Origin of the sequence: Gemmobacter lanyuensis (genome assembly GCF_014652355.1) — a bacterium.
Lineage (GTDB): Bacteria > Pseudomonadota > Alphaproteobacteria > Rhodobacterales > Rhodobacteraceae > Gemmobacter > Gemmobacter lanyuensis.
In genome coordinates this window covers 735,266-789,831 of sequence record NZ_BMYQ01000001.1, presented here as the reverse complement: position 1 = coordinate 789,831, position 54,566 = coordinate 735,266, and the positions used below count along the sequence as shown (strand labels likewise).

The window sequence follows — 54,566 nt, the reverse complement described above, 5'->3', positions numbered from 1 at the left end:
CGGCAGTTCCCGGATCGGCGCGATGGCTTTCGGCCAGATCGAGCAGCACGGTCAAGTCCGCAAGGCTCATGTTCAACCCCTGCGCGCCGATGGGCGGCATGACATGGGCGGCCTCGGCCATCAACGCGGTGCGTTCGCCCGACATCTGCGCCGCGATCTGGGCAATGATCGGCCAGGCCGTCAGGCGCGAGATCTGCGTAAGCTCGCCCAAAAGCCCGCAGGACCGGGTCATCATCTCCTCGCGGAAGGCCTCGGGCGGCAGGGCCATGCGGCGGTCGATCTCGGCGGCATGGTCCATCCAGACCACTGCCGAACAGGGCTGACCGTGCTGATCGGGCAGGGGCACAAAGGTGAACGGCCCCCCCGATCTGTGGATCTCGGTCGAGATATTGCCATGTGGGATGGTATGGCGCACCGCAAAGGCCAGCGCCTTCTGCCCATAGCGCAGCGTCCTGACCCCGATCCCCAGCGCCTGCCGCACCGTGCTGCCGCGCCCATCCGCCCCGATCAGCAGCCGCGCCGCAAAGCGCCGCCCGTCGGACAGCGTCACCAGCGCCTCGCTTTCCCGCGTTGTGACGGCGGCGGTTGCCAAGCCCGGCAGGAAGGTCACGGTCTCCAGCTCGGCCATGCGGGCCAGCATTTCCCGGCGCAACAGCCAGTTGGGCAGGTTCCAGCCAAACGGCTTGTCCGACAGATCGGCGGCGTCGAAATCCTTGATGACGCGGGGTTCCGGCACCACGCCCCCCGCATCGACAATCCGCATGACCTGCAGCGCCGCCGCATGGGGGGCAAGCCGCGCCCACAGCCCCGCGCGGTCCAGCACCGGGATCGACGGGTGCAGGAAGGCCGTGGTCCGCAGGTCTGACCCCTCGGCCTCGCCCTTGGTCACGGGCGGGTTCGGCTCGACGCAGATCACCCGAAACCCGGCGGCACCGAAGGCGCAGGCGGCGGCAAGGCCCGCAACCCCGCCGCCGGAAATCAGGATATCGGTTGTCTCGCGCATTGGGCCGCCCTCCGTTTTCCCGTTAGATAGGGCAAAGCGCGACAGGCGTCCACGCGACGGCTTGTCAGATCAGCCCTGCGTGATCGCAATCAGGATGATGAACATCACCGGCACGGCGGTCAGTGCCGTCATCGCCAGCGCGACCACACCCCACTGCATCACCGCGAGCGTGACCAGCGTCACGAAAATGGTGATCAGGTAAAAGATCACATTGATGTCGCGCTCGATGTCGCGGGCGATGAAACCGATCAGGGGCAGGCGGGCAAGGCCGGTCGGGGCGGCGGGGGCAAGGGTGGACATGGGGCTCTCCTGTTTCGCGTGGCCCGGATATGGGGCCCGCGAAAAGGCGAATCCACGATGCATCTTGTCGCAGGTCTCAGCCGCGCAGCCGCGCCAGGAACCCTGTCAGGTCATCAGTGTGGTGATGGATATGATCGCCAGGTTCCGGGGCAGGCGCTACCAGCACGGTTTTCATGCCCAGCTCATGCGGAACGGCCAGATTTCGAGGATCATCCTCGAACATCGCCGCCTGTGCAGGGTCCAGCCGATCCAGCGCGAAGATGTGCTCAAATGCCGCACGTTCCGGCTTGGGGCGGAATTCCGCATGTTCAACGCCATAGATCGCATCGAAACAGCCGCTGAGGCCCCGCGCCTCCAGCACGCGTTCCGCATAGGGTGCGCTGCCGTTGGTATAGACGATCCGCCGCCCCGGCAGATCGCGGATATGTCCCGCCAGCGCGGCGTCGGGTTCCAGTGCGTCAAAGCGGATGTCATGCACGTCGCGCAGGTAATCCATCGGGTCCAGCCGGTGTTCGGCCATCAGCCCCGCCAGTGTGGTGCCATACATCTTCCAGTAATGCTGGCGCAGGCGGTTCGCCTCGGGCCGGTCCACGGCGGCCACGCGCATGACCCAGTCGGTCATGCGGACCTCGATCTGGTCAAAGAGCCGCGCGGCCGGCGGATAAAGCGTGTTGTCGAGGTCAAAGACCCAGTGACGGACATGAGAGAAGGATTGTGACATCATAGGCCGGACCTAGCCCGAAACCCCACCGCCGACAATGGTCGGGGGCAAATGCGTCGGTCCTTGCCGTGAAATGCCGTCCCGCGCCCTTGAAAGGCGCGCCACCCAGCCATTACTGTCGCCCAAGACAGGACAAAGGGACATCCCGTGCAGAAAGACGCCTATACGCTCATCCTCGAGGCCATCGAAGCCGGCGTCTACAAGCCCGGCGACCGGCTGGTGGAATCGGAACTGGCGGAACGGCTGGGCGTGTCCCGCACCCCGGTGCGCGAGGCGCTGCAACGGCTGGAAACCCAGTCCATGCTGACCCGCGATGGCCGCAGCCTGATCGTGGCCAGCCTTGATCACAACCAGCTGGCCGAGCTTTACGCCGTCCGGACCGAGCTTGAGGGGCTGGCCGCCCGTCTTGCCGCGCGCCACGCGACCGAAGAGGAAATCCGCGTCCTGAAAACCATGGCCGAGGAAGACCGCGCCCTCCTTGGTGGTGATCCCCGCGCGCTCAGCCGTGCGAACAAGCGGTTCCACAAGCAGATCCATCTGGCCAGCCACAACCGCTTTCTGGTGCAGCAGCTTGATCTGGTGCATCGGTCCATGGCGCTGATGGCCAATACCTCCTTCGCGGCCGAGGGGCGCGACGAGGTGGCCCTTTCGGAACATGAGGCGATCGTGGCCGCCATTGCCGCCCGCGACGGGGATGCCGCCTATACCGCGCTCAAGGCCCATATCTCCAAGGCGTTCGAAACCCGGCTGCGGGTTGAGGCGGGCGAGCTGAAGCTGCGCTGATCATCCCGGTTCCGGTTGAATTCGCCCGGTTTTTTTGCGACGATGCGGTCACGCGCGGCAGGCCTGCGCGCAACGGGTGGTAAGGGGTGCCGGTCGTGTCACGTCTGACACATCTCGTGCTGGTTCTGGCAGGCTTGGCTGCGGTTTCGACTGCGGCGGCTGATGAGGTGCGCCTGACCGCCGACCTGCCCGAGGCGCGGTTTTCCCTGAACGGGCAGGACTTCGTCATTCGCCGCCCGACCGACCCCACCAGCAAGCTGAGCGGCGAATTCACCAAGACCGCGCGCGCCTGCCCGCCTTTCTGCATCCAGCCCATGGTGCCTATCACCGGCGTCACCCCCGTGGCCGAGCTTGAGGTGATCCGCTTCCTGCAGGATCGCGTCGCCGGCGGACAGGGCGCGCTGATCGACGCGCGCCTGCCGGAATGGTTCGCCAAGGGCAGCATCCCCGGTGCCGTGAACTTGCCGTTCGCGACACTTTCCGCCGAAAACCCCTTTCGCAACGATATCCTCGTGGCCCTGGGTGCCCGGCCACTGGGGGGCAGCAATTTCGATTTCTCGGCCGCGCTGGAGCTGGTTCTCTTCTGTAATGGCGCCTGGAGCGATCAATCCCTGCGCGCTATCGATGCGCTGGTCGCGCTTGGCTATCCGGTGGACCGGCTGCATTGGTATCGCGGCGGCATGCAGGATTGGCAGATGCTGGGCCTGACCGTGGCGCGGGATCAAAGCCTCGCCCAGGCTGGTGGGGGCGCACCATGATCCGGATGAGCCTCGTCTACCTCACGATCGTCATCGGCATCGCCTGGGTCATCACCGGCGGGCCCAGTTTCGTGTCGCCGCCCGAACCCGATCTGGCCGCGATCTTTGCCGAAGGCAGTCCGCCCGGCGCGGAACCGGTGGGCATGTCCACCTCGACCGCCGCCGCGCTGGCCGCCGTGGCACCACCGGGGCAGATCGGCCTCGGCCGTCCGCTGGTCCGTGGGGGGGATGCAGCCCTTGGCCGGACCACTGCCGCCATCCTGCGGGAACTGGCCCTGCTGCCCAAGGGACAGACCCCGGAAGGGACGGATTATCAGGCGCTGTCCTCCGTCGCGCTTTCGGGCCTGCGCAGCCTGCGGGGCCTGCCCGAAACCCCCGGCACCTCGCTTGAGGGGCTGGTGGCCCAGGCCCTGCGCGAAGGTCAATCCGACGCCTATATCGACGCCCTCGTGAATGAGGCCGCAGGGCAGGGCCAGCTTTCGGTCCCCGCGGCCCTTGTCACCGCAAGCGGACAGGTTGATACGGCGGTGCTTCTGGCCAGCCTCGTGCAAGAGGCCCGGATTGCCGCAGGTTTCACGCCGCGCCCAAGCCCCGAACGCCGCATCCCGGACAGCAGCTATACCGTGCAGCCCGGTGACAGCCTCGGCGCCATCGCGCTGCGCTTCTACGGGGATGCCGCGCTTTTCCCGGCGCTCTTCGCGGCAAACCAGCCCAATCTCGCCTCGCCCGATCAGCTGCAACCGGGCCAGACACTCATCCTGCCTGACCGCGCCGCGCCTTAACCGCCCGTGTGGCTCATGTGGCGCGACATCTGCCCCGCCACCTTCTGCCGCGAATAGTCGAAATCATGGCCCTTGGGCTTGCGCGCAATCGCCGCCCGGATGGCCTGTTCCAGTGCCGCATCATCGGCACTCGCCCGCAGCGGCCCGCGCAGATCGGCGACATCCTCCTGCCCCAGACACATGAACAACTCCCCCGTGCAGGTCAGCCGCACTCGGTTGCAGCTTTCGCAGAAGTTATGCGTCATCGGCGTGATAAAGCCGATCCGCTGGCCCGTCTCGGCCAGCCGCACATAGCGCGCAGGCCCCCCGGTCCGATCCGGCAGATCGATCAGCGTATAGCGCCCCGCCAGCTCGGCCCGCAGCTCCCGCAGCGACCAATACTGGTCCAGCCGATCCTCGCCGCCCAGATCCCCCATCGGCATGACCTCGATGAAGGTCAGGTCATGGCCCTCGCGCGCGCACCATTCCACGATGGGGAACAGCTCGCCGTCATTCACGCCCTTCAGTGCCACGGCATTGATCTTCACCTGCAGCCCCGCCGCCCGCGCCGCCTCGATCCCCTCCAGCACCTGCGCCAGCCGCCCCCACCGCGTGATGCGGGAAAACTTCTCCGGCTCCAGCGTATCGAGCGAGACATTGATCCGCTCCACACCACACTCCACCAGCTCCCTCGCATAGCGCGCAAGCTGGCTGCCGTTGGTCGTCACGGTCAGCTCCTGCAAGGCCCCGCTCTCCAGATGCCGCGACATGGCCCGAAAAAACGTCATGATGCCCTTGCGCACCAGCGGCTCTCCGCCGGTGATCCGCAACTTCTCGACCCCCAACCGCACGAAGGTCGAACACATCCGGTCCAATTCCTCCAACGTCAGAAGATCCGCCTTTGGCAGAAAGGTCATGTTCTCCGCCATGCAATAGACACAGCGGAAATCGCAGCGATCCGTCACCGATACCCGCAGGTATCGGATCGCGCGGGCAAAGGGGTCAATCAGGGGCGCAGGTTCCATGGGCAGATTTTACGCCCCCCCGCCCGCAGCGACAAGGCGCATTGCGCCGCCCCTGCGCCCCCCGGCGCCACGCCTCTCATTTTCTGTCCGGAAATATCCTCGGGGGTGAATGGGCCGAAGGCCCAGAGGGGGCAGACAGCCCCCTCCCTTCCGCTCACTCTGCCTTGGGCAGATATTGCGCGGCCTCCTTGCGGGCAAAGGCCTTCAATCCCGGCCCATGCTCGGCCAAAAAGGCCTGAACCCGCACGGGATCATGCTTTGACAATTCGCGCAGCCACCAGCCGATGGCCTTCTGGATGAACCAGTCCCGGTCCCCGACCATGGCCGCGGCCCAGCCCAGCACCCGCTCCCGAGCGGCAAGCTCGGCCGGCTTGGGGAAATTCAGCTTGGTCAGCGGCAGCGTCATCACCAGCGCCGCCCGGCGTTGCCACATCAGCGGCGCTGCGATCCAGCCTTCCACCGCATCCAGCCGCCCCAGATCGGCCATGATGCGCTTTTCTCCGGCCTTGCTCACATGATCGGCGATGGCCCAGGCGTCGAACTCGGGCACCCAAGCCTGTATCAGCGCCCAGACGCCGTCATCGGGGCGGATGCGCGCCTGGGTCAGCAGCTTGGCTGCGGCGACGCGGCCCTCATGTACATTGCTGTCCCACAATCCGGCGGCAAGCTTGAGCCGCCCTTCAAGGTCCAGACCCAGACGCCAGTCGCGCGTCAGCGCATCAATCGCGGGCACTGGGGTGCCCAGATAGCGCCGCTCGGCCTTGTGATAGGCGGCCATCTCGGGCGCCTTGGCGGGGTCGCCCGCGGCGGCGATCTGGTCTAGCGCGGCCTCGGCCGTGTCCGGTGCCGGGGCGGGGGGCGGGGTCTCGTCCTCGACCCAGTCGCTCCAATCCTCGCTCTGGGGGGTCTCGCCTTCGGTCCCGTTCATGCCTCGCCCTCAAGATTGGCCTCGATCCCGGTCGCCAGACCGTCGATCGACACCCGGTTGCGTTCGTCCCAATAGGCGGCAATGCCTTCGGGGCCTTTCTGTTCTGCCCATGTCCGCAGCACCGGCCGTTCACGTGCCGATTCCATCTGCGGCACGGCGAAACCGCAAGAGGTCTGCACCAGATCCACCGCCAGATCAAAGATCTGCCGCGCGCCGGGCAGGGCGGGCAGCTGCGCTGCCAGATCCGCCCAATCGCCATCGCCCCGATGGATCACCCGCGCCCTGCCATAGGCCCGCAGGATCAGCGGGCGGGTGCCGAAGCTGCACCACATCACCGTCATGCGCGGATCGCGCGGCAGATGTGCCGCGGTTTCGTTCCCGGATCCGGTGACATTCAGCCAGATCAGCCGGTTGGGGCCGATCACGCGGAGGCTGTCCATCCCCTTGGGCGACAGGTTGATGCGCGCGTCGGGGGCGCTGGTTGCCACGAAATAGACCGGCTGTTCGGCGATGAAGGCCTGATGATCGGCCCCAAAGCCCGCGAACTGCTTGGCCATCTCACTCCACCGTCACGGATTTCGCAAGGTTGCGCGGCTGGTCCACATCCGTCCCCTTCGCAATGGCCGTGTGATAGGCCAGCAATTGCGCCGGGATCGCATAGAGGATCGGCGCCAGCAGATCGGGCACTTGCGGCAAGGTCAGCGTTTTCCAGCAGCCCGCCCCTGCCTCGGCGACACCCGCCGCGTCGGACATGAGCAGCACCTTCCCGTGCCGCGCCATCACCTCTTGCATGTTCGAGACGGTCTTTTCGAACAAATGGTCACGCGGGGCCAGCACCACCACCGGCACGCGGTTGTCGATCAGCGCGATGGGGCCGTGCTTCAGTTCGCCCGAGGCATAGCCCTCGGCGTGGATATAGCTGATTTCCTTGAGCTTCAGCGCCCCCTCCAGCGCCAGCGGGAACATCGCACCCCGGCCCAGGAACAGCACGTCCTGTGCCTCGGCCAGCTGTTCGGCCAGCTTCTCGATCTCGGGCGCAAGGCCGATGGCATGGTTCATCAGCCCCGGCAGCAGACGGAAGGTCGCCAGATGGTCGGCGACCTGATCCGCCGTCAGCCGACCACGGTCAAACCCCGCCTTGAGCGCGAGCAGCGCCAGAACCGCCAACTGGCAGGTAAAGGCCTTGGTCGAGGCCACGCCCACCTCGACCCCGGCAAGGATCGGCAGCGCCAGGTCGCTTTCCCGCGCGATGGACGAGGTGGTCACATTCACGATCGACAGGATCCGTGCCACTTTGTCACGCGCATAGCGCAGCGCGGCCAGCGTATCGGCGGTCTCACCCGACTGGCTGACGAACAGCGCCCAGCCCTTTTCCGACAGTGGCGGTTCGCGGTAGCGGAATTCCGACGCGATATCGATGTCGCAGGGTAGCCCGGCGAGGCTTTCAAACCAGTATTTCGCCACATGGCAGGCGTAAGAGGCCGTGCCGCAGGCCACCATGGTCAGCCGGTCCACGCCCGCGAAATCAAGCCCCTCAGGCAGGGTGATGGCGCCGCCCGTGGTGTAATGTTTCAGCGCATCGGCCAAGACCACCGGCTGTTCGGCGATTTCCTTGGCCATGAAATGCTTGTAGCCCGCCTTTTCGATCCGCGTGGCATCGACCTGGATGCGCGTCATCGCGCGATTGGCGCGGCGGTTCTCGGCGTCGAAAATCTCGGCCCCCTTGCGGGTGATGACGGCCCAGTCGCCTTCCTCAAGATAGGTGACGCGGTCGGTCATGGGGGCAAGGGCGATGGCATCCGATCCCACGAACATCTCGCCCTCGCCATGGCCAATGGCAAGCGGGCTGCCCTTGCGGGCGCAGATCATCAGATCATCTTCGCCTTCAAAGAGGAAGCACAGCGCGAAAGCGCCGTGCAGCCGCGGCAGGATTTCGGCCGCGGCCTCTTGCGGGGTTTTGCCATCGGCCAGCGCATGGCGCATCAGCAGGGCGATGGTTTCGGTATCGGTTTCGGATTCAAAGCTGTAGCCCGCGGCGGTCAGCTCGGCCCGCAGTTCGCGGAAATTCTCGATGATGCCGTTATGGACAACGGCCACGGCGCCGGCGCGGTGGGGGTGGGCATTGGCCACGGTCGCCGCGCCATGGGTGGCCCAGCGGGTATGGCCGATCCCGGCCCGCCCGGCGAGCGGTTCATGCACCAGCAGGTCCGACAGGTTTTGCAGCTTGCCCACCGCGCGGCGGCGATCCAGACGGCCGTCATTGACCGTCGCGATCCCCGCGCTGTCATAGCCGCGATATTCCAGACGCTTCAGCGCCTCGACCAGCAGCGGCGCCACCTGATGGTTGCCCAGAACCCCAACAATCCCGCACATGTCATTCGCCTTTCTGGCGCTTGGCCTTGATGGCCCGATACATCTCAAAGAGCCGCGGCGCGAGACCCGGCTTCACCACCTGCTTTGCCCGCGCAAGCGCGACCGCCTCGGCCGGCACATCCTCGGTGATGACCGAGCCTGACCCCGTCATCGCGCCGTCGCCCACGCTGACCGGCGCGACCAGCATGGTATCCGACCCGATGAAGGCCCGTTTGCCGATGCGCGTGCGGTGCTTGTTCACCCCGTCATAATTGCAGGTGACGGTGCCCGCGCCGATATTGGTATGTTCGCCCACATCAGCATCGCCCAGATAGGTCAGGTGGCCGACCTTCACGCCCTCGTCCAGAATGGCATTCTTGATCTCGACGAAATTGCCGACATGGACGAATTCCGCCAGTTCCGCGCCGGGGCGCAGGCGGGCAAAGGGGCCGACATCGGCGCCGCGCGACACATGGCAGCCTTCCAGATGGCAGAAAGCCTTGATTTCCGCGCCGCTTTCGATGGTCACGCCGGGGCCGAAAACCACATTCGGCCCGATGATCGCATCCCGCCCGATCACGGTATCCAGCGACAGGAACACGGTTTCGGGCGCGGTGAGGGTGACACCGTTTTCCAGCGCATCGGCGCGGGCGCGGGTCTGGAAGGCGGCCTCGGCCTCGGCCAGCTGGGCGCGGGTATTGACGCCCATCGTCTCGGCCTCGGAGCAGGTGACGACACCGGCCGAAAGGCCGCGCGCGCGGGCCAGCGCCACGATGTCGGTCAGGTAATATTCGCCCGCCGCATTGTCATTGCCCACGGCCGAAATCAGGCTGAACAGCGTCTGCACATCCGCGCAGATCACCCCCGAATTGCAAAGCGTGATGGCGCGTTCGGCCTCGGTCGCGTCCTTGAATTCGACGATGCGCTCCAACTGATCGCCATTGGTGATCAGGCGGCCATAACGGCCCGGATCGGCGGCCTCGAATCCCAGCACGACGACGGCATGGCGGGCGCGGGCCTCGCGCATGGCTTCCAGCGTTTCGGGTCGGATGAAGGGGGTGTCGCCGTAAAGCACGACGCAATCGCCGCGCGCCTCGGTCAGCAGGGGGGCGGCCTGCGCGACGGCATGGGCGGTGCCGAGCTGTTCGTCCTGCACCACGATCTCGCAGCTGTCATCCCAGGCGCGGGCGGCCTTGGACACGGCCTCGGCGCCGTGACCGGCCACCACGATCACCTTTTCGGGCGCAAGGGCGGCCCCGGCCTGCATGGCATGGTGCAGAAGCGGCGCCCCGGCAACCTTGTGCAGCACCTTCGGCAGGTCGGAATTCATCCGCGTGCCCTGGCCCGCGGCGAGAATGACAAGAGAAACCGACATGACACCCCTTTCCTTGGCGTTGCGCCCGTTTTAACCCCATGGCCTTGGGGCGCAAGACATGCCCCATCACACAATCTTTCGGCAGGTTTCAACCAAAAAGGACACGCCATGTTCACCGTGGTTTTCGATCTGGACGGCACGCTGGCCGATACCTCGGCCGATCTGATCGCGGCGGCCAATGCCTGTTTCCGCGGGCTTGGCCATGGCGACCTGCTGGATCCGGGCCAAGATGCGCTGACGGCCTTTCACGGCGGGCGGGCGATGCTGCGGCTGGGGTTTTCCCGGCTGGGGATCGAGGATGACGCTCTGGTCGGATCCCAATATGCGCCCCTGCTGGCTGCTTATGCCGAGGGGATCGACACCCATACCCGGCTTTACCCCGGCGCGGTCGAGGCGGTCTTGGCGCTGCGTGAAGGCGGCTATCGCACGGCGATCTGCACCAACAAGCCCGAAGGTCTGGCCGAACTTCTGCTGACCCGGCTTGGGGTGCGGGGGCTGTTTGACAGTCTGATCGGGGCGGATACGCTGCCCACGCGCAAGCCCGATGTGGCGCCCTATGTCGCCTCTGTTCTGCGGGCGGGGGGCGATCCGCGCCGATCGCTTCTGGTGGGGGATACCGAAACCGACCGCCGCACGGCCGAGGCCGCGGGGGTGCCCTGCATCCTTGTCAGCTTCGGCCCCGAGGGCGCAGGGATCGCGCGTCTGGCGCCGACGGCAATGCTGGATGACTATGCCGACTTGCCCGGGCTGGTCGAACGCCTGCGGGGCTGAGTTATTCCGGAACCTGCGCCGCGCACCAGTCGACCGTCGCTTCGAATTCATCCAGAAGTGCGGGCATGGTGCGCGTCCGCATCAGCTTGTCGGCCCGCTGCACAAGGGCTCGGACGCGGTCGCGTTCGCTGCCCGGCAGTTCCGACAGAAGCGCGACGGCGACCACCTGGGCCTGCGCGCGCGCCTCGGCCGGGATGAAGCCTGCCTGTGCCAGACGGTCCGAAATCACCATGAGCATCGCCGCGCAATGCAGACGCTGTGCATCGACCCCGGTCAGCACCAGATCGGCACGGGCGGGCGCCGCCGCACCCAGAAAGGCGGTAACGATCAGGCAGGCGGGAAGAAGGCGCATCAAGGGGCTCCGGCAGGGCAGGTCGCCCCCTTGCCATGCGGCGCGGGGGAATCCAAGCCCTGACGCTTCCCCTTTGCGGCGCGCCAGAATCTTCGCCCGGAAACGCCGCGTTGACAGACGCCATGACGCGGCGCATGTGAGGGGCATGGAACGTTTCACCGGATCATTCACCCAGCAGGAACCGATACCCGAGGAGGCCATCGCCGCGGCGCTGCGCGTCCTGCAATCGGGGCGGCTGCACCGTTACAACACCATCCCGGGCGAGGTGGCGGAAGCCGCCCTGCTGGAAGAGGAATTTGCCGCCCAGACCGGGGCGTCTTATTGCCTTGCCGTCGCCTCTGGCGGCTATGCGCTGGCCTGTGCGCTGCGTGCGGTGGGGGTGGGGCCGGGTGACAGGGTGCTGACCAATGCCTTCACCCTGGCGCCGGTGCCGGGGGCGATTGCCTCGGTCGGGGCGGTGCCTGTGTTTGTCGGTGTGACCGAGGGGCTGGTGATCGACCTTGAGGATCTGGCCGCCAAGGCCGATCAGGCGCGGGTGCTGATGCTGAGCCACATGCGCGGGCATATCTGCGATATGGACGCGCTTATGGCGCTTTGTGCCGCGCGGGGCATCACGGTGATCGAGGATTGCGCCCATACGATGGGGGCGGGCTGGGCCGGGCGGCTGACAGGGCGTTGGGGCACGGTGGGGTGCTTTTCCACCCAGACCTACAAACACGCCAATTCCGGCGAGGGTGGGCTGCTGATCTCGGACGATGCCGAGGTCATGGCGCGGGCGATTTTGCTGTCGGGGAGCTATATGCTCTATGACCGCCACCGCGCGGCGCCCCCGCCCGAGGCCTTTGCCGATCTGCGCCTGCAGACGCCCAATATCTCGGGCCGGATGGATAATCTGCGCGCGGCGATCCTGCGACCGCAGCTGCGCGATCTGGCCCGCCAATGCGCGCGCTGGAATGACCGCTACCGCGTTCTGGACGCGGGGCTGGCCGGGGTGCCGGGGTTGACCCGTGTGGCGCGGCCCGAGGCTGAGGGCTTCGTGGCCTCTTCTTACCAGTTCCTGCTGCTGGATTGGCAGGATGACGCAATCCGCGCCGTGATCGCGCGCTGCGCCGCGCGCGGGGTGGAGCTGAAGTGGTTCGGCGCGCCGGAGCCGGTGGCCTTTACCAGCCGCTATGACAGCTGGGGCTATGTGCCGTCAGAGCCGATGCCCGCGACCGACCGGGTGCTGTACGGGATTTTGGACATGCGCCTGCCGCTGACCTTCAGCCTTGAGGATTGCGCGCTGATTGCCCGCATCATCCGCGCCGAAGTTTCGGCTGTGTTTCAGGGGGATCTGAGCGCCCCCGGTGGCGTGGCGCGGGTCGAGTGAGGGCGCGGGGGGCTGTCTGCCCCCCTTGGCCTGCGGCCAATCCCCCCGAGGATATTTTCAGACAGAAAATGGGGCTTTGATCCAAAGCTCAGGGTGTGTCGAGCGGGACCACCGAGAGCGACATCTTGCCCGAGCCCTGGGTCAGTTCGCTGGCATGGCCAAGGTAGATGAGCGCGTTGTTCTTCGCGTCATAGATCCGGGTCACGCGCAGGGATTTCAGGATGAGGGAGCGGCCTTCGCGGAAGACCTCTTCCCCTTCCGGGTCGCGGTCGATGTCGCCCAGGGTTACGGGGCCGGTGCGCGTGCAATCCAAGGCGGAATAGGAGGGGTCTTCGAACCAGTTGCCGTTTTGCAGCCGGTCGATCACCGAGCGGTCGAAATAGGCGAGATGGCAGGTGACGCCCTTGACCTTGGGGTCGGCGAAGGATTCGACGAGGATGTCATTGCCGACCCAGTCGACGCCGACTTTGCCCACGGGATCGGCCCGGAGGGGGAGGGCCGTGAGCAGGGTGAGGGCGGCAAGCGGGAGAAGGCGGGGAAAGGGCATGGGAGGCTCTGGTCACGGGTCTGACTGAGGTGGGGCGGCGGAGCCTCTGGTGCAAGGGGCTGAGGGGCAAAAGGGGGGGGACCGGCGGGTCCGCCCCCTTTTGTCGGCCCACCGATCAGAACTTCATGATATAGGAGAGGCCTGCGACCACGGGGTCAACCTCGACCTTGCCGACGGTGGCACCATTGAGCTTCACGTCGCTGTCGATGTCGATATAGCGCAGGTCGGCCCGGATGGCGCCCTTTTCGCTGATGGCGTAATCGACGCCGAGATGGGCGGCGAGGCCCCAGCTGTCCGAGATGTCAAGATCACCGAGAGGCGAGCGGTCTTCGAAGAAATGCGTGTAGTTCACGCCCAAGCCCAGGAGCGGGGTGATCGGGCCGCCGGTCGGGATGTGGTAGTTGATCGAGACGGTCGGCGGCAGGTGTTTCGTCACGCCGGCGCGGGCGCCATTCACATTGACGACGTGTTTGAAGGGCAGGGCGCCCAGGACCTCGATCCCCACGTTGTCGCGCAGGAAGTATTCGAAGGTGATGGTCGGGCGGGCATTGCCGTCGATGGTGGCCGCGCCCCCGGCCACGGTGACATTGTCGGATTTCGGGCCAACAGAGCCGAGGCCGAGGCCAAGGGTCATGTCACCGGCCGATTGTGCCGCGGCGGGCAGGGCAAGGGCGGCAGAGGCCAGAAGGGCAAGGGCGATCGTTTTCATGATGTTACTCGCAGATTGTTTGCGGCCCGACCCTGCGCCGGGCGGGTGCGGGCAACTTTGACCTGCATCAACCGGAACGCCCGCAGGCCTGCGCCAGATTGGCAGGCTTAAGCATATGAAATGAATTCACTATTCATGTTTTGAAGATGGGCCTTTCGGGGCATTTTCGTTCTGATTGGGGCCAGGGGGCAGACGGGGTGTGGCAAGCCCTAGAGATTCCCTTGGTCTTTGCCGAATGCGACCTGCTTCTTCTGCATTGCGGCAGAAAATCGGTGTGCGGTGGTATGCCGCGATGCCAAGTGGCTGGAAATCACACGAAAGCGGGGGGTTTTTCCCTTTGGCTTCGGTTGACCCCGCCAAGGGGGCAGAGTAAACGGAACCCAGCAACGATCCGCGCGCGCCGGGCCGCAATGGCCCATGCCGCCAGCCGAAGGAGCCACTCGTGGACGAACTTCTCCGAGAGTATCTTCCCATCCTCATCTTTCTGGCACTCGCCGTCGGCCTCGGCCTCGTGCTGATCCTCGCCGCCGTGATTGTCGCGGTGCGCAACCCTGACCCGGAAAAGGTCTCGGCCTATGAATGCGGTTTCAACGCCTTCGATGACGCCCGGATGAAATTCGACGTGCGGTTCTACCTCGTGTCGATCCTCTTCATCATCTTCGACCTTGAGGTCGCCTTCCTCTTCCCATGGGCCGTGGCCTTCGGGGATCTGTCGATGGTCGGTTTCTGGTCGATGATGGTCTTCCTCGGCGTTCTGACCGTCGGCTTTGCCTATGAATGGAAGAAAGGGGCGCTGGAATGGGCGTGAGCACCAGCCTCAACCACGCGGCGAACGATCTGGACGCCGGCGTCGCCGCGATGAACCGCGATCTGCAGGACAAGGGCTTCCTGCTGACCTCGACCGAGGACATCATCAACTGGGCCCGTACGGGCAGCCTGCACTGGATGACCTTCGGTCTGGCCTGCTGCGCGGTCGAGATGATGCACACCGCCATGCCGCGCTATGACGTGGAGCGTTACGGCTTTGCCCCGCGCGCCAGCCCGCGCCAGTCGGACGTGATGATCGTGGCCGGCACGCTGACCAACAAGATGGCGCCCGCGCTCCGCAAGGTTTATGACCAGATGCCCGAGCCGCGCTATGTGATCTCGATGGGCAGCTGCGCCAATGGCGGCGGCTATTATCATTACAGCTATAGCGTCGTGCGCGGCTGCGACCGCGTGGTGCCGGTGGACATCTATGTTCCGGGCTGCCCGCCCACGGCCGAAGCGCTAATGTATGGCATCCTCGCCCTGCAGCGGAAGATCCGCCGCACCGGCACGCTGGTCCGCTGAGGAGGGGAAGATGTCCGAAGCTCTCGCACAACTCGCTGAACATCTGTCGGCCAAGCGCCCGCAGGCCGTGATTTCGACCTCGATTGCCTTTGGCGAGCTGACGGTCGAAGTGCAGCCCGCCCAGCTGGTGCCTTTCATCGACTTCCTCAAGACCGACAGCGCCTGCCGCTTCTCGACGCTGGTGGACATCACGGGCGTCGATCATCCGGAACGCGCGGCGCGCTTCGACGTGGTCTATCATTTCCTGTCGATGTACCAGAACCAGCGCATCCGCGTGAAGGCTGCCGTCCGCGAGGATGAGATGGTGCCCTCGATCACGCCGGTGCATCCCTCGGCCAACTGGTTCGAGCGCGAGGTTTTCGACATGTTCGGGATCCTGTTCTCGGGTCACCCCGACCTGCGCCGCATCCTGACCGATTATGGCTTCCGCGGTTATCCGCTGCGCAAGGATTTTCCGACGACCGGCTATACCGAAGTGCGTTATGACGAGGCGCAGAAGCGCGTGGTCTACGAGCCGGTGAAGCTGGTGCAGGAATACCGTCAGTTCGATTTCCTCAGCCCGTGGGAAGGCGCGCAATACGTGCTTCCGGGCGACGAGAAGAAAGCCTGAGGGGCGGCATCGTGCAGCAAGAGCCGACTTTCCTGATGTGTGTGGGGGCGACGAAGGCAGGAACATCCTGGCTTTTCGATCGTCTCTCCGCGCATGAGGACTGTCATCTTCGCACGATCAAGGAACTGCACTATTTCGACATGCTCTATCGCGGCAATTTCGATCGCTATGTCGAGGGGTTCACCCGTCGCGCGCAGGGGATTGAGGCCGAGTTGCCCGCACTTTCAGGTGGGCGGCTGCGGAAGTTCCAGCGTCGCTTGCAGGATGTGACCGATTGGCTGGCCGTGGTGCTGAAGCGTGGCGAGGATCTGGCGGCCTATCGCGCCTATCTGACGCAGGGGCTGCGCGGGCGTCGTCTGGTCGCAGATGTGACCCCCGGTTACGCGCTGCTGCCCGAAGACAGCTTTCGCCGCATGGCAACGGTGGGGGCGGATACCCGCTTTCTTTACCTGCTGCGCGACCCGCTGGCCCGGCTCTGGAGCAATGCGCGCATGGTGGCCTTCCGCCGCCGCGGCGCGGATTATGCCGCCGATTGCGTGCAGGTCATGGACCAGATGCTGACCCGCATCGAATCCGGTGAGACCGACCGCGAGGATTACGCCGGGACCATCACCCGCCTGAAAGCTGCGGTTTCCCCCGCGCGCCTTCTGGTGATGTTCCAGGATGAGATGCTGTCGCGCCCCGGTTTCGCGCGGCTGTGCGATTGGTTGGGCATCCGCCCAGCCGATGCCGATTTCGACAAGCGGGTGCTGGAAGGCAAGCCGCTGCCCCTGCCGGGCGAGTTGCGCGCCCGCGCGCTGGCTGCCCTGCGGCCGCAATATGACTTCGTCGCCCGCCTGTTTCCGGCTCTGCCGGAAAGCTGGCGCAAGACCCTGAATGAGGTTCACGCATGATGGACGGAAAATTCGACGACGCGCTGACGGGCGAACAGAAGATCCGCAATTTCAACATCAACTTCGGTCCCCAGCACCCGGCTGCCCACGGGGTGCTGCGTCTGGTGCTTGAGTTGGATGGCGAGATTGTCGAACGCTGCGATCCGCATATCGGCCTGCTGCATCGCGGGACCGAAAAGCTGATGGAAAGCCGGACCTATCTGCAGAACCTGCCCTATCTGGACCGTCTGGATTACGTGGCCCCGATGAACCAGGAACATGCCTGGTGCCTGGCCATCGAGAAGCTGACCGGCACCAAGGTTCCGCGTCGTGCCAGCCTGATCCGGGTGCTTTATTCTGAAATCGGCCGGGTGCTGAACCACCTGCTCAACGTCACGACGCAGGCCATGGACGTTGGCGCCCTGACGCCGCCGCTCTGGGGTTTTGAAGAGCGTGAGAAGCTTATGGTCTTCTACGAGCGTGCTTGTGGCGCTCGTCTGCACGCCGCCTATTTCCGCCCCGGCGGTGTCCATCAGGATCTGCCCGAAGCGCTGCTGAATGACATTGAACAATGGGCCGAGGAATTCCCCCGCGTTCTCGATGATATTGACGGTCTGCTGACCGAAAACCGCATCTTTAAACAGCGCAATGCCGATATCGGCATCGTGACCGAAGACGACATCCAGAAATGGGGCTATTCGGGCGTCATGGTGCGCGGCTCTGGCCTTGCCTGGGACCTGCGCCGCGCGCAGCCCTATGAGTGCTACGACGAATTCGACTTCAAGATCCCGGTCGGCAAGAACGGCGATTGCTATGACCGTTATCTCTGCCGCATGGCGGAAATGCGTGAATCGACCTCGATCATCAAGCAGGCCATCGCCAAGCTGCGCGTCGAAAAGGGTGACGTGCTGGCGCGTGGCAAGCTGACCCCGCCCAAGCGTGGTGACATGAAAACCTCGATGGAGGCGCTCATCCACCACTTCAAACTTTATACCGAAGGGTTCCACGTTCCGGCCGGCGAAGTTTACGCCGCCGTCGAGGCGCCCAAGGGTGAATTCGGCGTCTATATGGTGGCCGACGGCACCAACAAGCCCTATCGCGCCAAGCTGCGCGCGCCGGGCTTCCTGCACCTGCAATCCATGGACTACATCGCCAAGGGCCACCAGCTGGCCGACGTCGCTGCCATCATCGGCACGATGGACGTGGTGTTTGGGGAGATCGACCGCTAATGCTGCGCCGCCTTCACAAGGAACAACCTGCTTCCTTCGCCTTCACGCCCAAGAACCTGGAATGGGCGAAGGGGCAGATCTCGAAATATCCCGAAGGTCGTCAGGCCTCGGCCATCATTCCGCTGCTGTTCCGGGCGCAGGAACAGGAAGGCTGGTTGACGAAACCGGCGATCGAATATGTCGCCGACATGCTCGGGATGGCCTACATCCGCGCGCTGGAAGTGGCGACCTTCTACTTCATGTTCCAGCTGCAGCCGGTCGGCACCGTGGCCCATATCCAGATCTGCGGCACCACCAGCTGCATGATCTGTGGCGCGGAGGACCTGATTGCCGTCTGCAAAGAGCTGATCGCGCCCACGCCCCATACGCTTTCGGCGGATGGCAAGTTCAGTTGGGAAGAGGTGGAATGCCTTGGTGCCTGCGCCAACGCGCCCATGGCCCAGATCGGCAAGGACTATTACGAAGACCTAAGCCCCGCGAAACTGCGCGAGATGATCGCCAAATTCTCGGCCGGTGAGGTTCCGACCCCGGGGTCGCAGATCGGGCGCTATTCGTCCGAACCGGCCAAGGGTCTGACCGCGCTGCAGGAATTTGAATCGGGCCGCACGCAGTACAATGCCTCGGTCCAGCGGGCCGTGGATATTGGCGATACCGTCAAGCGCATCGATGGCACCGAAGTGCCGATCCTGACGCCCTGGCGCCAGGACGCCGCTGTGGCCGACGCCGCGCCCGAGGCCGCCGAGGTTGCCGTGGGCAGCAAGCCCGCCGCCCTGGCCGCGCCGCGTGACGGCAAGGCCGACGACCTGCAGGCGCTGGAAGGCGTGGGCCCGAAGCTGGAACAGCTTTGCCATGAGCTGGGCATTTTCCACTTTGACCAGATCGCTGCTTGGGGTCCGGCTGAAGTTGCCTGGATGGACAGCAACCTGAAGGGCTTCAAGGGCCGCGTCTCGCGCGACAAATGGGTCAATCAGGCCAAGATCATCGTCGAGCAGGGCATGGAAGAATTCCAGCGCCGCGCAAAGACGAACGACTACTGAGGCAAGAGACAATGAGCGCACCCCTCCAGGATGACAGCCTCAAGCGCAGCGCGCGCCTTGTGGCATTCGTCATCGCGGGAACCATGTTGCTGTGGATGGGGGCGCAATGGCTGGGCGGGAAGATCGGGCTTGAGGCCCGCTACGTCTTTCTTTTCGACCTTGCCGCACTGGCCGCGTTCTTCTGGGCGCTGGTCGTCACGTATCAGATCTGGCGGCGGCGCAAGGCCGTTCACCGGGGGAATTGAGGGCAGAACATGCTGAAGGATCAGGACCGGATCTTCACCAACCTCTACGGGATGCACGACCGTTCCCTGAAGGGTGCAATGGCGCGCGGCCATTGGGACAACACCGCAGGGTTGCTGGCGCTTGGCCGCGACGGGATCATCCAGATCATGAAGGACTCGGGCCTTCGGGGCCGTGGGGGCGCAGGCTTCCCGACCGGCATGAAATGGTCCTTCATGCCCAAGCAGTCGGATGGCCGTCCCTCGTATCTGGTGGTGAACGCCGACGAATCCGAGCCGGGCACCTGCAAGGACCGCGAGATCATGCGCCATGATCCGCATACCCTGATCGAGGGCTGCCTTGTGGCGGGCTTCGCGATGGGCGCCTCGGCTGCCTATATCTACATTCGCGGCGAATATGTGCGCGAGAAAGAGGCCCTGCAGGCCGCGATCGACGAATGCTATGACGCCGGTCTGATCGGCCGCAATGCCTGCAAGTCGGGCTATGATTTCGACGTCTACCTGCACCACGGGGCCGGCGCCTATATCTGTGGTGAGGAAACCGCGCTGCTTGAAAGCCTTGAGGGCAAGAAGGGCATGCCGCGGATGAAGCCGCCGTTCCCGGCAGGCTCGGGCCTTTATGGCTGCCCGACCACCGTGAACAACGTGGAATCCATCGCCGTGGCGCCGACGATCCTGCGCCGTGGCGCGGCCTGGTTCGCCTCGTTCGGGCGTCCGAACAATGCGGGCGTGAAGCTCTTCGGCATGTCGGGCCATATCAACACCCCCTGCGTCATCGAGGAATCGATGTCGATCCCCATGCGCGAGCTGATCGAAAAGCACGGCGGCGGTGTGCGTGGCGGCTGGAAGAACCTGAAGGCAGTCATCCCCGGCGGCGCCAGCTGCCCGGTGATCCCGGCGGACAAATGCGAAGATGCGATCATGGATTATGATGGCATGCGCGCGCTGCAATCGTCCTTCGGGACGGCCTGCCTGATCGTGATGGATCAGTCGACCGACATCATCAAGGCGATCTGGCGTCTGTCGAAGTTCTTCAAGCACGAAAGCTGTGGCCAGTGCACGCCGTGCCGCGAAGGCACAGGCTGGATGATGCGCGTCATGGACCGTCTGGTCCGCGGTGAGGCCGAGGTCGAAGAGATCGACCTGCTGCTCAGCGTGACGAAACAGGTGGAAGGCCACACGATCTGCGCCCTGGGCGATGCCGCCGCCTGGCCGATCCAGGGTCTGATCCGCCACTACCGCGAAGAGATCGAAGATCGCATCAAGGCCAAGAAGACCGGCCGCATGGGTGCGATGGCGGCCGAGTGATGAACGCGCGTCCCCTGATCAGCATGGGTATGGCAGCGGGCCTTTCGGCCTGTGTCGCCGCACCCGCGCCCGAAGCGGCAGCCCCGGCCAAGGCCGGGGACTATGCCGTTTCGCAGGGGGCTGCGGTGTATCCGGCGCGGATCGGGGCAGGGGCGGTCGGACATCAGCTCACCTCGGCCGGGGCACAGCCCGTGGCGGGGCAGACGGTGGTTGTCGGCGCGCTCGGGTTCGATCAGGGGCGTCTGGCCAAGACAGTGGCGGCGGCGGCCTGTGCGGATGCGCGCGGGCGGTTTCAGCCGCAGGCCGTGGGTCGTTATGACCGCGGTGCATGGATTTTCGAAGGGGGCTGTGCATGACCCCTTCCCAACAGATGACGGCGCGGGCCTTGGCCGCAGCGCGGATTTCGGCGGAGTAAGCTGATGAGCAACCTCAAGAAAATCATCATCGACGGCATCGAGGTCGAAGTCGACGGCGCGATGACGATCATTCAGGCAGCCGAGGTCGCCGGGATCGAAATCCCGCGCTTCTGCTATCACGAGCGTCTGTCGATCGCGGGCAACTGCCGGATGTGTCTGGTCGAGGTCGTCGGCGGCCCGCCGAAGCCTGCCGCCAGCTGCGCCATGCAGGTGCGCGACCTGCGCCCCGGCCCGAACGGTGAACCGCCGGTCGTCAAGACCAATTCGCCCATGGTGAAGAAGGCCCGCGAAGGGGTGATGGAGTTCCTGCTCATCAACCACCCGCTCGATTGCCCGATCTGCGACCAGGGCGGCGAATGCGACCTGCAGGATCAGGCCATGGCCTATGGCGTGGATTTCAGCCGCTACCGCGAGCCGAAGCGCGCCTCCGAAAACCTGAACCTCGGTCCGCTGGTCAAGACCGAGATGACCCGCTGCATCAGCTGCACCCGCTGCGTGCGCTTCACGACCGAGGTCGCGGGCATCACCCAGATGGGCCAGACCGGCCGCGGCGAGGATAGCGAGATCACCAGCTATCTGAACCTGACGCTGGATTCGAACCTGCAGGGCAATATCATCGACCTGTGCCCGGTTGGCGCGCTGACCTCTAAGCCCTATGCCTTCACCGCCCGTCCGTGGGAGCTGACCAAGACTGAATCCATCGACGTGATGGATGCGCTCGGGTCGAACATCCGCATCGACACCAAGGGCCGCGAAGTGATGCGTATCGTGCCGCGCAACCATGACGGCGTGAACGAGGAATGGCTGAGCGACAAATCCCGCTTCATCTGGGATGGCCTGCGTCGTCAACGGCTTGACACCCCTTACATCCGGGAAAATGGCCGCCTGCGGAAAGCAGGCTGGGGCGAGGCGCTGGCCGTGGCCGCCGCCGCGATGAAGGGCAAGAAAGTGACCGGCCTGATCGGCGATCTGGTTCCCGTGGAAGCGGCCTATTCGCTGAAAACGCTGGTGGAATCGCTGGGTGGCACGGTGGAATGCCGCGTCGATGGCGCCAAGCTGCCCGCGGGCAACCGTTCGGCCTATGTCGGCAATGCCGTGATCGAGGATATCGATCAGGCCAAGGTCATCGTGCTGATCGGGACCAACCCGCGCACCGAGGCGCCGGTGCTGAATGCCCGTATCCGCAAGGCCTGGGCGCATGGCGCGCAAGTGTCGCTGATCGGTCAGGCCGTGGATCTGACCTATGACGTGGCCCATCTGGGCACCGACCGTCAGGCGCTGCAGGCGCTGGTTGCCGGGGCCAAGGCCGATCAGGGTGGCGTGGTCATCGTGGGGCAGGGCGCGCTGCGCGACGCCGACGGCGCCGCCGTTCTGGCCGAGGCGCAGGCGCTGTGTGAAGCGACCGGCGCGCGCCTTCTGGTGCTGCACACCGCTGCCAGCCGCGTGGGTGCGATGGATATCGGTTGCACGACCGAGGGTGGCCTGAAACCCGCGACCGATGGGGCCGAGGTGATCTACAACCTTGGCGCTGACGAGGTGGACATCGATGCCGGTGCCTTCGTGATCTACCAGGGCAGCCATGGCGACCGCGGCGCACATCGTGCCGACGTGATCCTGCCGGGTGCGGCCTATACCGAAGAAAATGGCCTGTTCGTGAATACCGAAGGTCGTCCGCAGCTTGCACTGCGCGCGGGCTTTGCGCCGGGCGAGGCCAAGGAAAACTGGGCCATCCTGCGGGCGCTCTCGGCGGAAATCGGCGCCACCTTCGCTTGGGATAGCCTCGCGCAGCTGCGCGCGCGCATTGTTGCCGCCCATCCGCACCTGGGCCGGATCGACGAAGTCGCCGACAACGGCTGGACCGCGCTGCCGCGCGCCCAGCTGGGCAATGCGGCTTTCGGCCTTGCGGTGACCGACTATTACCTGACCAACCCGATCGCCCGCGCCTCGGCGCTGATGGGGGAACTGTCCGCGATGGCCCACGGCCGCGCACAGGCCCCGCTGGCGGCGGAGTGAAGGAATGTGGCCGCGCGCCCTGATTTTGACCTTTGGCATTGCTTTCGTGATGCTTTCGGGTTGCACAGGGGGCGAGGTTCAAAGCAAAACGCCGGAAGCGGCCGCCTACAAGGGGATCGAGACGATCCTTCTGGACGGTGATCTGGTGAATTTCCGCGTCGAGATGACGAACGCGCGGAATACGACCGATGTCGAGGCCTATGCGCGCTGTGCGGCGGCCCAATATGCGCTGATCCGGGGGTTCGGGTTTGCGCGCCATGTCCGGACCACCGTGGGACGGACAGGAAATACTTGGCGCGGGGATGCGGTTTACACCATTTCCGCCGCGCTGCCCCGGGGGCTGCGGACGATCGACGCCGAAGTCATGGTGCGCGACTGTGGCGAACTGGGGATACCGACGGTATGAAGAACGAGAATTTGGGCTGAGGGACCAAAGGCAAAATGGCTGAATTTCTGCAAACCGGGCTGGGGACGGCGCTGCTGATCGCGGCGCAAAGTCTTCTGGTCATCGCCTTCGTGATGATCTCGCTGCTGTTCCTCGTCTACGGCGACCGCAAGATCTGGGCTGCTGTCCAGATGCGGCGTGGTCCGAACGTGGTCGGTGCCTTCGGGCTGCTGCAATCCGTGGCGGATGCGCTCAAATACGTGGTGAAAGAGGTTGTGATTCCGGCGGGTGCAGACCGTCCGGTGTTCTTCCTTGCGCCTATGCTGTCCTTCGTTCTGGCGATGATCGCCTGGGCGGTGGTGCCGTTCAATGACGGCTGGGTTCTGGCCGATATCAACGTGGCTATCCTTTATGTCTTCGCCATCTCCTCGCTCGAGGTTTACGGCGTGATCATGGGGGGCTGGGCGTCGAACTCGAAATACCCGTTCCTGGGCTCGCTGCGCTCTGCCGCGCAGATGATCTCGTACGAGGTGTCGCTGGGTCTGATCATCATCGGGATCATCATCTCGACCGGGTCGATGAACTTTGGCGATATCGTGCGCGCGCAGGATAATGGCTGGGGTCTGCTGGGCTGGTACTGGCTGCCGCACTTGCCGATGGTCGCGCTGTTCTTCATCTCGGCGCTGGCCGAAACCAACCGTCCGCCCTTTGACCTTCCCGAAGCGGAGTCGGAACTCGTGGCCGGGTATCAGGTTGAATACAGCTCGACCCCGTTCCTGCTGTTCATGGCCGGCGAATATATCGCCATCTTCCTGATGTGCGCGCTGATCTCGCTGCTGTTCTTCGGGGGCTGGCTATCGCCGATCCCGGGTCTGGCGGATGGCCCGTGGTGGATGGTCGCCAAGATGGCCTTCTTCTTCTTCATGTTCGCCATGGTGAAGGCCATCGTGCCGCGCTACCGCTATGACCAGCTGATGCGGATCGGTTGGAAAGTGTTCCTGCCGCTGTCGCTCGCTTGGGTCGTGATCGTGGCATTCCTTGCAAAATACGAAGTGCTCGGCGGCCTGTGGGCACGCTGGACCATCGGGGGCTGAAATGGGCGAAACTCGCGCAATCGACTTCAACCGCGCCGCGAAGTATTTCCTGCTCGTGGACTTCATCAAGGGCTTCGGCCTTGGGCTGCGCTACTTCTTTGCGCCCAAGGCAACGCTGAACTACCCGCATGAAAAAGGCCCGCTGTCACCGCGGTTCCGGGGTGAGCATGCGCTGCGCCGCTATCCCAACGGGGAAGAGCGTTGCATCGCCTGCAAACTCTGCGAGGCGGTCTGCCCGGCCCAGGCCATCACCATCGATGCCGAACCGCGCGAAGACGGCAGCCGCCGCACGACGCGCTATGACATCGACATGACGAAATGCATCTACTGCGGCTTCTGTCAGGAAGCCTGCCCGGTGGATGCCATCGTCGAGGGGCCGAACTTCGAGTTTTCGACCGAGACCCGCGAAGAGCTGTATTACACCAAGGAAAAGCTGCTTTCGAACGGCGCCCGCTGGGAAGCCGAGATCGCGCGGAACCTTGAACTTGACGCGCCCTATCGGTAAGCGGCCATGACCGAGGATTTCGCCAAGCTTTTCAAGAATATGATGGAGCAGGGCCAGGATATGGTCCGCGCCTTCAACCCCTCTCTGGAAGGTTTCTCGGCGAAGGGCCTCGAAAACTTCATCCCCACCATGACGAAAGACATGATGGAGATGTGGTTCGGAAAGACCTTCAACCGCGAGGGGCTGGATGCCAAGACTCGGCTTCTGGTCACCATCGCGGCGCTGACGGTTCTGGGTGCCCATGCGGAGGCGCAGCTGAAGCTGACGATCCGCCACGCGCTCGAAGCCGGGGCGACCAAACGCGAGATTGCGGAAGTGATCTGGCAGATGAGCATGTTCGGCGGTTTGCCCGCCATGCAGAAGGCGCTTGAGATGGCTCAGGCGGTTTTTGCGGAAACCGAGGAGAAAGACGCATGAGCGTTGCGGATATTGCCTTCTATTGCTTCGCCGTGGTGACGGTGGCGGCGGGCCTCATGGTCACCGTATCGCGCAACCCCGTGCATTCTGTTCTCTGGCTGATCCTGGCCTTCCTGTCGTCGGCCGGGCTGTTCGTGCTGCTGGGGGCAGAATTCGTCGCCATGCTGCTGATCATCGTCTATGTCGGCGCGGTGGCGGTGCTGTTCCTCTTCGTGGTCATGATGCTTGACGTCGATTTTGCCGAGCTGAAGGGCGAAATGGCGCGCACCATGCCGCTGGCGCTGCTGGTCGGGGTCATCATCATCCTGCAATTCGGCATGGCCTATGCCGCCTGGCAGCAAGCGGACGGCGCGCTGGGTCTGCGTCAGGCGGTGACGCCCGCGATCACCGAGGTGGAGAACACCAAGGCGCTCGGCCTGCTGATCTATGACAAGTACATCTACCTCTTCCAGGCATCGGGTCTGGTTCTGCTGGTGGCGATGATCGGCGCGATCGTGCTGACGCTGCGCCACCGCAAGGATGTCAAGCGCCAGAACGTGCTGCACCAGATGTGGCGCGACCCGGCCAAGGCGATGGAACTGAAAGACGTGAAGCCGGGGCAGGGGCTCTGAAACAGACCGGGCGGGACCAACCCGCCCAATGCGGCGGCGGGCCCACCCGCCCCGCGGCGGCAGGGCCGCACAGGAACAAATCGGGCGTCGGACCCGGAGGGACGAGAATGGTAGGACTGGAACATTACCTGACGGTGGCGGCTGCGCTGTTCGTCATTGGCATCTTCGGCATCTTCCTCAACCGGAAGAACGTGATCGTCATCCTCATGTCGATCGAACTCATGCTTCTTTCGGTGAACATCAACCTCGTCGCCTTCTCGTCGTTCCTCGGCGATCTGGTCGGGCAGGTCTTCACCATGTTCGTGCTGACCGTGGCCGCCGCTGAGGCGGCGATCGGTCTTGCGATCCTGGTAAGCTTCTTCCGGACCCGCGGCACCATCGACGTCGAAGACGCCAACGTGATGAAAGGCTAAGGATCCATGGCCACGATCATTCTTCTTGCCCCCCTTGTCGGGGCCCTGATCTGCGGCTTCGGCTGGCGGCTGATCGGCGAGAAAGCCGGCCAGGTTGTCGCCACCGCATTGATCTTCCTTGCGGCCGCGCTGTCCTGGACCATCTTCCTGGGCTTTGACGGGGAAACCCAGCATATCACGCTGCTGCGCTGGATCGAATCCGGCGCGCTCTCGACCGAGTGGGGCATCCGGCTCGACCGTCTGACCGCGATCATGCTGGTCGTGGTGAACTCGGTCTCGGCGCTCGTGCACCTCTACTCCTTCGGCTACATGGCCCATGACGACAACTGGCATGAGGGCGAGGCCTACAAGGCGCGCTTCTTCGCCTATCTGTCGTTCTTCACCTTCGCGATGCTGATGCTCGTCACCTCGGACAACCTGGTGCAGATGTTCTTCGGCTGGGAAGGCGTGGGCGTAGCCTCCTATCTGCTGATCGGCTTCTACTACCGCAAGCCTTCGGCCAATGCGGCTGCGATGAAGGCTTTCATCGTGAACCGCGTGGGTGACTTCGGCTTTGCGCTGGGGATCTTCGGCCTGTTCTTCCTGACGGATTCGATCCGTTTCGATGACGTATTTGCGGCGGCGCCGGCGCTGGCGGAAACCAATCTGACCTTCCTCTGGACGGAATGGAACGCGGCCAACCTGATCGGCGTGCTGCTCTTCATCGGTGCGATGGGGAAATCGGCGCAGCTGGGTCTGCACACCTGGCTGCCCGACGCGATGGAAGGCCCGACCCCGGTGTCGGCGCTGATCCACGCGGCAACCATGGTGACCGCGGGCGTCTTCCTCGTCTGCCGCATGTCGCCGCTGTATGAATTTGCGCCGCAGGCCACGGCCTTCATCACCGTGCTGGGCGCAACGACTGCCTTCTTCGCCGCGACCGTGGGTCTGGTGCAGAATGACATCAAACGCGTGATCGCCTATTCGACCTGTTCGCAGCTGGGCTACATGTTCGTGGCCGCGGGCGTGGGCGTCTATTCGGTCGCGATGTTCCACCTCTTCACGCATGCCTTCTTCAAGGCGATGCTGTTCCTCGGCGCCGGTTCGGTGATCCATGCAACGCATCACGAACAGGACATGCGGAACTATGGCGGCCTGCGGAAGAAGATCCCGCTGACCTTCTGGGCGATGATGATCGGGACGCTGGCCATCACCGGTGTGGGCATTCCGCTGACGCATTTCGGTTTCGCGGGCTTCCTGTCGAAAGACGCCGTGATCGAAAGCGCCTATGTCGGTTCGCAGTATGCCTTCTGGCTGCTGGTTGTCGCCGCATGCTTCACCTCGTTCTATTCGTGGCGCCTGATGTTCCTGACCTTCTTCGGCGAAAGCCGCGCGAAGGCGCATGGGCATGACGATCACCATCACGGCCATGATGCCCATGGGCATGATGACCACGGCCACGGCCACCACGAACCGCATGAGAGCCCGGCTGTCATGCTGATCCCGCTCGGTGTGCTTGCAATGGGCGCGATCTTCTCGGGGATGCTGTGGTACAACGTCTTCTTCGGGGATGAGGTTGCGATGCGGAACTGGTTCGGGATGGAACCGGCCGCCCATGCGACCGAAGGCCATGGCGCCACGGCCGAGGCCGAGGGCCATGCCGCCCCCGCCGCGACGGAAGCAACTGAAGGTCATGCGGCCCCCGTTGCCACCGAAGGCCATGCCGCGGCTGTCGCGCCGAAAGGGGCCATCTACCTCGGTGCCGACAACCACATGATCCACGAGGCGCATGCCGTGCCGACCTGGGTCAAGGTTTCCCCCTTCGTCGCCATGCTGATCGGCCTGTTCACCGCCTGGCTGTTCTACATCAAGAACCCCGGCCTGCCGAAGCGTCTGGCCGCCACGCAGCGCCCGCTTTACGAATTCCTGCTGAACAAGTGGTACTTCGATGAGCTTTACAACGCCGTCTTCGTCACGCCTGCGCGCTGGCTGGGCCTGGTGCTGTGGAAGAAGGGCGATGGCGCGGTGATTGACGGTACGATCAACGGCGTGGCCATGGGCCTCATCCCGATGGTCACCCGCTTCGTCAACCGGATGCAGTCCGGCTACATCTTCCACTACGCTTTCGCCATGGTTCTGGGCATCGCCGCCCTGATCACCTGGATGTCGCTCTCGGGGGGCGCGCACTAATGGAAAACCTCCTTTCCATCATCACCTTCATCCCGGCGGTCGCAGCCGCGATCCTCGCGCTGTTCCTCCGGGGCGATGATGCAGCGGCGCAGCGCAACGCCAAATGGGTCGCGCTGTTTGCCACGGGCTTCACGTTCCTGGTGTCTCTTTTCGTGTTGTCTGGGTTCGACCCGGCCAATACCGGCATGCAGTTCGTCGAGGACCATGCCTGGATCATGGGCCTGCGCTACAAGATGGGCGTCGACGGCATTTCCGTGCTGTTCGTGATGCTGACCACCTTCCTCATGCCGGTCACCATCGCCGCCTGCTGGAGCGTGGAGCATCGCGTCAAGGAATACATGATTGCCTTCCTGCTGCTGGAAACGCTGATGCTCGGCGTGTTCTGCGCGCTGGATCTGGTGCTGTTCTATGTGTTCTTCGAAGCGGGCCTGATCCCCATGTTCCTGATCATCGGGATTTGGGGCGGCAAGGATCGCATCTACGCCTCGTTCAAGTTCTTCCTCTACACCTTCCTCGGCTCGGTGCTGATGCTGGTGGCAATGATCCTGATGTATGTCGATGCGGGCACCACCGATATCGTCACCCTGATGGACCACACCTTTGCGTCGGAAACGCTGTCGCTCGGCGGGTTCCACATTATGGGTGGTCTGCAGACGCTGCTGTTCCTTGCCTTCTTCGCCAGCTTCGCGGTGAAGATGCCGATGTGGCCGGTGCATACCTGGCTGCCCGATGCCCACGTGCAGGCGCCGACGGCCGGTTCGGTCGTGCTGGCTGCGATCCTGCTGAAGATGGGCGGCTACGGGTTCCTGCGCTTCTCGCTGCCGATGTTCCCGGTGGGGGCGGATGTCATGTCTGACCTCGTGCTGTGGATGTCGGCGATTGCCATCGTCTATACTTCGCTGGTCGCCATGGCGCAGGCCGACATGAAGAAGCTGATCGCCTATTCGTCGGTGGCCCATATGGGCTATGTCACCATGGGCATCTTCGCGGTGAACCAGCAGGGCATTGACGGCGCAATCTTCCAGATGCTGTCGCACGGCTTCATCTCGGGCGCGCTCTTCCTCTGCGTCGGCGTGATCTATGACCGTATGCATACCCGTGAGATCGACGCCTATGGCGGTCTGGTCATCCGAATGCCGGCCTATGCGCTGATCTTCATGTTCTTCACCATGGCGAACGTGGGCCTGCCGGGCACCTCGGGGTTCATCGGCGAATTCCTGACGCTGATGGGCATCTTCCAAGTGAACACCTGGGTGGCCGCGGTTGCGACCTCGGGCGTCATCTTCTCGGCGGCCTATGCGCTCTACCTCTACCGTCGGGTCGTCTTTGGCGATCTGGTGAAAGAGGCGCTGAAGTCGATCACCGACATGGACCTGCGCGAGCGTCTGATCTTCGCGCCGCTCGTGGTGATGACCCTTCTCCTCGGCGTCTACCCGTCGCTGGTGACCGATATCATCGGTCCCTCGGTCGAGGCGCTGGTTACCGACTATCACGCTGCGCTGCCTGCGTCTTCCGACGTGGCCGAAGCAGCTTCGCACTGAGGGCTGAGACATGACCGGCACCGATTTCAACATCATCCTGCCCGAGGTCGTGCTTTCGCTCTATGCGATGGCGGCGCTGCTCTTCGGCGTCTACACCTCGAAGGACAAGGCCACCGGCATCCTGACCTGGGCCACTGCTGCGGTTCTCGTGGCGCTGGCGGTCTGGATCGGCCTGAACGGGCAGGGCGCGCGGACCGCCTTTGGCGGCATGTTCAACGATGACCCCTTCGCCCGTTTCGCGAAAGTCACCGTGCTTCTTTCCGCTGCAGCCGTGCTGGTTATGAGCCAGGACTACATGGCCCGTCGCGGTCTGGCGCGGTTTGAATACCCCATCCTCGTGGCACTGGCGACGGTCGGCATGATGATGATGGTTTCGGCGGGCGACCTGATGGCGCTTTACGTCGGGCTGGAGCTGCAGTCGCTGGCGCTTTACGTGGTCGCCTCGATCCGTCGCGACAGCGCCAAGTCGACCGAAGCCGGTCTCAAGTATTTCGTGCTGGGGTCGATGTCTTCGGGTCTGCTGCTCTACGGGGCGTCGCTGACCTATGGTTATGCGGGCACCACGCTGTTCTCGGGCATCATCTCGACGCTGGGCCATGGTATGCCGCTGGGTCTGCTGTTCGGTCTGGTGTTCATGCTGTCGGCGCTGGCGTTCAAGGTTTCGGCCGCCCCCTTCCACATGTGGACGCCGGACGTCTACGAAGGCTCGCCCACCCCGGTGACCGCCTTCTTCGCGACGGCGCCCAAAGTTGCGGCGATGGCGCTGTTCGCCCGTCTGGCGCATGACGCCTTTGGCGCGGCGGTCAAGGATTGGCAGCAGGTGGTTGCCGTGATGGCGCTGCTCTCGATGTTCGTGGGCGCCGTTGCCGCGATTGGCCAGAAAGACATCAAGCGCCTGATGGCCTATTCGTCGATCGCGCATATGGGCTATGCCCTGCTTGGTCTGGCGTCGGGCACGGCGGCCGGTGTGCAGTCGATGCTGATCTACATGGCGATTTACGTGGCCATGAACATCGCGTCCTTCGGCTTCATCCTGTCGCTGGAGCGTGACGGCAAGCCGGTCACCGACATTGCCGCGCTGAACCAGCTGTCGCGGAAAGAGCCGCTGAAGGCCATGGCCGTGCTGGTGCTGATGTTCTCGCTGGCCGGTGTGCCGCCGTTCCTGGGCTTCTTCGCGAAATACGCGGTGCTGACGGCGGCGGTGCAGGCGGGTCTGACCTGGCTTGCCATCGCCGGGGTCGTCGCGTCGGTGATCGGGGCCTTCTACTACCTCCGCATCGTCTATTTCATGTACTTCGGCCAAGAGGCTGAGGGCGTGGTCAGCCGCATGGCGGCCGTGCAATGGGTGATCTTCGTGGCCATGGTCGCCTTCGTGGCGGCAGGCGCGGCGGTGCAGATGTTCGGCATCGAAGGCGCGGCTGCGGTCGCGGCGGAAGCTCTTGTCCGCTGATCCGCTCTGGCCCGAGGGCGTGGCCCGCCACGCCCTTGCCTCGGTCGACAGCACCAATGCCTATGCGGCATCCCTCGCGCCGGGCCTGACAGGTCCGGCGTGGGTCATTGCGGGGGAGCAGACGGCCGGTCGTGGCCGCCGTGGCCGCCCTTGGCAAAGCCCGCGGGGCAATTTCTACGGATCGCTGGTGATGAAGCCCGAAGGTGCCCCCGATCAGGTGGCGTTGCGGAGCTTTGCGGCCGCGCTGGCGCTGCATGACGCTTGTGTCGGGCTGACGGGTCTGCCGCAGGCCTTCGCGTTGAAATGGCCCAATGACGTGCTGCTGAACGGCGGCAAGCTGGCGGGGATCCTGCTGGAAAGCGTCGGCTCGGGTGCGCGCATCAACCATCTGGTGATCGGTATCGGCGTCAACCTGATCGGCGCGCCCCCGGCAGAGCTTGTCGAACCGGGGGCAGTGACGCCCGTCAGTCTGCTGGGTGAGACCGGCCTGCGTATCACGCCTGAGCGTTTCCTCACGCATCTGGCCGCAGCTTTTGCTGCATGGGAGGCGCGCTTTCAGGCCGAGGGTTTTGCCCCCCTGCGCGCCGCATGGCTTGACCGGGCCGCACGGCTGGGAGAACGCATCCGCGCCCGCACCGGCACCACCGAACGGCACGGTATCTTTGAAACCATCGACGAAACCGGTGCGCTGGTTCTGAACATCGACGGCCGGCGCGAGGCGATCCCGGCGGCCGAGGTCTTTTTCTGACAGGGGCGTGTGATGCTTCTTGCCATCGACTGCGGCAATACCAACACCGTGTTTTCCATCTGGGATGGCAGCCGCTTTGCCGCCACTTGGCGCATTGCGACCGATCACAAACGAACGGCGGATGAATATTTCGTCTGGCTGTCTTCGCTGATGATGCTCACCAAGACCGAGGCACAGATCACCGAGGCGATCATCTCTTCGACGGTGCCGCGGGTGGTCTTTAACCTCCGCATCCTCTGCAACCGCTATTTCGATTGTCGCCCGCTGGTAGTGGGCAAGCCCGGATGCGAGCTGCCCGTGGCGCCCCGCGTCGATCAGGGAACCACCGTCGGGCCGGACCGTTTGGTCAACACCGTCGCGGGGTTTGACCGGCATGGTGGTGATCTGGTGGTGGTGGATTTCGGCACGGCGACAACCTTTGACGTGGTGGACCTCGACGGGGCCTATATCGGCGGCGTCATCGCGCCCGGCGTCAACCTCAGCCTTGAGGCGCTGCATATGGCGGCAGCTGCGCTGCCGCATGTGGATGTCACCCGGCCCGCAAGTGCGATTGGCACGAATACGGTGGCTTGTATGCAGTCGGGCGTGTATTGGGGGTATATCGGCCTTGTCGAGGGCATCGTGCGGCAGATCCGGGCCGAGCGTGAGCGCCCGATGAAAGTGATCGCCACCGGGGGGCTGGCCCCGTTGTTCCAACAGGGAACAGAACTATTTGACTCGGTGGAAGATGATCTGACCATGCATGGTCTGGTGCTGATCCATCGCTACAACAAGGAACTGGAAACCGCATGAGCACGAACCGCCTGATCTATCTGCCCCTTGGCGGCGCCGGCGAAATCGGGATGAACACCTATGTCTACGGCTACGGCCCCGAGGATCGGGAACGTCTGATCGTGGTCGATCTGGGGGTGACTTTCCCCGATATGGACACGGCGCCGGGTGTGGATGTCATCATGGCCGATGTCAGCTGGCTGGAAGAGCGGGCTGACCGGATCGAGGCGATCTTCATCACGCACGCGCATGAAGACCATATCGGCGCGTTGGGGCATCTGTGGCCCAAGCTGAAGAAACGCGTCTATGCCCGTCGTTTTACGGCGGCCATTGGGCGGCTCAAGTTCGACGAGGCGGGGCTGCCGACGGATGTGATCCACACTGTCGAGGCGCGCCCAGCGGTGGTCGAGGCCGGGCCCTTCCGCGTGCAATTCGTGCCGGTGGCCCATTCCATCCCGGAAAGCGCCGCGCTGATCATCGACACGCCCGCGGGGCGCATCCTGCATTCGGGGGACTTCAAGCTCGACCCGTCGCCCATCGTGGGCGAAGGCTGGAATGAGGCGCTGTTCCGCGAAATCGCCGCCGAGACGCCGGTCAAGGCGCTGATGTGCGATTCGACCAACGTCTTTTCGCCGCTGCCGGGCCGGTCCGAGGCGACGCTGGCCGATCCGATCCACGGGCTGATTGCCAATGCTGGCGGGCTTGTGGTGGCGACGACTTTTGCCTCGAACGTGGCCCGTCTGAAAACGCTGGCCGAGGCCGGGCGCGCGGCGGGCCGGTCGGTCTGTCTGTTGGGCCGCGCGATGCAGCGCATGGTGAAAGTCGCGCAGGAAACCGGCGTTCTGACCGATTTCCCGCCGATCATCCCGTCGGAACATGCCACCGAAGTCTCGCGTCAGAACCTGATGCTGATCGTGACCGGCAGCCAGGGCGAACGGCGCGCGGCCACGGCGCAGCTGTCGCGGGGGAAATACCTCGGGCTGGAGCTGAAAGAGGGCGATACCTTCCTCTTTTCCTCGAAGACCATTCCGGGCAATGAACGCGGCGTGCTGCGGATCATGAACTCGTTTTCGGAAATGGGCGTGGATGTCGTCGATGATACCGGCGGCCGCTACCACGTGTCGGGCCATGCCAACCGCCCCGATCTGGAGCAGATGCATGAGATCGTGAAGCCCCAGATGCTGATCCCCATGCATGGTGAACACCGCCACCTGCGCGAGCATGTGAAACTGGGCGAACAGCGCGGCATCCCCGGCGAGATCGTCACCAATGGCATGATGGTCGATCTGAGCGGCGATGCCCCCGAGGTGGTCGAATATATCGAAACCGGGCGGCTTTATCTGGATGGCTCGGTGCTGATCGGTGCGATGGACGGGGTCGTGCGCGACCGTATCCGGCTGGCGCTGAATGGCCACGCGATGGTCAACGTAATCCTCGATGAAAACGATGATCCGCTGGGCGAGGCCTGGGTGGAGCTGTCCGGTCTGCCGGAGGTGGGCAAGCGCGGGCAGGGGCTGGCCGATCTGATGGAGACCGAGCTGACCGAGTTCCTGGAAACAGCGCCCGCCAAGGTGATGCGCGACGACGACAAGATGGATGAGGCGATTCGCCGTGTCGTCCGTCAGGTTGCGGTCGAAGAGATTGGCAAAAAGCCCGAGGTTACGGTCGTGGTCAGCCGTCTTGCGACGGAGTGACCCGGCCTTGGCAGGCCTGCAGTAACAATGAAAAAGGGGCGCAATTTGCGCCCCTTTTTCTTATTCTGCGTCGGCCTGTTCGCGGACCATCGGCTCTGGGGCCGGTTCCGGATCTTCGGTCACGGCCCGCTCGGGCAGCTTGAAGCTCCGCAGGATAAAGTCCGGCACGTGATCGCCCATGCCGACGACGCGGTCATCGCGGTCATTGCGGCGATCGTTGCGGCGGTCATCACGACGCTCTTCCCGGTGGTGATGGGTATGGGCGGCGGTGCCGTGGTGATGCACCGGGACAGCCGGTGCGACGGCGGCCGGGGCAGGCTGACGGCGATCCTCGCGACGCTCCTCGCGGCGTTCCTCGCGCGGGGCTTCAGCGGCATCACGCGGGGTTTTCGGGCCACGGCCTTTGGGGCCACGGTCGTCCCGGCGATCATCGCGGCGGTCGCTGCGTTCCCGCGGCTCGGGCAGGGCGAAATCAGCGGGCAGCGAACCGCGCGGAATTTCCTGCTTCACGAGGTTTTCGATATTGGTCAGGTATTTCTCATCCGACGGGGTCGAAATCGAGAAAGCCTTGCCCTTGCGCCCGGCGCGGCCGGTGCGGCCGATGCGGTGGACGTAATCCTCGGGGTGCGAGGGCAGGTCGAAGTTGAACACATGGCTGACCGAAGGAATGTCCAGCCCGCGCGCCGCCACATCCGAGGCAACGAGAAGCTGGAGCGACCCATCGCGGAACCCGTCGAGCGTTTTCATCCGCTGCGACTGATCCAGATCACCGTGAATCGGGGCTGCGTTGAAACCGTGCGATTTCAGCGACTTCGCCACCACATCCACATCCATCTTGCGGTTGCAGAAGATGATGGCGTTGGTGCAGCTTTCACCCTCGGCACGGATCAGGGCGCGCAGCACGGCGCGCTTTTCCGCGAAAGAGCGGTCTTTGCGCGAGGGCGTGAACTGCACCAGCGCCTGTTCGATGGTTTCCGAGGTGGTCGATTGGCGGGCCACTTCGATCTTGGCGGGGTTCGAGAGGAAGGTCTTGGTGATCCGCTCGATCTCGGGTGCCATGGTGGCCGAGAAGAAGAAGGTCTGACGGGTGAAGGGCGTCAGGCTGAAGATGCGTTCGATATCGGGGATGAATCCCATGTCGAGCATCCGGTCGGCCTCGTCCACCACCATGATCTGCACGCCGGTCAGCAGCAGCTTGCCACGTTCGAAATGGTCGAGCAGGCGGCCGGGGGTGGCGATCAGCACGTCAACGCCGCGGTCAATCAGCTTGTCCTGTTCGCCGAAGGCCACACCGCCGATAAGCAAAGCCTTCGTCAGCTTGGTGTATTTGGCGTAGGTGTCGAAGTTTTCCGCCACCTGCGCGGCCAGTTCGCGCGTGGGGCACAGCACGAGGCTGCGGGGCATCCGGGCGCGGGCGCGGCCCTGACCCAGCAGGGTGATCATCGGGAGCGAAAAGCTCGCCGTTTTGCCGGTGCCGGTCTGGGCGATGCCCAGAACGTCGCGGCCCTGCAGGGCATGGGGGATGGCCTGTGCCTGGATCGGCGTCGGCGTTTCATAGCCGGCTTCGGAAACGGCCTGGAGTACACGCGGATCGAGCGCGAGATCGGAGAATTTGGTCATTAGCGTCCTGTCACGGCGGGATCGGCCCGCAGAGGTCTTGAAGGGACGCAATGTTCCGGGCGCCCCGGCGTCGTGGTCTATGGGGCAATTCGGCCCTGCAACCTGCATCGGCGTTAGCCCAAAATGGCGTCGCCGTCAAGTCTGGCAGGGTCAAAGGTAATCCTGGAAGCTGCCGACAAGGGGAACGAGGCCGTCGAACTTCTGGCAATCGCGGCGCAATTTGCGCGTTTCCGGATCATCCATCAGGATGACGAATTTTTCCTTGTGCAGCGCAATGGATTGGCGCCGCAAACGTTTGAGCCTGCCGCCCGACAGATCATCCAGCGCCGCGATGCGCGCGGCAACACGCGGAACCTGGGCATGGGCAGTCAGATCCTCGACATAGTTTCTGTTACGGACCGCCCAGTATTTCACGCCGACCTCGCGGTCGTCCTGATGGGCGGAACCACGGCGCGTCTTGACGACAAAGGTATCCAGATCGCGGACGATGTAATGGTTGACCTGTGCCAGACGCTGCCCACCCGGATCGGTCGTGTTGTAGTTGCGGATCTGGTAGGCGTCCGGGGGCAGGCCCGACCCGTTGGTCACGCGGACCTGCGTGGGGGCGTCTTCGCGCAATTTGGGTTGATGCACGCCCGGCCGACTGTAACGCGCGGGGCGGAACAACGCCTTGAAGGCGTTGAAATGGGCGTTGTCGGCCATCAGGTAATCCGCCATCACGAAGCGTTCCATCTGGAGCCGGAAGCTCTGCTGGCGCTTGCCGCTGGACCCGAAGAGACGCCAGTTCACTTGCATCTGGTCAAAGGGCGGGGCGGCGGCGATCAGGTCGGGCAGGCGGTGGTCGCCCACCTTGATGATCAGGAATTCATCGAGATCGAGCGCCATGGCGTAATCTGCCGCGGCATATTCCGGCAGGTTGGCGGCACGGGTATAGGCGCGCACCTGATGGCCGCCGCGCGGGGCGCGGTTGATGTAATATTGGATCACCCCCAGATCGCGCAGGATCGACGCCATTTCATGCGTCAGGTCATCCGAATCATTTTGATAGAGCACGATGTCGGTAAAGCCGACCTCAAGATGATGGGCCACCCATTCCAGCAGGAAGGGCCCCTCGTTCTTGGCGGTTCCGACCAGGAAGGCCCGCAGGGCAGGCATCCGTACCTCCACACTCACCATCGAGGCAATCTTGCGTGCTTTGCCGACAAGGACAAGGGGCAGGGCGACAGAAGCCGCCCCACCGGGGTCAGACCATCATTTCCTTGGTCGCCGTCAGCTTCAGCTCGGGGTGGTCGCGTTCGACGCGGTCAATGTCCCAGCGCAGACGGGTCAGGTAAACGGTATCGCCGTCATTGTCATAGGCGATATGGCCCTTGTTGATGTTGATGAATTTCTCGACTTCAAGCTTCGGTCCCGAAAGCCAGCGGGCCGAGGTGAATTGCGAGGGTTCGAACCGCACGGGCAGGCCGTATTCCTGCTCGATGCGGCTGGCCAGCACGTCAAACTGCAGCGCACCCACCACACCAACGATGAAGCCCGACCCGATCATCGGCTTGAAGACCTTGGCCGCGCCTTCCTCGGCAAATTGCATCAGCGCCTTTTCCAGATGCTTGGCCTTCATGGGATCGCCCGCGCGCACACCCTGCAGCAGTTCCGGCGCGAAAGAGGGGATGCCGGTGAAGCGCAGCTTTTCGCCCTCGGTCAGGGCGTCGCCGATCCGCAGCTGGCCATGGTTCGGAATGCCGATAATATCGCCGGCCCAAGCCTCTTCCGCCAGTTCGCGGTCGGCGGCAAGGAAGAGAACCGGGTTCGACACGGCCATCGGCTTGCCCGACCGCACATGCGTGAGCTTCATCCCGCGCTCAAAATGCCCGGAGGCAAGCCGCACAAAGGCCACACGGTCGCGGTGCTTGGGGTCCATATTGGCTTGCACCTTGAAGACGAAGCCCGTCACCGGCCGTTCCTCGGGCGCGACCTTGCGGTCGGCGGCGGGTTGCGGCTGCGGTTCGGGGCCGAATTTGCCGATCCCGTCCATCAGTTCCTTGACCCCGAACGAGTTGATGGCCGAACCGAACCAGATCGGCGTCATCGATCCGTTCAGCAGCGCCGCGCGGTCGAAGGCGGGCAGCAGTTCGCGCGCCATCTCCAGCTCTTCGCGCAGCTTGGCCAGCATGTCCGCGGGGACATGTTCGGCCAGTTTCGGATCATCCAGCCCGTTGATCTGGATGGTTTCGGCCACGCGGTTGCGGTCGGCGCGGTCCATTAGTTCCAGCCGGTCGTTCAGGATGTCATAGCACCCCAGAAAATCGCGCCCAGACCCGATGGGCCAGCTGGCGGGCGACACGTCAATGGCGAGGTTTTCCTGAATCTCGTCAATGATTTCAAAGGTGTCACGGGCCTCGCGGTCCATCTTGTTACAGAAGGTCAGGATGGGCAGGTCGCGCAGACGGCACACTTCGAACAGCTTGCGGGTCTGGCTTTCCACACCCTTGGCGCCGTCGATCACCATGACCGCCGCATCCACCGCCGTCAGCGTGCGGTAGGTATCTTCGGAAAAGTCGCTGTGGCCGGGCGTATCCACCAGATTGAAGCGGTATTCGCGGAAATCAAAGGACATGGCCGAGGCCGAGACCGAAATCCCGCGCTCCTGCTCCATCTTGATGAAGTCCGACCGCGTTCTGCGGGCCTCGCCCTTGGCACGCACCTGACCGGCCATCTGGATGGCGCCCCCGAACAGGAGGAACTTTTCGGTCAGCGTGGTCTTGCCGGCGTCGGGGTGCGCGATGATCGCGAAGGTCCGACGGCGGGCGATTTCAGGCGGGAGGGTGGGGCGATTGTCGAGCATGGCCAGCCCATAGCCCGCGCCGCGCATTTTCGCAATGCCAAGGGCGCGTCCGGGGTCAGTCGAGCGGCAGGGTCATCTCGCTTTCGCCGCTGGGGCAGCACTGCGGATCTTCGGGCTGATAGGCGTACAGCGTCAGCACCAGCGAGGCGCCATCGCGCCGGGCAGATTTGATCCCGTCGGGCAGGGCGATCTCTTGCCAAGGCTGAAAGCTGTCATTCTCGCGCCGCAGGATCATCTGCCGCAGGATCGCGGCATTGCCACCCTCTGCCGAGGCCGGATAGGCCGCTTGCGCAAGCAGGTCGGCATCGCCGTCATCATCCAGATCGCCCTCCCAACCCAGCGAGAATTCCGGCGCGGTCTCTTGCGACAGGATCGCAAGCGCCGCCGCGGGCAGATCGGCGACGGGGGTCAGCTCTTGCGCATTGGCGGCAGAGGCAAAGATCACAGCCGCAAGCGCGGGCAGGGCGAAAGGCCGGGTCATGGCAAGTCCTGTGCAAATTCTGTCGTGGGGCATCAGCTGCCTGCGCGGTTACCCCGCACACGGGCGCGCAGCACCGGTTCCAGCATATCCAACATCTGGGCGCTGGTCGCGGTTCCGAAATGCGGGTGCTGGGTCAGACCGGGGAAGCGCGCCTTGACCTCTTCCGACAGTTCGGCCGGAAGGCGGTTCAGCACGGCCTCTGTCACCAGCAGGCTTTCGGCGGGAATCCCTTCCGCATAGACGATCTCATGCCGGTCGAAGACGAGGCTGAAGTAATCGACAAAGCCGCCCTCGCGGATGAAGACAGTTTCGCCATTGGCCAGATGCCGTGCCTGGACCAACAGTTCGGCGGTGGGCAGGCCCGGCACGCGATCACGCTGATACAGGAACATGCGGTGATGCTGGCTGACGATCAGGTCGCCCGCATTGCCCATCGCACCCGCGGTAATCACGACGGGTGCAAAGGCGCCCACACCCCGCAGCGTGGCATGGCCGACCCAGCGCACCGGCTGTGGCCCGTGATCGCGGGTCAGCACGCGATCACCGATCACCAAATCCTCGATGCTGCGCTGGGTTCCATCGGCCATGGTGATCAGCGTGCCACGCACAAAACTGACGCAGAGCAGGGCTGACAGGGCCGCAGTTTCCGGCGCCTCTTCGACCATCAAAAGCTGATATTCGATCCCCGCCCCGATCGGCGACAGGGGCAGGGCGTAAAGCCCTGCATCGCGGCCCGAAAGCTCCAGCAGCAGCAGCTCGACCCGGTTGCCATCATCGCCCATCAACGTGTAGCGCGCGCGCAGATCGACCCTGTCGCCCGGTGCGCCCAAGGGCGACTGGGCCCCCACAAGCTGGGTGCCGTTGCTCCGCGCCACGATCAGGCGCAGCGGGCCTTCGCCGCGATCAAGTTCATAGATGTCGCCGGGGCAGACCTCTTCGGGGCCAGCCAGAGACTCGCCCAGATTGACACCCTGCGCCACGTAGATTGCATCGGCCGGAAACACGAGACAGGTCTGTCCCGGTGGCAGATGGTCGTCTGCGGAAGCCATGATGCCCTTCTCCTTCGTCGGCGGAGCTGTCGTCCACGCGCCGCTGTATCCAGAATTTGATCGAAAGAATACAGCAATTTTCGGGCCAAAACGCGCCGGGCTTGCGTCCGGTCCGACATGGGCTAGGTTCGGATCATCATGATGCGCGAAGGGGGCGGGGCATGGATCTGGGTATTCGGGGCAAGCGGGCGCTGGTCTGTGCGGGCAGCAAGGGGCTGGGCCGGGGCTGCGCCGAGGCATTGGCCGAGGCAGGCGTTGATCTGGTGCTGAACGCGCGCGGGACCGAGGCACTTGAGGCCGCTGCCACCGCGATGCGCGACCGCTTTGGCGTGGACGTGATCACGGTCGCCGCCGATATCACCAGCCCCGAGGGCCGGGCCGAGGTTCTGGCGGCAGCGGGTGCGGTGGACATCCTTGTCACCAATGCCGGCGGTCCGCCCCCCGGCCATTGGCCCGATTGGGAGCGCGAGGATTTCATCCGCGCGCTGGATGCCAATATGCTGACGCCCATCGCGTTGATGAAGGCGCTGCTGCCCGGCATGATCGACCGCGGCTGGGGCCGGGTGGTCAATATCACCTCGGCCTCGGTCAAATCGCCGATTGGGGTTCTGGGCCTGTCGAACAGCGCGCGGGCGGGGCTGACGGGCTATGTTGCGGGCACAGCGCGGCAGGTGGCGCCCCATGGTGTCATCATCAACAACCTGCTGCCGGGCATCCATGATACCGACCGGGCCGAGGCCTTGGATGCGGGGGTGATGAAGGCCGAAAACATCACGCGTGAGGCGGCCCGCGCGCAGCGGATGGCGGGCATTCCCGCCCGTCGCTATGGATCGCCCGCCGATTTCGGCGCGGCTTGCGCCTTTCTCTGTTCGCAGCAGGCGGCCTTCATCGTGGGGCAGAACCTGCTGGTGGATGGTGGGGCCTTCAATTCCACGCTGTGATGCCTGCGGCTTGTCTCGGCCGGGGGGGCCTGCTAGGCAGAATTCCGATGAAATCTCTCGGGTAGGGCCGTGCCGCATCCTGTCTTCAGTTCCGTTCCCGCCGTTGCGCCGCCCCGGCTTGAGGTGCAATCCCTGAGCCGCACCTTCGGCGGGCGCCCGGTGGTGGACGGGGTGTCACTGACCATTGCCGCGGGGCAGGTGACTTGCCTGCTGGGGCCGTCGGGCTGCGGGAAATCCACGACACTGCGGATGATCGCCGGGGTGGATACGCCGGATGCAGGCCATATCCGCATCGACGGGGCCGAGGTCTGCGGCCCGGGGCTGAGCCTGCCGCCCGAAGCGCGCGGCGTGGGCTTGATGTTTCAGGACTTCGCACTTTTTCCGCATCTGACCGTGGCCCAGAACGTGGCCTTTGGCCTGCGGGGCGACCGTGAGGCCAAGTCCCGCCGGGTGGGTGAACTGCTGGATCGGGTGAACCTCTCGGGCTATGGCGCCAAGCACCCGCATGAGCTTTCGGGCGGCGAACAGCAGCGCGTGGCGCTGGCCCGGGCGCTGGCGCCGCGCCCGCGCATCATGCTGATGGATGAACCGTTTTCGGGCCTCGACAACCGACTGCGTGACGGCATCCGCGACACCACGCTTGAGGTGCTGAAGGAAGAAGGCGCCGCCGTTCTGCTGGTGACGCATGAACCAGATGAGGCGCTGCGCATGGCTGACGAGATCGCGCTGATGCGCGGCGGGCGGATCGTGCAATGCGGGTCGCCCTACAACATCTACAACAGCCCCGCCGATAAGGCCGCCGCCGCTTTCTTCAGCGATGTCAATGTGATCCGCGGTGTTTCGCGCGGGGCGCTGACGTTGACCCCCTTCGGCGAATTCCTGACGCCCGGCCATGCCGATGGCGCGCCGGTCGAAATCATCATCCGACCGCAGCATCTGAAGATCGACTTTGACCGCGGCGGGCGCGGCCCGAACCCCACGCCGATGGACGGCACGCCCGCGCGCGGCACGGTGGTGCGGTCGCGCTTTCTGGGGCGCGAAAGCCTTGTCGAATTCTCGATGGATTATGCGGGCGAGAAGCTGACTGCTGCGGTACCGGGGGTATTCCTGCCCAAGCCGGGCACGGTTCTCTGGCTCATGATCCGGCGCGATCGTTGTTTCGTATTTCCGGCATAAGCTCGGTCGCGATGCGGGCCTTGTAATCGGCCAGTTCGCGGCCCGTCTCGCGCGGGAAGGTTTCACCGGTTTCGTGGATCGAGACGATCCGGTCGAGCCGGAAGCTGCGAAAATCGCCGCGGGCCTCACAAAAGGCGGCAAGCGTCCAGATGCGGCCCCAGAATTCAAGCTGTAGCGGGCGGATGTCGCGGTGGCTCTCGCCGCCGTTGACATCGATATAGGTAATCGAGACGCGCTGCCGCTCGCGGATCGCGGCGCGCAGGATGGGCAGGTGGGGTGCGGCGCGGGTCGCCTCATCCCCGGTAAAGACGAACAGGTCATCGGGGTCTTCGGCGCTGGTCACGGGCATGACGGCGGCGATCTTGGCGGCCAGGCCGCGCGCGGCGCGGGCAAGACCGGGGTCGGCTCCTTCCGCCACCAGCCGCACGCCCAGACGCAGCGCCTCCATTTCCTCGGAGGTCAGGATCATCGGCGGCAGGGTGATCGGGGCGCGCAGGATGTAGCCTACGCCGCGCTCACCCTCGACCGGCAGGCCCGAGGCCATGAGCGTCGCCATGTCGCGCCAGATCGTGCGGACCGAAACCTCCAGCCGTTCGGCAAGCTCTGACGCGCGGTGCAGGCGCCCGTCACGCAAAAGCTGGATCAGTTCGAAGAGGCGGTCTGTGCGGCGCATGGCGCACAGACTCACCCCAACGGCGGGTCGCGTCAACCGTCCAAAGACCACAGAACCGGCTGATGGGACATCTCGATGCTGCTGACATCGAGCGCCGCCATGAAGGGCGCGAAGGCCGGGTCTGCTGTCACGGCAAGGGCCGCCGCTCGCGCCGCATCAAGGTTTTCCCACAGCACAAGGTCCGTCCAGACCCCATCCGAATCCCGCATCAAGTGCCGCCCGAGAAAGCCGGGACAGGCGCGCACCAGCGGCCCGGTCGCACGGGCGAAATCAACAAGTGTTTGTTCCGTAATGGTTTCATTCAGACGAAAGCGCACGATCTCGGCCACCAGGGCGGCGGTGGGGGCGGGCGTGGCTTGGGCCTTGGCCTCGGCGATCTGCGGTAGGTCTTGGGTGTCAGGCATGGGAAACTCCTCTGTCATGCCGGTTCGGTATGGCAGGGGGCAACTGACATATACCTGTCAGCAATCCGCCCCGGTCACGCGTTTTTCTGCTGCGCCTGCCGGGCTGTGGGGGCAGGAATGAAAGGGAACCGGGATGCGGGTGCATCCAATAGGAGACTGACATGGGAAGATTCGGGCCGCTTGAAATCCTCATCATCGCCGTGGTGCTGCTGGTGCTGTTCGGGCGTGGGAAGATCAGCAATCTGATGGGCGAAGTGGGCAAGGGCATCACCGCCTTCAAGAAGGGCGTGAAGGACAGCGCCGCCGAGGTCGAAAATGCCTCGTCCGATACCGCGCGGGACGTGACCCCGTCCACCATCGACAAGGACAAGGTCTGAGCCACCGGGCCGGACCCCCTCAGGCAAGCGGAGCGCGTTAGGGAATGCTGGATATCGGCTGGAGCGAGCTGATCCTGATCGGGATCGTTGCGCTGATCGTGGTGGGCCCGAAAGACCTGCCGCGGATGTTCCATACGCTTGGACGCTTTACCGGCAAACTGCGCGCCATGGGGCGCGAGTTCCAGTCGGCGATGAACGATGCCGCGAAGTCCACCGGTCTTGATGAGATGCGGCGCGACATGAATGACATCGTGTCGAAAAAGAGCCTGGGGCTTGATGCCCTGGATCGGGCTGCCGCCAAGTTTGAAAGCTGGGACCCGACCAAGCCCAGCCAGACCCCCACCCCGATGGACAAGGCGGCGGCCGCCGCCGCCGAACGTGCCCGGACCGCAGCCACCGCGGCCGAAATCGAGGCGGATGCCGATCTGGAGGACAGCCTGCTGCTGGCGACCGAAACGGGGGCGAAGCCCGCCCCTGTCGCGGCCACGCCGCCCGCCGCACCTGCGGCTTCTGACAAGACGGCCGTGCCCCCTGCGGCGCAGAAGGCCGGGGAATGATCTGAGATGACTGATGATACGATCGACGATACCGCAGCGCCGCTGGTCGAACATCTTGCGGAGCTGCGTCGCCGCCTGATCTGGGCGGTGCTGTCCTATATTGTGGCGATGTTTGCGGTTTATCCGCTGTCGATGCAGATCTTCAACTTCCTGTCGCATCCGATTTGCGAGGCCCTGGCCGCAACCGGCCAGAACTGCATGTTGCAGCTGATCTCGCCGCAGGAAGGGTTCTTCGTTGCCATCAATATCGCGCTGTTCGGTGGCCTTGTGCTGGCCTTTCCGGTCATCGCGTTCCAGCTGTGGCGCTTTGTGGCGCCCGGGCTCTACAAGTCGGAAAAGAATGCGCTGCTGCCTTTCCTGATCGCCTCGCCGGCCATGTTCATGCTGGGTGCGGCCTTTGCCTATTATGTCGTGCTGCCGATGGCCTTTGCGTTCTTTCTGGGCTTTCAGCAGATCGGGCCCGAGGTCGCAACTGCGGCTGCGACCGCCGGGGGCGAGGCCGCGGCCAGCGCCACGGCAGACCCGAATGTTCCGGGGATCGTGTTTCAGGGGTCGGCGCAGGAATATCTGGGCCTGACGATGAAATTCGTGCTGGCCTTCGGCCTGTGCTTCCAGCTGCCGGTCCTGCTGGTGCTTTTGGGCAAGGCGGGGATCGTCACAGCTGCCGGTCTGTCGGCCATGCGCAAATATGCCGTAGTCGCGATCCTGATCCTGGCCGCTGTGGCCACCCCCCCCGATGTGATGAGCCAGATTATCCTCTTTGCTGCGGTCTATCCCTTGTATGAGATCTCGGTGATCCTGATCCGCCGGATCGAAAAGCAGCGCGAAGCGCGTCTGCGGGCCGAGGGGCTGTGGGATGAAGATGAGGATGAAGGGGACGCAGCATGAGTGAGACGCTGCCTCTTGCGGCGCTTCAGCGGATCGCCGAGGCGCTTGAACGGCTGGCCCCACCGCCGCATCCGGTACCCGATGTCGGATCGGCCGGGGCCTTCGTCTGGCATACGGCGCCCGACCGGCTGGAGCCTGTGGCAAAAGTGGCGCGGGTCGATCTGTCGCTTCTGGTGGGGATCAACCGCTCGCGCGATACGCTGCTTGCCAATACGCTGCATTTCGCCAAGGGGCTGCCCGCGAATAACGCGCTGCTCTGGGGTGCGCGGGGCATGGGGAAATCGAGCCTGGTGAAAGCGGTCCATGCCGCCGTGCGGGTCGAAGGGCATGACCTGAAGCTGGTGGAGCTGGCCCGCGAGGATCTGCCTTCGGTCGGGCGGCTGCTGAACGTGTTGCGGGGCGCGCCTGCGCGGTTTGTGCTGTTCTGTGATGATCTGTCGTTCAGCCATGATGACCAGCATTACAAGAGCCTGAAGGCCGTGCTGGATGGCGGGATCGAGGGGCGGCCCGAGAATGTGATCCTTTATGCCACGTCGAACCGGCGGCATCTGATGCCGCGCGACATGATCGAAAACGAACGCTCGACCGCGATCAACCCCGGCGAGGCGGTCGAGGAGAAGGTTTCGCTTTCCGATCGTTTCGGGCTGTGGCTGGGCTTCCATCCCTGTTCGCAGGACGAATATCTGGCGATGATCGAGGGCTATTGTGCGGCCCATGGCGTGGCGGTGGCGCCCGAGGTGCTGCGCGCCGAGGCGATCGAATGGCAGGCCACGCGGGGTGGACGGTCGGGCCGGGTGGCCTGGCAGTTCTTTACCGATCTCGCCGCCCGCTACGGCGCAAGGATTTCCTGACGGGCGGGGGCGGCCCGGCCGGGGCATCGAGCCCCCGCCGGACCGGCTGCCGCGGTGCGGATGACGGATCGAGGCATGAAAAAGGCCGGGCAAATGCCCGGCCTTTTGACGTTGGGGCGGTGGCCCTTACTGCAGATATTTCGTCGGATCGACGGAATCAAAGCCCTTGCGAACCTCGAAATGCAGGAAGGACGGATTCCCGCTTCGGACCTTGGCGATGGATTGGCCGCGTTTGACGGTGGCGCCTTTGGCCACGCTTACCGCATCGATGCCGCCATAGACGGTGAGCAGGTTGTCGGCATGACGGATCACGAGGATCGGCACGCCTTCGGTATTCTTGGTGATGGCGGCAACAGTGCCGTCGCCTGCGGCGGCAACGCTGGTACCGGCCGCGGCGCCGATGTCGATGCCATCATTCTTGCCCTTGGAATAGCCGCGGATGATCTGGCCACCCACCGGCATGGCGAGTTTGCCGCCACTGTCGCTGCGGGTAGCGCCGAGGTCGGCCACGGGTTTGCTGGGCGCAGGTGCCGCCGCGGGGGCGGGCGCTTTGGCGGTGGGGCTGGTTGTCGCGGGGGCCGGGGCGGCGGCAATCGGCGGTTCATCCTGCGCCGGAAGCGGCTTGGCCGCCGAGGGCGGCACGGGGGTGGGCGAACCGCTGCCCGGCAGGGTCACGGGTTCTGCCATGGGGACGGCCACCGGGGCGGCGGGTGCAGCGGCGGCCGCGACCACCGGGATCAGCAGATATTGCCCTTCGCGCACCGAGAGATTGGCATCCAGCCCGTTCCAGTCGGCCAGATCCTTGGGCGAGACATTGTAGGCCCGCGCGATGGTGAAGGCGGTTTCGCCGCGCTGCACCTGGTGGCGGGCGGGTTCCACGCCGGGGGCCTGGCTCGTCGCGTCGGGGCCTTTCTGCCAGCCGGCAGGGGCAGCGCCCGGGGTTTTCGAGGTGGTGGCACCCGTCGCCCCTGCGGGCATGCCGGGGGCGGCGCGGTTGATGGCCTGACCGGCGATCGAGGTCACGTCGATGGCACCGGCGCGGATCGGCGCGCCGACGATGGCCCCGGGGGCGGCGGTGGGCATGGCGCCTCCGGCCTCGGCCACGCGGCGTGGCAGGGCGATGACCTCACCTTCCCGCAGAGTGCCGCCAGGCTGCATGGCGTTGTAGCGGGCCAATTCCCCCGGATCCACGCCCACGCGGGCGGCCAGGCTGCTGACGGTATCGCCGCGCCGTGCCACGGCGACCTGATAGCCAGGGTATGAGATCACGCCGCGTGCGTCGGGTGTGGGGCGGCTGGCAGCGGCGCCACGGGCGGCATCGGCGGTCGAGAGGGCGCCGGGGCGGAAGTCCCAGTCAAAGGGCTTGCCACCACCCATCCCGCAGGCCGAAAGCAGCATCAGGGCGCTGCCCATGCCCAGAAGACGGGGAAGGGAAAGGGGAGAAATCTGTCGCATGGCTCGGCCTCGATCCTGCCCGGTTGGCCCCGGGTCGCGTCGCGTTACGCTGAATATTGTGCGCGGGAGACTAATCCGACGCAAGCCCTTCTACCAGAGGGACAAAGCGCACCGGGCGGAGTTCCTCGTAGTCAAAGCCGCGTTCGGTGCGGGTGACCTTGATCAGGCTCTGGACCGTATCGGATTGGCCGACCGGCAGGACCATGATCCCGCCAAGCTTCAGCTGCGCGAGCAGCGGCCCCGGCGGGTCTTCGGCGGCGGCGGTCACGATGATGCGGTCAAAGGGCGCCTGTTCCGGCCAGCCGAAACTGCCATCCCGGGCCACGGCCGTGATATTGGGCAGGTTCAGGTCGCGGAACAGCTCCACCGCTTCGCGCACGAGGCGCCGGTGGCGGTCGATTGTATAGACCCGGCGTGCCAGCAACGACAGGATTGCCGCCTGATAGCCAGACCCGGTCCCGATCTCGAGAACGACATCGCGCGGCTGCACATTGAGCGCTTGCGTCATCAACCCCACAACCGACGGCTGGCTGATCGTCTGCCCGCAGGAGATGGGGAGCGGCATGTCCTCATAGGCGCGGTCGGCAAAGATGCCGCGCACGAAAAGCCCCCGGTCAATCCGTTCCATCGCAGTCAGCACGCGGGCATCCGTCACCCCGCGCGACCGCAGCGCAAAAAGAAACCGCATCTTGCGTTCGGCCGGTCCCTCGTCGTGATGATCCGGCGTGCCCTGCATCATGCCAGACGCGCCGCCAGATCGGCCAGAACGTCATGCGCCGTCAGATCGGCGCGCATGGGCGTGACCGAGATATAGCCGTCAAGGTTCACCGCAGCATCGGTGCCCGGCGCGGTGGGCGTATGCTGCGGGCCGCCCTTGATCCAGAGGAAGCGCCGCCCCGAGGGCGAAATCTGCGGCTCGGCCGAGAAAGAGGTTTCGCGGCGGAAGCCCTGCGGGGCCACGCGCGTCCCCTTGACCTTTGCACCGGGGACAGGGGGGAAGTTCACATTGTAGAAGATCCGGTAATCGGCTTCGGGCTGCCAGAGGTCCGCCTCAAGGATCGCCCGCACGGTAGCTGCGCCATGCTGGCGCGAGGCTTGGAAAGTATCGGCCAGATCGGCGGTTTGCGGGCCCATGAATTGCGACAGCGCAATCGCAGGAATGCCCTGCAGCGCCGCCTCAAGCGCGCCGCCGATGGTGCCGGAATAGAGGGTGTTTTCCGCAGCATTGTTGCCCCGGTTTACCCCCGACAGCACCAGATCGGGCCGCGCGCCTTCCAGCACATCGTAAAGCCCGGCCAGGACGCAATCGGCGGGGCTGCCTTCGGCGGCATAGCGGCGGTCCCCCAGACGGGCGATCATCATGGGGCGGCTGTAGCTGATGCAATGGCCGACGCCCGATTGTTCAAAGGCGGGGGCCACGGTCCAGACCTCGCCGCCGGGGCCGGCGATTTCGGTTGCGATGTCGTGCAAAACCTCAAGGCCCGGGGCATTGATCCCGTCATCATTGGTAATCAGAATACGCATCCCGCCCCCCGCAATCTTTGGGCTCTTGCTTAGACGAGGGGCGCGCACGCGGCAAGCGGCGCGTAGGGGGCGGGCGTGGTTTTCGGGTCAAGCAGACCGGGGGGCCGGGGTGGGCAGGACGAGCATGTCGCAGCGCTGTCCACGCAGCAGGGCCTGAGCGACAGACCCGATCAGTCCGCGCAAAAGGCCCGATGGTCCGTGGGTGCCCATGACCAGCAGGTCGGGCGGATCTTGGGCCATCAGCGCGGTCAGCGCGGGTGTCGGGGCGCCCGCCACCAGCCGCAGCCGGGGTGAGAGGGGGGCGAGAGCTGTCTGTTCCGCAAAGGCCACAAGGGCCGCCTCTGCGTCGCGGGTTTCATGGTCGGTCGCGGGCGCCCCGGTGGCACCCAGCGGGCGGGCTAGGCCCTGGCCCAAGGGATGGAAGGCATGGGCCAGCGTCACCTCGGCCCCCCGCAACAGGCCCGACCGGGCCAGCCAGTCCAGCCCCGGCACCGACGCGGGCGAAAGATCGGTCGCGACCAGCACGCGCCGCCAATGTTTGCCCTCTGTAGTTTGGCAAATCAGCACGGGCGGGCCGCCGTGGCGGATCACCCGTTCCAGCGTGGTTCCGGTCAGCACATCGCCCAGGGTTTCCTGTCGATGGCGCCCCATCAGGATCAGGTCCGCCCCCAGTTGATCGGCGCTGTCGCAGATGGTGACATGGGCATGCCCCGCCCGGATCTGCAATATCACCTGCTCTGGCAGACCGGCCACCGCTGCGGCATGGGACAGGGCCGCCTGCACCGAGGGGGCCAGATCCTCTTGCAGCCCGGCGGGCAGGTCGGCCTCTGTGACATGCAGAAGCGTCACCCTTGCCGGGCGCAGGCGGGCCGCCCGCGCCAAGGCTGGGGCCGCGCGTGGTGTCAGATCGGTTGCAATGAGAACCGACAGCGCTGTGGGAAGGGGGGTATCGGTCATGGGCATCTCTGATCGGTCCGGGCAAGGGCAGGGTGGCAGGCCCGGCCTGGGGGCGCCATGATCCGTATCAACCCCCGTTGCGCCGTTCCGTTCCCGCAGGAAAAAGGCCCCGACGTCCACCGGGGCCTTCCGTCCTGCCCGCTGATCAGTCCAGTTTGCCGAGGTTGCGCAGCAGCGTTTCGCCCGAGCTGTCATCCACACCGTCATTGTCGGTCACAAACCAGGCGTCGCCTGCGGCGTCGATGGCAAAGCCTTCGACCTTGTCGGGGGCATAACCGTTCAGCACCGTCAGGTCGGGCAGCAGATCGCGAACCACCTCTTTGCTGGCAACCGGAAGGGGCTGGTCCAGCGCCACCGGGGCAAGGTCCGACAGCTTCAGCCGCGTCAGCTGCTTCAGCCGGGCTTTGTCAGCGATCTGATTGTCACGTTCGATCAGATACATCCAGTCGCCCGCGATGGTCAGTTCCGACAGACCGGCCCAGGCATCACCCTCGACGGCATTCAGCGGATAGTGCAGCGCCGACCAGCCACCTTCTTCGGCCTCGGTATCGAAGGCCAGCAGTTTGACCATGCCTTTGGGGTCATCCTTCCATTCGCGCTGCATGGCGAGCCAGAGCGTCTTGCCCTGCAGGGCGATCCCTTCCAGCCCGAAACGGGTTTCCTGTGCCAGCAGTTCCGGCGGCAGGGCGATTTCGCGGTCAATCGCGCCCTCGGCATCGACATGGTAGACGGCGTGGGGGACCAGATGGTCGCTGCGCCCTTCCGAGGCAAGCCAGAACCCGCCCTCGCCATCCAGCGTGATCCCCTCGAGATCAAGCTTTTGTGCCGCATCGCCATTGCGCGTCACCGGCAGGGCCGAGGTGAGCCGGGCCGGGGTCTGCGTGGCGTCGATGGTGTAGATCGCAGGCGCGCCGCCCAGAACCGAGTCGCTGATGGCAAAGAATTTGCCCGGCACGGCCGGATCTGCAGCAAGGCCCGACAGCGCGGCCCAGCCGATTAGCGGCTCGGTCCCGGCGGAGGTCAGCGTCGGATAAGCTGCGGGTGCCTCGCTCCGCTCAAACAGCATGACATGGGCCGGGGCAAGGCCGTCTTCCCGCAGGTCCAACTCATTCGCGGTGGCCAGCAGATTGCGGCCGGGGATCGCCACCAGACCTTCGGGCGACACACCCGAGGGCAAAAGTTGTTTCAGCACCGGGGCGGACGGATTGCTCAGGTCATACACCGCAACGATCGAGGCGCGTTCCGACACCACGAACAGCAAGGGCTGGCCATCAAAGGTCGCGATCTCGACGCTCTCGATTTCGACCCCCTTCTTGTTACGGTGATCGGGGTAATGACCGATGGCGGCAATCTCGCGCTCCAGCGCGGCGCCGGATTCGAAGACGACGCTGCCGTCGCGCGCGAAAATGGTGAAACCCCGCGCGCCGCCTTCGTAATCGCCTTCATTGGCGGTAACGAAATGGTCGGCGTCGATCCATTTCACGGCATCGGGTTCGCGCAGCGCGCCGTCCTTGCTGCCGGTGAAATCAAGACGGCCGTCCTTCTTGGTGTCGATCCCGGTCAGATCCACGGCCCCGGCGCTGAAATGGCTGGCCACCTTACCATCGGCGCCGATCACGACGATGTGGTTGTTTTCCTGCAGGGTAACGACAATCTCGCCCGCGGCGTTCACATCCAGATATTCCGGTTCCGGGTCATCGCCGCCGACCTCGGCCAACCCTGTGAGGTCGATCTTCTGCAGACCGGCGCAATCGACCGCGCCGTCGGTGAGCGGCAATTTCACCACATAACCGGCAGGCATGTGCGGCAGGGCGCCGTCATTCACCTCTTCGTCCCGCTCATTTTCGATGGCGATGGCAAGGAAGCTGCCGTCCTTGGCCTTGGCCACGGCATCGGGTTGGCCGCCCAGATCGCATTCGGCGGTGATCGCCTGGGCCGCAAGATCGACCGTCACCAGTTTGCCCGAAGGGGCGGTGTAGCTTTCCGATGTGTTCACCCCCACAAAGGCCAAGCCGCCGATGATCTGGGTCGTCGTGGGCTCCCCGCCCATGGGGATATTGCCCAGCGGCTTCGGCGTGCTGGGCGTCGAGATATCGACAAGTCCGATCACGCCCAGCGGGCTGTCGGAATAGACCAGCGTCTGCCCGTCTTCCGTCGCGGCGATGATCTCGGCCGAGGAGGCGCGCGCGGTATCTTCACCCGCCGCCATGTTCAGCGGCGTGGCGAAGGTCGAGATGCGGTTGAACATCGGTTCCGCCAGGGCAGGGGTGGCTGCGATCAGCGCAAGGGCAGAGGTCAGGCAAAGGGGGCGCAGGGCCATGGTGTGCATTCCTGTTCGGGGTCTGTCGGACGCAGCAATGGCGCGCTTTGATGACAGGTGGATCACGCAGGCATGACGGTTTGGTGATGCTGTGGCTGGCATCGCGCCCCCGGCACCCTTGGAATTTTGCGCATTTCGCCTATCAAGGCCGCAGATCGGAGACCGCCATGACCCAAAGATTCGGCTTTCAGGTCCATGCCACCGACGGCAAGGCCCGCACCGGAACCATCTCGACCCCGCGGGGCGAGATCCGCACCCCCGCCTTCATGCCGGTGGGCACGGCCGCCACCGTCAAGGCGATGATGCCGGAATCGGTGCGCGCCACGGGGGCCGACATCCTGCTGGGCAATACCTATCACCTAATGCTGCGCCCCACGGCCGAACGCATTGCGGCGCTGGGCGGGTTGCACCGCTTCATGAACTGGGAACGCCCCATCCTGACCGATTCCGGCGGTTTTCAGGTGATGAGCCTGTCGTCCCTGCGTAAACTGACGGAAGAGGGCGTGCGCTTTTCCAGCCATATCGATGGCAGCAAGCATATGCTGACGCCCGAACGCAGCATGGAGATCCAGAAGCTGCTCGGCTCGGACATCGTCATGTGTTTCGACGAATGTCCCGCGCTGCCCGCCACGGATGATGTTGTTGCCAAATCCATGCGCATGTCGATGCGCTGGGCGCAGCGGTCGCGCGATGCCTTTGGCGACCGGCCGGGCCATGCGCTGTTCGGGATCATGCAGGGCGGTGTCACGCGCGATCTGCGCGAGGAATCGGCCGAGGCGCTGAAATCCATCGGCTTTGACGGCTATGCTGTCGGCGGTCTGGCCGTGGGCGAGGGGCAAGAGGCCATGTTCAGCGTTCTGGACTATGCCCCCGGCTTCTTGCCCGAGGACAAGCCGCGCTATCTGATGGGGGTGGGCAAGCCCGATGACATCGTGGGTGCCGTCGAACGCGGGATCGACATGATGGACTGCGTCCTTCCGTCGCGTTCGGGGCGCACGGGCCAGGCCTGGACGCGCCGGGGCCAGGTCAACATCAAGAACCAGCGCCATCAGGACGATCCTCGCCCTCTGGATGAACACTGCACCTGCCCGGCGTGCCGCAACTACAGCCGCGCTTACCTGCATCATGTCTTCCGCGCGCAGGAAATCATCTCCTCCATGCTGCTGACGTGGCACAATCTGCACTACTACCAAGAGTTGATGCAGGGCCTGCGTGACGCGATTTTCGAAAACCGCCTGCAATCCTTCGTCGCGGATTTTCACGCAGAGCGCGCACAAGGAGATATCGAGCCGCTTTGAGGTTGGCCCGGTTCTTGCCCCCTAAAACGAAGCCTTGCCCTGTCCGTATCCCGTGTGGCGCGACAGGGCAGGGCTTCGTGATCATCTGGGGGATAACATGCAGCACATCCATTTCCACGCGGGCCGGACATGAGCGCCGACGGTTCCCTGTTCGGCCAATCGGCCGATTTCAGGCCGCGGCCCGCCACGGGCGAGGCGCCGTTCGACCTTGACGAGATGTTCTTCTCGCGCACCGATCTGCGCGGGGTCATCGCGGCCTTCAACACCATCTTTCTGCGCGTGGCGGATTATCAGCCCGAAGACCTGCTGAATGCACCGCACCGTCTTATCCGCCACCCGGATATGCCCAAAGGGGTGTTCTGGCTTTTGTGGCAAGGGCTGCATCGCGGGGGCTTGGTGGGCGCATATGTGAAGAACCGCGCGCGCGACGGGCTGCATTACTGGGTCTTTGCGGTGATCCAGCCCATTGACGGCGGCTATCTGTCTGTCCGCATCAAGCCCAGTTCATCGCTGTTCGGTGCCGTGCAGCGCGAATATGCCGA

Annotated in this window: 58 protein-coding genes (2 of these 58 running past the window's edge); 35 read left to right on the top strand and 23 right to left on the bottom strand. The window is 64.7% G+C overall.

The window, feature by feature from the left end; translation table 11 throughout:
* The 3 genes from IE101_RS03845 to IE101_RS03835 all read right to left on the bottom strand — a co-directional run.
* Positions 1-1,003, bottom strand: the 5' portion of a protein-coding gene (locus tag IE101_RS03845; RefSeq protein WP_189632449.1) for a UbiH/UbiF family hydroxylase. It extends 194 nt beyond the left edge of the window; only the first 1,003 of its 1,197 coding nucleotides appear in the window; its start codon is at positions 1,001-1,003; its stop codon lies beyond the left edge, outside the window.
* Between the two features lie 69 nt (positions 1,004-1,072).
* Positions 1,073-1,303: a hypothetical protein gene (locus tag IE101_RS03840; protein ID WP_189632448.1), complete on the bottom strand. Its 231-nt coding sequence runs from the start codon at positions 1,301-1,303 to the stop codon at positions 1,073-1,075.
* A 76-nt stretch (positions 1,304-1,379) separates the two neighbouring features.
* A complete protein-coding gene (locus IE101_RS03835; protein ID WP_189632447.1) occupies positions 1,380-2,027 on the bottom strand; it encodes a pyrimidine 5'-nucleotidase in 648 nt (215 codons plus the stop codon).
* A 144-nt stretch (positions 2,028-2,171) separates the two neighbouring features.
* On the opposite strand from IE101_RS03835, the gene IE101_RS03830 reads away from it, so the two are divergent.
* The 3 genes from IE101_RS03830 (at position 2,172) to IE101_RS03820 (ending at position 4,347) form a co-directional block, all read left to right on the top strand.
* Positions 2,172-2,807, top strand: coding sequence for a GntR family transcriptional regulator (locus IE101_RS03830; protein ID WP_189632446.1), 636 nt, complete (start codon positions 2,172-2,174; stop codon positions 2,805-2,807).
* A gap of 95 nt (positions 2,808-2,902) precedes the next feature.
* The gene (locus tag IE101_RS03825; protein ID WP_229804006.1) at positions 2,903-3,565 is read left to right on the top strand and encodes a rhodanese-like domain-containing protein; all 663 of its coding nucleotides are present in this window, start codon (positions 2,903-2,905) and stop codon (positions 3,563-3,565) included.
* On the top strand, positions 3,562-4,347 hold the full coding sequence (locus IE101_RS03820) for a LysM peptidoglycan-binding domain-containing protein (RefSeq protein WP_189632445.1): 786 nt from the start codon (positions 3,562-3,564) through the stop codon (positions 4,345-4,347). Before IE101_RS03825 ends, IE101_RS03820 begins: the two co-directional genes overlap by 4 nt.
* Here the strand turns inward: IE101_RS03820 and moaA are convergent.
* From moaA to glmU, 5 genes are all read right to left on the bottom strand, one after another.
* Positions 4,344-5,351: a GTP 3',8-cyclase MoaA gene (gene moaA, locus IE101_RS03815; RefSeq protein WP_189632444.1), complete on the bottom strand. Its 1,008-nt coding sequence runs from the start codon at positions 5,349-5,351 to the stop codon at positions 4,344-4,346. The genes IE101_RS03820 and moaA overlap by 4 nt on opposite strands.
* A 154-nt stretch (positions 5,352-5,505) precedes the next feature.
* Positions 5,506-6,129, bottom strand: coding sequence for a DNA alkylation repair protein (locus IE101_RS03810; RefSeq protein ID WP_229804022.1), 624 nt, complete (start codon positions 6,127-6,129; stop codon positions 5,506-5,508).
* A gap of 146 nt (positions 6,130-6,275) precedes the next feature.
* Positions 6,276-6,836: a pyridoxamine 5'-phosphate oxidase family protein gene (locus IE101_RS03805; RefSeq protein ID WP_189632442.1), complete on the bottom strand. Its 561-nt coding sequence runs from the start codon at positions 6,834-6,836 to the stop codon at positions 6,276-6,278.
* A 1-nt stretch (position 6,837) separates the two neighbouring features.
* Positions 6,838-8,652, bottom strand: coding sequence for a glutamine--fructose-6-phosphate transaminase (isomerizing) (gene glmS / locus IE101_RS03800; protein ID WP_189632441.1), 1,815 nt, complete (start codon positions 8,650-8,652; stop codon positions 6,838-6,840).
* A gap of 1 nt (position 8,653) precedes the next feature.
* Positions 8,654-10,006, bottom strand: a complete 1,353-nt coding sequence (gene glmU, locus IE101_RS03795) for a bifunctional UDP-N-acetylglucosamine diphosphorylase/glucosamine-1-phosphate N-acetyltransferase GlmU (RefSeq protein ID WP_189632440.1) — start codon at positions 10,004-10,006, stop codon at positions 8,654-8,656.
* A 108-nt stretch (positions 10,007-10,114) separates the two neighbouring features.
* Here glmU and IE101_RS03790 point away from each other — a divergent pair, with 108 nt between their 5' ends.
* Complete coding sequence (locus tag IE101_RS03790; protein WP_189632439.1) at positions 10,115-10,777, top strand: HAD hydrolase-like protein; 663 nt, start codon at positions 10,115-10,117, stop codon at positions 10,775-10,777.
* Position 10,778: 1 nt separating this feature from the next.
* Here the strand turns inward: IE101_RS03790 and IE101_RS03785 are convergent, their stop codons facing one another.
* Positions 10,779-11,129, bottom strand: coding sequence for a hypothetical protein (locus IE101_RS03785; protein WP_189632438.1), 351 nt, complete (start codon positions 11,127-11,129; stop codon positions 10,779-10,781).
* A 145-nt stretch (positions 11,130-11,274) separates the two neighbouring features.
* Between IE101_RS03785 and IE101_RS03780 the strand changes: the two genes are divergently transcribed.
* On the top strand, positions 11,275-12,498 hold the full coding sequence (locus IE101_RS03780; protein ID WP_189632437.1) for a DegT/DnrJ/EryC1/StrS family aminotransferase: 1,224 nt from the start codon (positions 11,275-11,277) through the stop codon (positions 12,496-12,498).
* Between the two features lie 88 nt (positions 12,499-12,586).
* Here the strand turns inward: IE101_RS03780 and IE101_RS03775 are convergent, their stop codons facing one another.
* A complete protein-coding gene (locus IE101_RS03775; RefSeq protein ID WP_189632436.1) occupies positions 12,587-13,045 on the bottom strand; it encodes a CreA family protein in 459 nt (152 codons plus the stop codon).
* Positions 13,046-13,160: 115 nt separating this feature from the next.
* On the bottom strand, positions 13,161-13,754 hold the full coding sequence (locus IE101_RS03770; RefSeq protein WP_189632435.1) for an OmpW/AlkL family protein: 594 nt from the start codon (positions 13,752-13,754) through the stop codon (positions 13,161-13,163).
* Between the two features lie 442 nt (positions 13,755-14,196).
* Here IE101_RS03770 and IE101_RS03765 point away from each other — a divergent pair, with 442 nt between their 5' ends.
* The 22 genes from IE101_RS03765 (at position 14,197) to IE101_RS03660 (ending at position 34,611) form a co-directional block, all read left to right on the top strand.
* Complete coding sequence (locus IE101_RS03765; protein WP_189632434.1) at positions 14,197-14,562, top strand: NADH-quinone oxidoreductase subunit A; 366 nt, start codon at positions 14,197-14,199, stop codon at positions 14,560-14,562.
* Entirely contained in the window at positions 14,553-15,086 is a 534-nt protein-coding gene (locus IE101_RS03760) for a NuoB/complex I 20 kDa subunit family protein (protein ID WP_189632433.1), read from the top strand. Before IE101_RS03765 ends, IE101_RS03760 begins: the two co-directional genes overlap by 10 nt.
* A gap of 10 nt (positions 15,087-15,096) precedes the next feature.
* Positions 15,097-15,696, top strand: coding sequence for an NADH-quinone oxidoreductase subunit C (locus tag IE101_RS03755; protein ID WP_189632432.1), 600 nt, complete (start codon positions 15,097-15,099; stop codon positions 15,694-15,696).
* Positions 15,697-15,707: 11 nt separating this feature from the next.
* Entirely contained in the window at positions 15,708-16,589 is an 882-nt protein-coding gene (locus IE101_RS03750) for a sulfotransferase (protein ID WP_189632431.1), read from the top strand.
* Positions 16,589-17,797 carry an NADH-quinone oxidoreductase subunit D gene (locus IE101_RS03745; protein ID WP_189632732.1) on the top strand — a complete coding sequence of 403 codons (1,209 nt, stop codon included), beginning with the start codon at positions 16,589-16,591 and terminating at the stop codon, positions 17,795-17,797. The genes IE101_RS03750 and IE101_RS03745 overlap by 1 nt, the downstream gene beginning before the upstream one ends.
* Entirely contained in the window at positions 17,797-18,834 is a 1,038-nt protein-coding gene (nuoE, locus tag IE101_RS03740) for an NADH-quinone oxidoreductase subunit NuoE (RefSeq protein WP_189632430.1), read from the top strand. Before IE101_RS03745 ends, nuoE begins: the two co-directional genes overlap by 1 nt.
* An 11-nt stretch (positions 18,835-18,845) precedes the next feature.
* Positions 18,846-19,079 carry a DUF5337 domain-containing protein gene (locus IE101_RS03735; RefSeq protein WP_189632429.1) on the top strand — a complete coding sequence of 78 codons (234 nt, stop codon included), beginning with the start codon at positions 18,846-18,848 and terminating at the stop codon, positions 19,077-19,079.
* 9 nt (positions 19,080-19,088) lie between these two features.
* Positions 19,089-20,384: an NADH-quinone oxidoreductase subunit NuoF gene (nuoF, locus tag IE101_RS03730; RefSeq protein ID WP_189632428.1), complete on the top strand. Its 1,296-nt coding sequence runs from the start codon at positions 19,089-19,091 to the stop codon at positions 20,382-20,384.
* Positions 20,384-20,740 (top strand): hypothetical protein, encoded by a 357-nt coding sequence (locus IE101_RS03725; protein ID WP_189632427.1) that lies wholly within the window; start codon positions 20,384-20,386, stop codon positions 20,738-20,740. The genes nuoF and IE101_RS03725 overlap by 1 nt, the downstream gene beginning before the upstream one ends.
* Before the next feature lie 63 nt (positions 20,741-20,803).
* Positions 20,804-22,813, top strand: coding sequence for an NADH-quinone oxidoreductase subunit NuoG (gene nuoG, locus IE101_RS03720; protein ID WP_189632426.1), 2,010 nt, complete (start codon positions 20,804-20,806; stop codon positions 22,811-22,813).
* Positions 22,814-22,862: 49 nt separating this feature from the next.
* Positions 22,863-23,219, top strand: coding sequence for a YNQ4 family lipoprotein (locus IE101_RS03715; RefSeq protein ID WP_373296058.1), 357 nt, complete (start codon positions 22,863-22,865; stop codon positions 23,217-23,219).
* Positions 23,220-23,254: 35 nt separating this feature from the next.
* Positions 23,255-24,292, top strand: coding sequence for an NADH-quinone oxidoreductase subunit NuoH (gene nuoH / locus IE101_RS03710; protein ID WP_189632424.1), 1,038 nt, complete (start codon positions 23,255-23,257; stop codon positions 24,290-24,292).
* 1 nt (position 24,293) lies between these two features.
* Positions 24,294-24,797 carry an NADH-quinone oxidoreductase subunit NuoI gene (nuoI, locus tag IE101_RS03705; RefSeq protein ID WP_189632423.1) on the top strand — a complete coding sequence of 168 codons (504 nt, stop codon included), beginning with the start codon at positions 24,294-24,296 and terminating at the stop codon, positions 24,795-24,797.
* A gap of 6 nt (positions 24,798-24,803) precedes the next feature.
* On the top strand, positions 24,804-25,214 hold the full coding sequence (locus tag IE101_RS03700) for a carboxymuconolactone decarboxylase family protein (RefSeq protein WP_189632422.1): 411 nt from the start codon (positions 24,804-24,806) through the stop codon (positions 25,212-25,214).
* Positions 25,211-25,825, top strand: coding sequence for an NADH-quinone oxidoreductase subunit J (locus tag IE101_RS03695; protein ID WP_189632421.1), 615 nt, complete (start codon positions 25,211-25,213; stop codon positions 25,823-25,825). Before IE101_RS03700 ends, IE101_RS03695 begins: the two co-directional genes overlap by 4 nt.
* Positions 25,826-25,932: 107 nt before the next feature.
* Positions 25,933-26,238, top strand: a complete 306-nt coding sequence (gene nuoK, locus IE101_RS03690) for an NADH-quinone oxidoreductase subunit NuoK (RefSeq protein ID WP_054302297.1) — start codon at positions 25,933-25,935, stop codon at positions 26,236-26,238.
* A 6-nt stretch (positions 26,239-26,244) separates the two neighbouring features.
* Positions 26,245-28,407, top strand: coding sequence for an NADH-quinone oxidoreductase subunit L (nuoL, locus tag IE101_RS03685; protein WP_189632420.1), 2,163 nt, complete (start codon positions 26,245-26,247; stop codon positions 28,405-28,407).
* Complete coding sequence (locus IE101_RS03680; protein ID WP_189632419.1) at positions 28,407-29,948, top strand: NADH-quinone oxidoreductase subunit M; 1,542 nt, start codon at positions 28,407-28,409, stop codon at positions 29,946-29,948. Before nuoL ends, IE101_RS03680 begins: the two co-directional genes overlap by 1 nt.
* 10 nt (positions 29,949-29,958) lie before the next feature.
* Positions 29,959-31,398, top strand: a complete 1,440-nt coding sequence (nuoN, locus tag IE101_RS03675) for an NADH-quinone oxidoreductase subunit NuoN (protein WP_189632418.1) — start codon at positions 29,959-29,961, stop codon at positions 31,396-31,398.
* On the top strand, positions 31,388-32,146 hold the full coding sequence (locus IE101_RS03670) for a biotin--[acetyl-CoA-carboxylase] ligase (RefSeq protein WP_189632417.1): 759 nt from the start codon (positions 31,388-31,390) through the stop codon (positions 32,144-32,146). Before nuoN ends, IE101_RS03670 begins: the two co-directional genes overlap by 11 nt.
* Positions 32,147-32,158: 12 nt before the next feature.
* Positions 32,159-32,938 carry a type III pantothenate kinase gene (locus IE101_RS03665; RefSeq protein WP_189632416.1) on the top strand — a complete coding sequence of 260 codons (780 nt, stop codon included), beginning with the start codon at positions 32,159-32,161 and terminating at the stop codon, positions 32,936-32,938.
* The gene (locus tag IE101_RS03660) at positions 32,935-34,611 is read left to right on the top strand and encodes a ribonuclease J (RefSeq protein ID WP_189632415.1); all 1,677 of its coding nucleotides are present in this window, start codon (positions 32,935-32,937) and stop codon (positions 34,609-34,611) included. The genes IE101_RS03665 and IE101_RS03660 overlap by 4 nt, the downstream gene beginning before the upstream one ends.
* 60 nt (positions 34,612-34,671) lie before the next feature.
* Here the strand turns inward: IE101_RS03660 and IE101_RS03655 are convergent, their stop codons facing one another.
* From IE101_RS03655 to IE101_RS03635, 5 genes are all read right to left on the bottom strand, one after another.
* Positions 34,672-36,231 carry a DEAD/DEAH box helicase gene (locus IE101_RS03655; protein WP_189632414.1) on the bottom strand — a complete coding sequence of 520 codons (1,560 nt, stop codon included), beginning with the start codon at positions 36,229-36,231 and terminating at the stop codon, positions 34,672-34,674.
* Positions 36,232-36,381: 150 nt separating this feature from the next.
* Entirely contained in the window at positions 36,382-37,386 is a 1,005-nt protein-coding gene (locus IE101_RS03650) for a glycosyltransferase family 2 protein (protein ID WP_189632413.1), read from the bottom strand.
* A gap of 88 nt (positions 37,387-37,474) precedes the next feature.
* Positions 37,475-39,073: a peptide chain release factor 3 gene (locus IE101_RS03645; RefSeq protein WP_189632412.1), complete on the bottom strand. Its 1,599-nt coding sequence runs from the start codon at positions 39,071-39,073 to the stop codon at positions 37,475-37,477.
* A 55-nt stretch (positions 39,074-39,128) separates the two neighbouring features.
* Complete coding sequence (locus IE101_RS03640; protein WP_189632411.1) at positions 39,129-39,554, bottom strand: hypothetical protein; 426 nt, start codon at positions 39,552-39,554, stop codon at positions 39,129-39,131.
* A gap of 32 nt (positions 39,555-39,586) precedes the next feature.
* The gene (locus IE101_RS03635) at positions 39,587-40,603 is read right to left on the bottom strand and encodes a Hint domain-containing protein (RefSeq protein WP_189632410.1); all 1,017 of its coding nucleotides are present in this window, start codon (positions 40,601-40,603) and stop codon (positions 39,587-39,589) included.
* Between the two features lie 161 nt (positions 40,604-40,764).
* Between IE101_RS03635 and IE101_RS03630 the strand changes: the two genes are divergently transcribed.
* Both IE101_RS03630 and IE101_RS03625 read left to right on the top strand, forming a co-directional pair.
* Positions 40,765-41,544: an SDR family oxidoreductase gene (locus IE101_RS03630; RefSeq protein WP_189632409.1), complete on the top strand. Its 780-nt coding sequence runs from the start codon at positions 40,765-40,767 to the stop codon at positions 41,542-41,544.
* Positions 41,545-41,613: 69 nt separating this feature from the next.
* The gene (locus IE101_RS03625) at positions 41,614-42,720 is read left to right on the top strand and encodes an ABC transporter ATP-binding protein (protein WP_189632408.1); all 1,107 of its coding nucleotides are present in this window, start codon (positions 41,614-41,616) and stop codon (positions 42,718-42,720) included.
* On the opposite strand, the gene IE101_RS03620 is transcribed toward IE101_RS03625, so the two are convergent.
* Together IE101_RS03620 and IE101_RS03615 are read right to left on the bottom strand one after the other, a co-directional pair.
* Positions 42,680-43,393: a helix-turn-helix transcriptional regulator gene (locus tag IE101_RS03620; RefSeq protein ID WP_189632407.1), complete on the bottom strand. Its 714-nt coding sequence runs from the start codon at positions 43,391-43,393 to the stop codon at positions 42,680-42,682. The two genes, IE101_RS03625 and IE101_RS03620, sit on opposite strands and share 41 nt — an antisense overlap.
* Positions 43,394-43,425: 32 nt before the next feature.
* The gene (locus tag IE101_RS03615; RefSeq protein WP_189632406.1) at positions 43,426-43,797 is read right to left on the bottom strand and encodes an antibiotic biosynthesis monooxygenase family protein; all 372 of its coding nucleotides are present in this window, start codon (positions 43,795-43,797) and stop codon (positions 43,426-43,428) included.
* Between the two features lie 161 nt (positions 43,798-43,958).
* Here IE101_RS03615 and tatA point away from each other — a divergent pair, with 161 nt between their 5' ends.
* The 4 genes from tatA to IE101_RS03595 are packed head-to-tail and all read left to right on the top strand — an operon-like array spanning position 43,959 to position 46,470.
* Positions 43,959-44,174 carry a twin-arginine translocase TatA/TatE family subunit gene (tatA, locus tag IE101_RS03610; RefSeq protein WP_189632405.1) on the top strand — a complete coding sequence of 72 codons (216 nt, stop codon included), beginning with the start codon at positions 43,959-43,961 and terminating at the stop codon, positions 44,172-44,174.
* Positions 44,175-44,218: 44 nt separating this feature from the next.
* Positions 44,219-44,731 carry a Sec-independent protein translocase protein TatB gene (tatB, locus tag IE101_RS03605; protein WP_189632404.1) on the top strand — a complete coding sequence of 171 codons (513 nt, stop codon included), beginning with the start codon at positions 44,219-44,221 and terminating at the stop codon, positions 44,729-44,731.
* 6 nt (positions 44,732-44,737) lie between these two features.
* Positions 44,738-45,619, top strand: a complete 882-nt coding sequence (gene tatC, locus IE101_RS03600; RefSeq protein WP_189632403.1) for a twin-arginine translocase subunit TatC — start codon at positions 44,738-44,740, stop codon at positions 45,617-45,619.
* The gene (locus IE101_RS03595) at positions 45,616-46,470 is read left to right on the top strand and encodes an ATP-binding protein (protein WP_189632402.1); all 855 of its coding nucleotides are present in this window, start codon (positions 45,616-45,618) and stop codon (positions 46,468-46,470) included. The genes tatC and IE101_RS03595 overlap by 4 nt, the downstream gene beginning before the upstream one ends.
* 126 nt (positions 46,471-46,596) lie before the next feature.
* Here the strand turns inward: IE101_RS03595 and IE101_RS03590 are convergent, their stop codons facing one another.
* From IE101_RS03590 to IE101_RS03570, 5 genes are all read right to left on the bottom strand, one after another.
* Positions 46,597-47,925 carry a M23 family metallopeptidase gene (locus IE101_RS03590; RefSeq protein WP_373296044.1) on the bottom strand — a complete coding sequence of 443 codons (1,329 nt, stop codon included), beginning with the start codon at positions 47,923-47,925 and terminating at the stop codon, positions 46,597-46,599.
* Between the two features lie 70 nt (positions 47,926-47,995).
* The gene (locus tag IE101_RS03585) at positions 47,996-48,661 is read right to left on the bottom strand and encodes a protein-L-isoaspartate(D-aspartate) O-methyltransferase (RefSeq protein ID WP_189632730.1); all 666 of its coding nucleotides are present in this window, start codon (positions 48,659-48,661) and stop codon (positions 47,996-47,998) included.
* On the bottom strand, positions 48,661-49,449 hold the full coding sequence (surE, locus tag IE101_RS03580) for a 5'/3'-nucleotidase SurE (protein WP_189632401.1): 789 nt from the start codon (positions 49,447-49,449) through the stop codon (positions 48,661-48,663). The genes IE101_RS03585 and surE overlap by 1 nt, the downstream gene beginning before the upstream one ends.
* Positions 49,450-49,536: 87 nt before the next feature.
* On the bottom strand, positions 49,537-50,406 hold the full coding sequence (locus tag IE101_RS03575; RefSeq protein ID WP_189632400.1) for a universal stress protein: 870 nt from the start codon (positions 50,404-50,406) through the stop codon (positions 49,537-49,539).
* A gap of 145 nt (positions 50,407-50,551) precedes the next feature.
* Positions 50,552-52,726 (bottom strand): esterase-like activity of phytase family protein, encoded by a 2,175-nt coding sequence (locus IE101_RS03570; RefSeq protein WP_189632399.1) that lies wholly within the window; start codon positions 52,724-52,726, stop codon positions 50,552-50,554.
* A 167-nt stretch (positions 52,727-52,893) separates the two neighbouring features.
* Here IE101_RS03570 and tgt point away from each other — a divergent pair, with 167 nt between their 5' ends.
* Together tgt and IE101_RS03560 are read left to right on the top strand one after the other, a co-directional pair.
* Positions 52,894-54,024 carry a tRNA guanosine(34) transglycosylase Tgt gene (tgt, locus tag IE101_RS03565; RefSeq protein WP_189632398.1) on the top strand — a complete coding sequence of 377 codons (1,131 nt, stop codon included), beginning with the start codon at positions 52,894-52,896 and terminating at the stop codon, positions 54,022-54,024.
* Between the two features lie 129 nt (positions 54,025-54,153).
* Positions 54,154-54,566 carry the beginning of a PAS domain-containing protein gene (locus IE101_RS03560; RefSeq protein WP_189632397.1) on the top strand. The gene runs 865 nt beyond the window's last position, so 413 of the gene's 1,278 nt are visible here — the first part of the coding sequence; it begins with the start codon at positions 54,154-54,156; its stop codon lies off the right edge, out of view.

What these genes read in the sequence shown, in the direction of transcription:
- IE101_RS03840 (WP_189632448.1), bottom strand. Translation starts at nt 1,303, where the DNA reads ATGTCCACCCTTGCCCCCGCCGCCCCGACCGGCCTTGCCCGCCTGCCC.
- IE101_RS03835 (WP_189632447.1), bottom strand. Translation starts at nt 2,027, where the DNA reads ATGATGTCACAATCCTTCTCTCATGTCCGTCACTGGGTCTTTGACCTC.
- IE101_RS03820 (WP_189632445.1), top strand. Translation starts at nt 3,562, where the DNA reads ATGATCCGGATGAGCCTCGTCTACCTCACGATCGTCATCGGCATCGCC.
- moaA (WP_189632444.1), bottom strand. Translation starts at nt 5,351, where the DNA reads ATGGAACCTGCGCCCCTGATTGACCCCTTTGCCCGCGCGATCCGATAC.
- IE101_RS03810 (WP_229804022.1), bottom strand. Translation starts at nt 6,129, where the DNA reads ATGGCCGCCTATCACAAGGCCGAGCGGCGCTATCTGGGCACCCCAGTG.
- IE101_RS03805 (WP_189632442.1), bottom strand. Translation starts at nt 6,836, where the DNA reads ATGGCCAAGCAGTTCGCGGGCTTTGGGGCCGATCATCAGGCCTTCATC.
- glmS (WP_189632441.1), bottom strand. Translation starts at nt 8,652, where the DNA reads ATGTGCGGGATTGTTGGGGTTCTGGGCAACCATCAGGTGGCGCCGCTG.
- glmU (WP_189632440.1), bottom strand. Translation starts at nt 10,006, where the DNA reads ATGTCGGTTTCTCTTGTCATTCTCGCCGCGGGCCAGGGCACGCGGATG.
- IE101_RS03790 (WP_189632439.1), top strand. Translation starts at nt 10,115, where the DNA reads ATGTTCACCGTGGTTTTCGATCTGGACGGCACGCTGGCCGATACCTCG.
- IE101_RS03785 (WP_189632438.1), bottom strand. Translation starts at nt 11,129, where the DNA reads ATGCGCCTTCTTCCCGCCTGCCTGATCGTTACCGCCTTTCTGGGTGCG.
- IE101_RS03780 (WP_189632437.1), top strand. Translation starts at nt 11,275, where the DNA reads ATGGAACGTTTCACCGGATCATTCACCCAGCAGGAACCGATACCCGAG.
- IE101_RS03775 (WP_189632436.1), bottom strand. Translation starts at nt 13,045, where the DNA reads ATGCCCTTTCCCCGCCTTCTCCCGCTTGCCGCCCTCACCCTGCTCACG.
- IE101_RS03770 (WP_189632435.1), bottom strand. Translation starts at nt 13,754, where the DNA reads ATGAAAACGATCGCCCTTGCCCTTCTGGCCTCTGCCGCCCTTGCCCTG.
- IE101_RS03760 (WP_189632433.1), top strand. Translation starts at nt 14,553, where the DNA reads ATGGGCGTGAGCACCAGCCTCAACCACGCGGCGAACGATCTGGACGCC.
- IE101_RS03755 (WP_189632432.1), top strand. Translation starts at nt 15,097, where the DNA reads ATGTCCGAAGCTCTCGCACAACTCGCTGAACATCTGTCGGCCAAGCGC.
- IE101_RS03745 (WP_189632732.1), top strand. Translation starts at nt 16,589, where the DNA reads ATGGACGGAAAATTCGACGACGCGCTGACGGGCGAACAGAAGATCCGC.
- nuoE (WP_189632430.1), top strand. Translation starts at nt 17,797, where the DNA reads ATGCTGCGCCGCCTTCACAAGGAACAACCTGCTTCCTTCGCCTTCACG.
- IE101_RS03735 (WP_189632429.1), top strand. Translation starts at nt 18,846, where the DNA reads ATGAGCGCACCCCTCCAGGATGACAGCCTCAAGCGCAGCGCGCGCCTT.
- nuoF (WP_189632428.1), top strand. Translation starts at nt 19,089, where the DNA reads ATGCTGAAGGATCAGGACCGGATCTTCACCAACCTCTACGGGATGCAC.
- IE101_RS03725 (WP_189632427.1), top strand. Translation starts at nt 20,384, where the DNA reads ATGAACGCGCGTCCCCTGATCAGCATGGGTATGGCAGCGGGCCTTTCG.
- nuoG (WP_189632426.1), top strand. Translation starts at nt 20,804, where the DNA reads ATGAGCAACCTCAAGAAAATCATCATCGACGGCATCGAGGTCGAAGTC.
- IE101_RS03715 (WP_373296058.1), top strand. Translation starts at nt 22,863, where the DNA reads ATGCTTTCGGGTTGCACAGGGGGCGAGGTTCAAAGCAAAACGCCGGAA.
- nuoH (WP_189632424.1), top strand. Translation starts at nt 23,255, where the DNA reads ATGGCTGAATTTCTGCAAACCGGGCTGGGGACGGCGCTGCTGATCGCG.
- nuoI (WP_189632423.1), top strand. Translation starts at nt 24,294, where the DNA reads ATGGGCGAAACTCGCGCAATCGACTTCAACCGCGCCGCGAAGTATTTC.
- IE101_RS03700 (WP_189632422.1), top strand. Translation starts at nt 24,804, where the DNA reads ATGACCGAGGATTTCGCCAAGCTTTTCAAGAATATGATGGAGCAGGGC.
- IE101_RS03695 (WP_189632421.1), top strand. Translation starts at nt 25,211, where the DNA reads ATGAGCGTTGCGGATATTGCCTTCTATTGCTTCGCCGTGGTGACGGTG.
- nuoK (WP_054302297.1), top strand. Translation starts at nt 25,933, where the DNA reads ATGGTAGGACTGGAACATTACCTGACGGTGGCGGCTGCGCTGTTCGTC.
- nuoL (WP_189632420.1), top strand. Translation starts at nt 26,245, where the DNA reads ATGGCCACGATCATTCTTCTTGCCCCCCTTGTCGGGGCCCTGATCTGC.
- IE101_RS03680 (WP_189632419.1), top strand. Translation starts at nt 28,407, where the DNA reads ATGGAAAACCTCCTTTCCATCATCACCTTCATCCCGGCGGTCGCAGCC.
- nuoN (WP_189632418.1), top strand. Translation starts at nt 29,959, where the DNA reads ATGACCGGCACCGATTTCAACATCATCCTGCCCGAGGTCGTGCTTTCG.
- IE101_RS03665 (WP_189632416.1), top strand. Translation starts at nt 32,159, where the DNA reads ATGCTTCTTGCCATCGACTGCGGCAATACCAACACCGTGTTTTCCATC.
- IE101_RS03660 (WP_189632415.1), top strand. Translation starts at nt 32,935, where the DNA reads ATGAGCACGAACCGCCTGATCTATCTGCCCCTTGGCGGCGCCGGCGAA.
- IE101_RS03655 (WP_189632414.1), bottom strand. Translation starts at nt 36,231, where the DNA reads ATGACCAAATTCTCCGATCTCGCGCTCGATCCGCGTGTACTCCAGGCC.
- IE101_RS03650 (WP_189632413.1), bottom strand. Translation starts at nt 37,386, where the DNA reads ATGCCTGCCCTGCGGGCCTTCCTGGTCGGAACCGCCAAGAACGAGGGG.
- IE101_RS03645 (WP_189632412.1), bottom strand. Translation starts at nt 39,073, where the DNA reads ATGCTCGACAATCGCCCCACCCTCCCGCCTGAAATCGCCCGCCGTCGG.
- IE101_RS03640 (WP_189632411.1), bottom strand. Translation starts at nt 39,554, where the DNA reads ATGACCCGGCCTTTCGCCCTGCCCGCGCTTGCGGCTGTGATCTTTGCC.
- IE101_RS03635 (WP_189632410.1), bottom strand. Translation starts at nt 40,603, where the DNA reads ATGGCTTCCGCAGACGACCATCTGCCACCGGGACAGACCTGTCTCGTG.
- IE101_RS03630 (WP_189632409.1), top strand. Translation starts at nt 40,765, where the DNA reads ATGGATCTGGGTATTCGGGGCAAGCGGGCGCTGGTCTGTGCGGGCAGC.
- IE101_RS03620 (WP_189632407.1), bottom strand. Translation starts at nt 43,393, where the DNA reads ATGCGCCGCACAGACCGCCTCTTCGAACTGATCCAGCTTTTGCGTGAC.
- IE101_RS03615 (WP_189632406.1), bottom strand. Translation starts at nt 43,797, where the DNA reads ATGCCTGACACCCAAGACCTACCGCAGATCGCCGAGGCCAAGGCCCAA.
- tatA (WP_189632405.1), top strand. Translation starts at nt 43,959, where the DNA reads ATGGGAAGATTCGGGCCGCTTGAAATCCTCATCATCGCCGTGGTGCTG.
- tatB (WP_189632404.1), top strand. Translation starts at nt 44,219, where the DNA reads ATGCTGGATATCGGCTGGAGCGAGCTGATCCTGATCGGGATCGTTGCG.
- tatC (WP_189632403.1), top strand. Translation starts at nt 44,738, where the DNA reads ATGACTGATGATACGATCGACGATACCGCAGCGCCGCTGGTCGAACAT.
- IE101_RS03595 (WP_189632402.1), top strand. Translation starts at nt 45,616, where the DNA reads ATGAGTGAGACGCTGCCTCTTGCGGCGCTTCAGCGGATCGCCGAGGCG.
- IE101_RS03590 (WP_373296044.1), bottom strand. Translation starts at nt 47,925, where the DNA reads ATGCGACAGATTTCTCCCCTTTCCCTTCCCCGTCTTCTGGGCATGGGC.
- IE101_RS03585 (WP_189632730.1), bottom strand. Translation starts at nt 48,661, where the DNA reads ATGCAGGGCACGCCGGATCATCACGACGAGGGACCGGCCGAACGCAAG.
- surE (WP_189632401.1), bottom strand. Translation starts at nt 49,449, where the DNA reads ATGCGTATTCTGATTACCAATGATGACGGGATCAATGCCCCGGGCCTT.
- IE101_RS03575 (WP_189632400.1), bottom strand. Translation starts at nt 50,406, where the DNA reads ATGACCGATACCCCCCTTCCCACAGCGCTGTCGGTTCTCATTGCAACC.
- IE101_RS03570 (WP_189632399.1), bottom strand. Translation starts at nt 52,726, where the DNA reads ATGGCCCTGCGCCCCCTTTGCCTGACCTCTGCCCTTGCGCTGATCGCA.
- tgt (WP_189632398.1), top strand. Translation starts at nt 52,894, where the DNA reads ATGACCCAAAGATTCGGCTTTCAGGTCCATGCCACCGACGGCAAGGCC.